This window comes from Sulfolobus islandicus Y.N.15.51, from assembly GCF_000022485.1.
GTDB lineage: Archaea > Thermoproteota > Thermoprotei_A > Sulfolobales > Sulfolobaceae > Saccharolobus > Saccharolobus islandicus.
In genome coordinates, this window is the sequence record NC_012623.1 from 1,452,501 (window position 1) to 1,510,008 (window position 57,508).

General features: G+C 36.0%; 57 protein-coding genes, 3 tRNA genes, 1 rRNA gene, 7 pseudogenes and 1 riboswitch (2 of these 69 only partly in view). Of the genes and pseudogenes, 40 read left to right on the forward strand and 28 right to left on the reverse strand.

Features of this window, described 5'->3' with window-relative positions; translation table 11 throughout:
• Positions 1–857, forward strand: a 23S ribosomal RNA gene (locus YN1551_RS08080) (it extends 2,194 nt beyond the left edge of the window).
• Between the two features lie 384 nt (positions 858–1,241).
• Positions 1,242–1,367, forward strand: a pseudogene (locus tag YN1551_RS17460) (HoxN/HupN/NixA family nickel/cobalt transporter); the annotation flags it as partial.
• Here YN1551_RS17460 and YN1551_RS08085 read toward each other — a convergent pair.
• Positions 1,361–2,335 (reverse strand): annotated as a pseudogene (locus YN1551_RS08085) (HoxN/HupN/NixA family nickel/cobalt transporter); the annotation flags it as partial. The pseudogenes YN1551_RS17460 and YN1551_RS08085 overlap by 7 nt on opposite strands.
• Before the next feature lie 158 nt (positions 2,336–2,493).
• On the opposite strand from YN1551_RS08085, the gene YN1551_RS08090 reads away from it, so the two are divergent.
• Complete coding sequence (locus YN1551_RS08090; protein ID WP_009989223.1) at positions 2,494–3,315, forward strand: sulfurtransferase; 822 nt, start codon at positions 2,494–2,496, stop codon at positions 3,313–3,315.
• 3 nt (positions 3,316–3,318) lie between these two features.
• Here the strand turns inward: YN1551_RS08090 and YN1551_RS08095 are convergent, their stop codons facing one another.
• Genes YN1551_RS08095 through YN1551_RS08125 form a run of 7 tightly spaced genes read right to left on the reverse strand, consistent with a single transcriptional unit; the run spans position 3,319 to position 10,131 of the window.
• On the reverse strand, positions 3,319–3,675 hold the full coding sequence (locus YN1551_RS08095; RefSeq protein WP_012717525.1) for a hypothetical protein: 357 nt from the start codon (positions 3,673–3,675) through the stop codon (positions 3,319–3,321).
• A gap of 9 nt (positions 3,676–3,684) precedes the next feature.
• The gene (locus YN1551_RS08100) at positions 3,685–5,430 is read right to left on the reverse strand and encodes a proton-conducting transporter transmembrane domain-containing protein (protein WP_012717526.1); all 1,746 of its coding nucleotides are present in this window, start codon (positions 5,428–5,430) and stop codon (positions 3,685–3,687) included.
• Entirely contained in the window at positions 5,427–6,032 is a 606-nt protein-coding gene (locus YN1551_RS08105) for an NADH-quinone oxidoreductase subunit B family protein (protein ID WP_009989219.1), read from the reverse strand. The genes YN1551_RS08100 and YN1551_RS08105 overlap by 4 nt, the downstream gene beginning before the upstream one ends.
• Positions 6,029–7,204 (reverse strand): hydrogenase large subunit, encoded by a 1,176-nt coding sequence (locus tag YN1551_RS08110; RefSeq protein ID WP_012711215.1) that lies wholly within the window; start codon positions 7,202–7,204, stop codon positions 6,029–6,031. The genes YN1551_RS08105 and YN1551_RS08110 overlap by 4 nt, the downstream gene beginning before the upstream one ends.
• The gene (locus YN1551_RS08115; protein WP_012717527.1) at positions 7,201–8,523 is read right to left on the reverse strand and encodes a hydrogenase 4 subunit F; all 1,323 of its coding nucleotides are present in this window, start codon (positions 8,521–8,523) and stop codon (positions 7,201–7,203) included. The genes YN1551_RS08110 and YN1551_RS08115 overlap by 4 nt, the downstream gene beginning before the upstream one ends.
• Positions 8,524–8,528: 5 nt before the next feature.
• The gene (locus YN1551_RS08120) at positions 8,529–9,170 is read right to left on the reverse strand and encodes a hydrogenase (RefSeq protein ID WP_012717528.1); all 642 of its coding nucleotides are present in this window, start codon (positions 9,168–9,170) and stop codon (positions 8,529–8,531) included.
• Positions 9,171–9,177: 7 nt separating this feature from the next.
• On the reverse strand, positions 9,178–10,131 hold the full coding sequence (locus YN1551_RS08125) for a respiratory chain complex I subunit 1 family protein (protein WP_012717529.1): 954 nt from the start codon (positions 10,129–10,131) through the stop codon (positions 9,178–9,180).
• Between the two features lie 17 nt (positions 10,132–10,148).
• Positions 10,149–10,233, reverse strand: a riboswitch (Fluoride riboswitch).
• 651 nt (positions 10,234–10,884) lie between these two features.
• On the opposite strand from YN1551_RS08125, the gene YN1551_RS08130 reads away from it, so the two are divergent.
• The 7 genes from YN1551_RS08130 to YN1551_RS08160 are packed head-to-tail and all read left to right on the forward strand — an operon-like array spanning position 10,885 to position 19,041.
• Positions 10,885–11,286, forward strand: coding sequence for a hypothetical protein (locus YN1551_RS08130; RefSeq protein WP_009989212.1), 402 nt, complete (start codon positions 10,885–10,887; stop codon positions 11,284–11,286).
• Between the two features lie 31 nt (positions 11,287–11,317).
• Positions 11,318–12,016: a TatD family hydrolase gene (locus tag YN1551_RS08135; protein ID WP_012717530.1), complete on the forward strand. Its 699-nt coding sequence runs from the start codon at positions 11,318–11,320 to the stop codon at positions 12,014–12,016.
• 54 nt (positions 12,017–12,070) lie between these two features.
• Positions 12,071–14,044 carry a formate dehydrogenase subunit alpha gene (fdhF, locus tag YN1551_RS08140; protein WP_012717531.1) on the forward strand — a complete coding sequence of 658 codons (1,974 nt, stop codon included), beginning with the start codon at positions 12,071–12,073 and terminating at the stop codon, positions 14,042–14,044.
• Between the two features lie 33 nt (positions 14,045–14,077).
• On the forward strand, positions 14,078–14,821 hold the full coding sequence (locus YN1551_RS08145) for an SDR family NAD(P)-dependent oxidoreductase (RefSeq protein ID WP_012717532.1): 744 nt from the start codon (positions 14,078–14,080) through the stop codon (positions 14,819–14,821).
• 38 nt (positions 14,822–14,859) lie between these two features.
• Positions 14,860–16,068: an extracellular solute-binding protein gene (locus tag YN1551_RS08150; RefSeq protein ID WP_012717533.1), complete on the forward strand. Its 1,209-nt coding sequence runs from the start codon at positions 14,860–14,862 to the stop codon at positions 16,066–16,068.
• Positions 16,043–16,840, forward strand: a complete 798-nt coding sequence (locus YN1551_RS08155; RefSeq protein ID WP_009989205.1) for an ABC transporter permease — start codon at positions 16,043–16,045, stop codon at positions 16,838–16,840. Before YN1551_RS08150 ends, YN1551_RS08155 begins: the two co-directional genes overlap by 26 nt.
• Before the next feature lie 23 nt (positions 16,841–16,863).
• The gene (locus YN1551_RS08160; protein ID WP_009989202.1) at positions 16,864–19,041 is read left to right on the forward strand and encodes a fibronectin type III domain-containing protein; all 2,178 of its coding nucleotides are present in this window, start codon (positions 16,864–16,866) and stop codon (positions 19,039–19,041) included.
• 808 nt (positions 19,042–19,849) lie between these two features.
• Here YN1551_RS08160 and YN1551_RS08165 read toward each other — a convergent pair.
• The 3 genes and pseudogenes from YN1551_RS08165 to YN1551_RS17970 form a co-directional block, all read right to left on the reverse strand.
• On the reverse strand, positions 19,850–20,464 hold the full coding sequence (locus YN1551_RS08165) for an ATP-binding cassette domain-containing protein (RefSeq protein WP_009989200.1): 615 nt from the start codon (positions 20,462–20,464) through the stop codon (positions 19,850–19,852).
• A pseudogene (locus YN1551_RS08170) lies at positions 20,457–21,607 on the reverse strand (hypothetical protein). The gene YN1551_RS08165 and the pseudogene YN1551_RS08170 overlap by 8 nt, the downstream one beginning before the upstream one ends.
• A 41-nt stretch (positions 21,608–21,648) precedes the next feature.
• A complete protein-coding gene (locus YN1551_RS17970) occupies positions 21,649–22,167 on the reverse strand; it encodes a hypothetical protein (RefSeq protein WP_048052311.1) in 519 nt (172 codons plus the stop codon).
• A 473-nt stretch (positions 22,168–22,640) separates the two neighbouring features.
• On the opposite strand from YN1551_RS17970, the gene YN1551_RS18095 reads away from it, so the two are divergent.
• The gene (locus tag YN1551_RS18095; protein WP_012716102.1) at positions 22,641–22,781 is read left to right on the forward strand and encodes a putative integrase; all 141 of its coding nucleotides are present in this window, start codon (positions 22,641–22,643) and stop codon (positions 22,779–22,781) included.
• Here YN1551_RS18095 and YN1551_RS08180 read toward each other — a convergent pair.
• Positions 22,763–22,859 (reverse strand) — tRNA-Pro (locus tag YN1551_RS08180). The two genes, YN1551_RS18095 and YN1551_RS08180, sit on opposite strands and share 19 nt — an antisense overlap.
• Before the next feature lie 208 nt (positions 22,860–23,067).
• On the opposite strand from YN1551_RS08180, the gene YN1551_RS08185 reads away from it, so the two are divergent.
• Positions 23,068–23,253, forward strand: a complete 186-nt coding sequence (locus tag YN1551_RS08185; RefSeq protein ID WP_012711205.1) for a hypothetical protein — start codon at positions 23,068–23,070, stop codon at positions 23,251–23,253.
• Here YN1551_RS08185 and YN1551_RS08190 read toward each other — a convergent pair.
• From YN1551_RS08190 to thpR, 3 genes are read right to left on the reverse strand one after another with little or no spacing between them, the layout of a single operon-like run.
• The gene (locus YN1551_RS08190) at positions 23,236–23,835 is read right to left on the reverse strand and encodes a serine/threonine protein kinase (protein WP_009989195.1); all 600 of its coding nucleotides are present in this window, start codon (positions 23,833–23,835) and stop codon (positions 23,236–23,238) included. The genes YN1551_RS08185 and YN1551_RS08190 overlap by 18 nt on opposite strands.
• Positions 23,823–25,061: a CCA tRNA nucleotidyltransferase gene (cca, locus tag YN1551_RS08195; RefSeq protein ID WP_012717536.1), complete on the reverse strand. Its 1,239-nt coding sequence runs from the start codon at positions 25,059–25,061 to the stop codon at positions 23,823–23,825. Before cca ends, YN1551_RS08190 begins: the two co-directional genes overlap by 13 nt.
• Positions 25,021–25,605, reverse strand: coding sequence for an RNA 2',3'-cyclic phosphodiesterase (thpR, locus tag YN1551_RS08200; RefSeq protein ID WP_012717537.1), 585 nt, complete (start codon positions 25,603–25,605; stop codon positions 25,021–25,023). Before thpR ends, cca begins: the two co-directional genes overlap by 41 nt.
• Before the next feature lie 18 nt (positions 25,606–25,623).
• Between thpR and YN1551_RS08205 the strand changes: the two genes are divergently transcribed.
• Together YN1551_RS08205 and YN1551_RS08210 are read left to right on the forward strand one after the other, a co-directional pair.
• Positions 25,624–26,190: a nucleoside monophosphate kinase gene (locus tag YN1551_RS08205; protein ID WP_009989191.1), complete on the forward strand. Its 567-nt coding sequence runs from the start codon at positions 25,624–25,626 to the stop codon at positions 26,188–26,190.
• Entirely contained in the window at positions 26,183–26,620 is a 438-nt protein-coding gene (locus tag YN1551_RS08210; RefSeq protein WP_012713614.1) for an RNA-binding domain-containing protein, read from the forward strand. Before YN1551_RS08205 ends, YN1551_RS08210 begins: the two co-directional genes overlap by 8 nt.
• On the opposite strand, the gene rnz is transcribed toward YN1551_RS08210, so the two are convergent.
• From rnz to prs, 3 genes are read right to left on the reverse strand one after another with little or no spacing between them, the layout of a single operon-like run.
• Entirely contained in the window at positions 26,621–27,496 is an 876-nt protein-coding gene (gene rnz / locus YN1551_RS08215; RefSeq protein WP_012716098.1) for a ribonuclease Z, read from the reverse strand.
• A complete protein-coding gene (locus YN1551_RS08220) occupies positions 27,493–28,431 on the reverse strand; it encodes a TRM11 family SAM-dependent methyltransferase (protein WP_012713612.1) in 939 nt (312 codons plus the stop codon). Before YN1551_RS08220 ends, rnz begins: the two co-directional genes overlap by 4 nt.
• Positions 28,428–29,303 carry a ribose-phosphate diphosphokinase gene (gene prs, locus YN1551_RS08225; RefSeq protein ID WP_012716097.1) on the reverse strand — a complete coding sequence of 292 codons (876 nt, stop codon included), beginning with the start codon at positions 29,301–29,303 and terminating at the stop codon, positions 28,428–28,430. The genes YN1551_RS08220 and prs overlap by 4 nt, the downstream gene beginning before the upstream one ends.
• 54 nt (positions 29,304–29,357) lie before the next feature.
• Between prs and YN1551_RS08230 the strand changes: the two genes are divergently transcribed.
• The 8 genes from YN1551_RS08230 to YN1551_RS08265 are packed head-to-tail and all read left to right on the forward strand — an operon-like array spanning position 29,358 to position 33,751.
• A complete protein-coding gene (locus YN1551_RS08230; RefSeq protein ID WP_012711197.1) occupies positions 29,358–30,125 on the forward strand; it encodes an ATP/GTP-binding protein in 768 nt (255 codons plus the stop codon).
• A 34-nt stretch (positions 30,126–30,159) separates the two neighbouring features.
• Positions 30,160–30,897 carry a DNA polymerase sliding clamp gene (locus YN1551_RS08235; RefSeq protein WP_012713610.1) on the forward strand — a complete coding sequence of 246 codons (738 nt, stop codon included), beginning with the start codon at positions 30,160–30,162 and terminating at the stop codon, positions 30,895–30,897.
• Positions 30,863–31,855 (forward strand): DNA primase small subunit PriS, encoded by a 993-nt coding sequence (priS, locus tag YN1551_RS08240; RefSeq protein ID WP_012713609.1) that lies wholly within the window; start codon positions 30,863–30,865, stop codon positions 31,853–31,855. The genes YN1551_RS08235 and priS overlap by 35 nt, the downstream gene beginning before the upstream one ends.
• Positions 31,845–32,300: a hypothetical protein gene (locus tag YN1551_RS08245; protein WP_012711194.1), complete on the forward strand. Its 456-nt coding sequence runs from the start codon at positions 31,845–31,847 to the stop codon at positions 32,298–32,300. The genes priS and YN1551_RS08245 overlap by 11 nt, the downstream gene beginning before the upstream one ends.
• Complete coding sequence (locus tag YN1551_RS08250) at positions 32,297–32,584, forward strand: 50S ribosomal protein L44e (RefSeq protein ID WP_009989178.1); 288 nt, start codon at positions 32,297–32,299, stop codon at positions 32,582–32,584. Before YN1551_RS08245 ends, YN1551_RS08250 begins: the two co-directional genes overlap by 4 nt.
• Positions 32,584–32,781, forward strand: a complete 198-nt coding sequence (locus YN1551_RS08255) for a 30S ribosomal protein S27e (RefSeq protein ID WP_012711193.1) — start codon at positions 32,584–32,586, stop codon at positions 32,779–32,781. Before YN1551_RS08250 ends, YN1551_RS08255 begins: the two co-directional genes overlap by 1 nt.
• A 2-nt stretch (positions 32,782–32,783) precedes the next feature.
• Entirely contained in the window at positions 32,784–33,584 is an 801-nt protein-coding gene (locus YN1551_RS08260; RefSeq protein WP_012716095.1) for a translation initiation factor IF-2 subunit alpha, read from the forward strand.
• The gene (locus YN1551_RS08265) at positions 33,581–33,751 is read left to right on the forward strand and encodes an RNA-protein complex protein Nop10 (protein WP_012711191.1); all 171 of its coding nucleotides are present in this window, start codon (positions 33,581–33,583) and stop codon (positions 33,749–33,751) included. The genes YN1551_RS08260 and YN1551_RS08265 overlap by 4 nt, the downstream gene beginning before the upstream one ends.
• On the opposite strand, the gene YN1551_RS08270 is transcribed toward YN1551_RS08265, so the two are convergent.
• Entirely contained in the window at positions 33,741–36,035 is a 2,295-nt protein-coding gene (locus tag YN1551_RS08270; protein ID WP_012717538.1) for an STT3 domain-containing protein, read from the reverse strand. The genes YN1551_RS08265 and YN1551_RS08270 overlap by 11 nt on opposite strands.
• Positions 36,036–36,134: 99 nt before the next feature.
• On the opposite strand from YN1551_RS08270, the gene YN1551_RS17975 reads away from it, so the two are divergent.
• Positions 36,135–38,048: a hypothetical protein gene (locus tag YN1551_RS17975; RefSeq protein WP_012716094.1), complete on the forward strand. Its 1,914-nt coding sequence runs from the start codon at positions 36,135–36,137 to the stop codon at positions 38,046–38,048.
• Here YN1551_RS17975 and YN1551_RS08275 read toward each other — a convergent pair.
• A tRNA-Ile gene (locus YN1551_RS08275) sits at positions 38,030–38,115 on the reverse strand. The genes YN1551_RS17975 and YN1551_RS08275 overlap by 19 nt on opposite strands.
• A gap of 308 nt (positions 38,116–38,423) precedes the next feature.
• Between YN1551_RS08275 and YN1551_RS08280 the strand changes: the two genes are divergently transcribed.
• The 6 genes from YN1551_RS08280 to YN1551_RS08305 all read left to right on the forward strand — a co-directional run bounded on the left by YN1551_RS08280 (position 38,424) and on the right by YN1551_RS08305 (position 43,498).
• Complete coding sequence (locus YN1551_RS08280; RefSeq protein WP_012713605.1) at positions 38,424–39,950, forward strand: ammonium transporter; 1,527 nt, start codon at positions 38,424–38,426, stop codon at positions 39,948–39,950.
• 101 nt (positions 39,951–40,051) lie between these two features.
• Positions 40,052–40,125 (forward strand) — tRNA-Ala (locus YN1551_RS08285).
• A gap of 532 nt (positions 40,126–40,657) precedes the next feature.
• On the forward strand, positions 40,658–41,731 hold the full coding sequence (locus YN1551_RS08290; protein ID WP_012717539.1) for an IS110 family RNA-guided transposase: 1,074 nt from the start codon (positions 40,658–40,660) through the stop codon (positions 41,729–41,731).
• A 533-nt stretch (positions 41,732–42,264) separates the two neighbouring features.
• The gene (locus tag YN1551_RS08295) at positions 42,265–42,711 is read left to right on the forward strand and encodes a hypothetical protein (RefSeq protein WP_012713604.1); all 447 of its coding nucleotides are present in this window, start codon (positions 42,265–42,267) and stop codon (positions 42,709–42,711) included.
• On the forward strand, positions 42,708–43,124 hold the full coding sequence (locus YN1551_RS08300; protein WP_012716092.1) for an OsmC family protein: 417 nt from the start codon (positions 42,708–42,710) through the stop codon (positions 43,122–43,124). The genes YN1551_RS08295 and YN1551_RS08300 overlap by 4 nt, the downstream gene beginning before the upstream one ends.
• 41 nt (positions 43,125–43,165) lie before the next feature.
• Positions 43,166–43,498, forward strand: a complete 333-nt coding sequence (locus YN1551_RS08305; protein ID WP_012713602.1) for a hypothetical protein — start codon at positions 43,166–43,168, stop codon at positions 43,496–43,498.
• On the opposite strand, the gene YN1551_RS08310 is transcribed toward YN1551_RS08305, so the two are convergent.
• From YN1551_RS08310 to gcvH, 3 genes are all read right to left on the reverse strand, one after another.
• On the reverse strand, positions 43,488–44,129 hold the full coding sequence (locus YN1551_RS08310; RefSeq protein ID WP_012716091.1) for a hypothetical protein: 642 nt from the start codon (positions 44,127–44,129) through the stop codon (positions 43,488–43,490). The two genes, YN1551_RS08305 and YN1551_RS08310, sit on opposite strands and share 11 nt — an antisense overlap.
• 123 nt (positions 44,130–44,252) lie before the next feature.
• Complete coding sequence (locus YN1551_RS08315; protein ID WP_012717540.1) at positions 44,253–45,353, reverse strand: lipoate--protein ligase; 1,101 nt, start codon at positions 45,351–45,353, stop codon at positions 44,253–44,255.
• 1 nt (position 45,354) lies between these two features.
• A complete protein-coding gene (gene gcvH / locus YN1551_RS08320; RefSeq protein ID WP_012711182.1) occupies positions 45,355–45,801 on the reverse strand; it encodes a glycine cleavage system protein H in 447 nt (148 codons plus the stop codon).
• A 69-nt stretch (positions 45,802–45,870) separates the two neighbouring features.
• Between gcvH and YN1551_RS08325 the strand changes: the two genes are divergently transcribed.
• Complete coding sequence (locus tag YN1551_RS08325; protein WP_012716089.1) at positions 45,871–46,941, forward strand: MFS transporter; 1,071 nt, start codon at positions 45,871–45,873, stop codon at positions 46,939–46,941.
• Entirely contained in the window at positions 46,941–47,225 is a 285-nt protein-coding gene (locus YN1551_RS08330) for a MarR family transcriptional regulator (RefSeq protein ID WP_015581133.1), read from the forward strand. Before YN1551_RS08325 ends, YN1551_RS08330 begins: the two co-directional genes overlap by 1 nt.
• Here YN1551_RS08330 and YN1551_RS08335 read toward each other — a convergent pair whose 3' ends face one another.
• Entirely contained in the window at positions 47,226–48,140 is a 915-nt protein-coding gene (locus YN1551_RS08335) for an FAD-binding protein (protein WP_012717541.1), read from the reverse strand. It lies immediately after the preceding gene.
• Between the two features lie 34 nt (positions 48,141–48,174).
• Here YN1551_RS08335 and purE point away from each other — a divergent pair, with 34 nt between their 5' ends.
• The 3 genes from purE to YN1551_RS08350 are packed head-to-tail and all read left to right on the forward strand — an operon-like array spanning position 48,175 to position 50,076.
• Positions 48,175–48,651 carry a 5-(carboxyamino)imidazole ribonucleotide mutase gene (gene purE, locus YN1551_RS08340; protein WP_012716087.1) on the forward strand — a complete coding sequence of 159 codons (477 nt, stop codon included), beginning with the start codon at positions 48,175–48,177 and terminating at the stop codon, positions 48,649–48,651.
• On the forward strand, positions 48,623–49,720 hold the full coding sequence (locus YN1551_RS08345) for a 5-(carboxyamino)imidazole ribonucleotide synthase (RefSeq protein WP_012716086.1): 1,098 nt from the start codon (positions 48,623–48,625) through the stop codon (positions 49,718–49,720). The genes purE and YN1551_RS08345 overlap by 29 nt, the downstream gene beginning before the upstream one ends.
• Positions 49,717–50,076, forward strand: a complete 360-nt coding sequence (locus tag YN1551_RS08350) for a winged helix-turn-helix domain-containing protein (RefSeq protein WP_012716085.1) — start codon at positions 49,717–49,719, stop codon at positions 50,074–50,076. The genes YN1551_RS08345 and YN1551_RS08350 overlap by 4 nt, the downstream gene beginning before the upstream one ends.
• A gap of 4 nt (positions 50,077–50,080) precedes the next feature.
• On the opposite strand, the gene YN1551_RS08355 is transcribed toward YN1551_RS08350, so the two are convergent.
• Together YN1551_RS08355 and YN1551_RS08360 are read right to left on the reverse strand one after the other, a co-directional pair.
• On the reverse strand, positions 50,081–50,602 hold the full coding sequence (locus YN1551_RS08355; protein WP_012717542.1) for a type 1 glutamine amidotransferase domain-containing protein: 522 nt from the start codon (positions 50,600–50,602) through the stop codon (positions 50,081–50,083).
• Positions 50,603–50,691: 89 nt separating this feature from the next.
• A pseudogene (locus YN1551_RS08360) lies at positions 50,692–52,611 on the reverse strand (APC family permease).
• Between the two features lie 262 nt (positions 52,612–52,873).
• Here YN1551_RS08360 and YN1551_RS08365 point away from each other — a divergent pair.
• From YN1551_RS08365 to YN1551_RS08375, 3 genes are read left to right on the forward strand one after another with little or no spacing between them, the layout of a single operon-like run.
• Positions 52,874–53,551, forward strand: a complete 678-nt coding sequence (locus YN1551_RS08365) for a DsbA family oxidoreductase (RefSeq protein WP_012713593.1) — start codon at positions 52,874–52,876, stop codon at positions 53,549–53,551.
• A gap of 11 nt (positions 53,552–53,562) precedes the next feature.
• Positions 53,563–53,937, forward strand: a complete 375-nt coding sequence (locus tag YN1551_RS08370; RefSeq protein WP_012711172.1) for a CBS domain-containing protein — start codon at positions 53,563–53,565, stop codon at positions 53,935–53,937.
• 52 nt (positions 53,938–53,989) lie between these two features.
• Positions 53,990–54,547, forward strand: coding sequence for a hypothetical protein (locus YN1551_RS08375; RefSeq protein WP_012713592.1), 558 nt, complete (start codon positions 53,990–53,992; stop codon positions 54,545–54,547).
• A 47-nt stretch (positions 54,548–54,594) separates the two neighbouring features.
• On the opposite strand, the gene YN1551_RS08380 is transcribed toward YN1551_RS08375, so the two are convergent.
• A complete protein-coding gene (locus tag YN1551_RS08380; RefSeq protein ID WP_012713591.1) occupies positions 54,595–55,932 on the reverse strand; it encodes a class II fumarate hydratase in 1,338 nt (445 codons plus the stop codon).
• A gap of 96 nt (positions 55,933–56,028) precedes the next feature.
• On the opposite strand from YN1551_RS08380, the pseudogene YN1551_RS16575 reads away from it, so the two are divergent.
• Positions 56,029–56,118 (forward strand): annotated as a pseudogene (locus YN1551_RS16575) (IS5/IS1182 family transposase); the annotation flags it as partial.
• A gap of 201 nt (positions 56,119–56,319) precedes the next feature.
• Here the strand turns inward: YN1551_RS16575 and YN1551_RS08390 are convergent.
• Positions 56,320–56,613, reverse strand: a pseudogene (locus YN1551_RS08390) (IS5/IS1182 family transposase); the annotation flags it as partial.
• Between the two features lie 41 nt (positions 56,614–56,654).
• Here YN1551_RS08390 and YN1551_RS15885 point away from each other — a divergent pair.
• Both YN1551_RS15885 and YN1551_RS08400 read left to right on the forward strand, forming a co-directional pair.
• Positions 56,655–57,038 (forward strand): annotated as a pseudogene (locus YN1551_RS15885) (transposase); the annotation flags it as partial.
• A 165-nt stretch (positions 57,039–57,203) separates the two neighbouring features.
• Positions 57,204–57,508, forward strand: partial view of a transposase gene (locus YN1551_RS08400; RefSeq protein WP_012715708.1) — the 5' portion only. Its footprint extends 625 nt past the window's final position; the window shows 305 of its 930 coding nt (coding positions 1–305); it begins with the start codon at positions 57,204–57,206; the stop codon falls past the right edge of the window.

A 57,508-nucleotide genomic window follows, 5' to 3' on the forward strand; every position in this document is an offset into this window, starting at 1 on the left:
CCGAGAGAAGACCCCGTGGAGCTTCACCGCAGCCTGGCGCTGCTCCTCGGGCGCCTATGCGTAGAGTAGGTGGGAGGGGTCGAACCCATCCTTTCGGGGATGGGGGACCCGAAGGTGAAACACCACCCATGGGTGCTCGAGGAGCTTACCTACCCGTAGGGGTGGGGACAGCGTCAGGTGGGCGGTTCGGCTGGGGCGGCACTCCCGCGAAAAGATAACACGGGAGCCCAAAGGTCGGCTCAGGCGGTACAGAACGCCGCCGTGGAGTGCAAGGGCAAAAGCCGGCTTGACGAGACCCTCCAAAGTACGGGGTCTCGACGCGAAAGCGCGGCCTAGCGAACGCTCGTGTCCCCCCACGTGGGGGCCGGGCATGACAGAAAAGTTACCCCGGGGATAACAGGGTCGTCGCGGGCGAGAGCTCCCATCGACCCCGCGGTTTGCTACATCGATGTCGGCTCTTCCCACCCTGGGGGTGCAGCTGCCCCCAAGGGTAGGGCTGCCCGCCCGTTAAAGGGGAACGTGAGCTGGGTTTAGACCGTCGCGAGACAGGTCGGACTCTAAGGGTGGGGAGTGTGGGCTGCCTGAGGGGAAGGTACCCCAAGTACGAGAGGAACAGGGTACCGGGGCCTCTAGTTTACCGGTTGTCCGGTAGGGCAGTGCCGGGCAGCCACGCCCTGTGGGGTAACCGCTGAAAGCATCTAAGCGGGAACCCCTCCCCGAAAAGAGGCAGCCATGCGGGGTAACCCGCGAGAGCCCACCCCTAGAAGAGGGGATTGATGGGGGCGGGGTGTAAGTCCCGAGGGCGAAAGTCCGAGGGATTTAGCCCGCGCCTCCCAATCGGGCAAGCCCTCTTGTCGTTAACGATTCTAGGCGGTCCGGTAAATCCTAAGTCAGCTGAGGGTCGTATTACGTTTGTTTTTATGTAAAGGAATATTTATAATTTTTGTTTTTTAAAAGGTTTTATGCCAGTTTTTCCAATATATGATCTGTACTACATCTGCTAAATTCGTACCGTCATATACTAAACCTATTAACCCAGCGTTTTTACACCCACTTGGAGAATATAATGAGGGAATATTGGTGTGCCAATTAAAGCCTCAGTATAAGAGTTAACTAGACTCAGTCATTTACAATATTTACTTGCCTTTCCCCATCCAATTGGGAACAATTCATAAAGTGCTTGCATCACTTAGTGTTCGAGATTGTTTTAAAGATTCCTCCTTCTATCTGTATTCTTGGAATTCTCATTATTCTGGGATCAAATAGCTGCGTTAAACAACGTTTACTGGGAAACAATAGGATATTATGTAATACTAACCTTTGCTATAACTTGGATTGGGTCTGGAATGATTTACAGGATAAAGAAAAATCCAGTTAGGTTGAACTCAGCTTGTAATAGTCCTAACAACTCTATTGTACCTATTCCAAACGCTATTAAAATTGATATTAGTGTTATCGTTAAGTTGTACCATATTTTTCTGAGTGGTGATAGGAATGCCCAGCCATAGGCGAACCTCATGAATAGACCATCAGTAGTGTCAACTAGTGACATTCCTAGTGAAAATAGGATTGGGTATAGTAAGATTATGTAGATTGGTATGTGTATGTACGTTGATGATAGTATTGCCGATATTGATAGTATTGCCACTTCTGTCGCGGTGTCAAATCCTAGTCCAAAGAGGAATCCTACAATGTACATTTGCCATTGGTTTGTTATTATTTTGAACAACTTGTTAAAGTATTTATTCATGAAACCTCTTTTCTGTAATATTTCCTCTAGTTTTTGTTTGTCATATTTTCCTTCTTTATAAAACGAGTATAATTCGTAGAGTACTATTGTGTTTAGTAGGCCTAAAAGATAAAGAAATCCTCCACTTATTAGTGTCTCGATCAAATTTCCGGTGTTCTCGAGGGACGGTAATGAGTTAGTTACCAGCCTTGAAGCCATCATTACTGCAAGGGATAGTAAAATTACTACTGTTGAATGACCAAATGAGAAGAAAGTGCCAACGAAGACTGGATTCTTTCCTTCTTGTAACATTTTCCTAGTTACGTTATCTATTGCTGCCAAGTGATCAGCGTCTACTGCGTGTCTTAAGCCAAAGGTGTATGATAAAACTCCTAGTGTTATGAAGGTTCCTGTTAGCTCACCGCTGTCTGTGTTTAATGTTAGTGGTTTTTGCGGTAATGTGTATAGGAAGAGAAAAAGTAATGCTGTTAGTAATACGTTGAGTACGTAGAAAAGTGATAAGGTGACTAAATTTTTGTAACTAATTGTTTGTGTTAACGTATTGAGAATGGATCTCATCGCATATATGGATTGTCTATCCATCATATAAATTTTTCTACTATTCTGAAGCAATCCACAAGGCAGTTATTTCATGGTCTTGTGTAAGTTATAGTACAAGTTTTACTGGTTTCAATAACCTAAAATGCTGTAAATTGTAGAATATTTGATTAAAAGCTTATTAACCTAAATTGTTCTTTCATATTATGCTTGTAAGTGTTGAATGGCTTAACAACAACTTAAAGGACGTTAAGGTTGTAGAGATTGGTTATAATCCGCAGATAAATTATTATGAGGGGCATATTCCGGGGGCAGTATTAATAAATTGGAGAGATTTTCTTGACGATAATTCTAGAGATTTCGCTAGTCCGGGGAAGTTGAGTAAGGTTTTAGGAAACGCGGGGATAAACAACGATGATCTCATTGTGTTATATAGCGAAATGAATAATAGGTACGCATTTTACGTTTATTGGATTTTAAAGGCTTATGGACATTCAAATTTGGCTATATTAAATGGGGGAATTTATAAGTGGTTAAAAGAGGGTTATCCTATAGAAAGCGATGGTATAGTAGTTAATAAGAAGAGTGAATACAAGGCTAGGAAGCCTGATTGGTCCTCAAGGATTTTAGTATGGGAGTTATTGTCTAAACTTAAAGAGTTTGTTTTAATCGACTCTAGGAGTAAGGAGGAGTATGATGGTCTGACTACTGCACCTCCAGAGCACAAGTGTGAACAAACCCAAATGAGTGGTCACATTCCGGGTGCTAAGAACATTCCATGGACAATTTTGCTTAATGAAGATGAGACTATGAAATCTAGGGATGAGTTGGAGAGAATATTTTCTTGGTTAAGTAAAGAGGATAAGATAGTGGTGTACTGTAGGACTGGTGCTAGGGCTTCTGTTGCTTGGTATGCTTTAAAAGAGGTTTTGGGATTTAAGTTGGTCAGACTTTATGATGGTTCATGGGTTGAATATGGCAATATGGTTGGTGTCCCAGTAGAGAAATCAGTTAGTGATCGTTTCTGATCTTCATTTTCTCTCAAGGTATTTACGAAATAAAATGTCTAACTCTTTATACAGTTCTTCTGCTAATGCCTTGTCGTAGTATTTGCAATTGGCTATTAGCCCTGCTAAGCGTAATGTTTCAACTTTTGCTTCTTCTGATAGCTGAAACAGCTCGAAAGTTAACGCTGATTCTTGTGACGATAGATTAAGCAATTGCCTTAGTAGTTCTGAGCATTCTTCCTCGTACACTCTATTGTGATCAATTGTAGTTGATATATCTTCTCTAGGTCTCTTCTCGTTTCCTCTATTCTCCTCTTCAGTTCCTCTATTCTCTTTATCTTCTCCTCTATTTTCTCCTTTAGTTCTTTTTCTTTTGAACATGTAATAGTTTCACCCCATTACAACTACTATTATTACTACAATGAGCGTCAAAATAATGTATATAATGTACCATGAGATTGAGCTGTTGATAAGTGTTTTAGCGAAAATCTTCCCAAATCTTCTTATTGAATTTGCTAGTTTGTAGAGGTATTCCCAGAATACATCTAAACCGTATGTAGGTAAGAATTTCTCTTCTTCTGGCCTTAAGATTTTCTTTAGCATTTGTCTTATGTTATTTGCCATTGCAAATGCTGTGTATTCTTCTTTCTCGTTTACCCCATTGTTCCACGTTTCTGCTTTTCTTATTTTAGGCTTTCCAAAGGCGAGATAGCTTACAATAGAGAAGGCTACTAATAGTAAAATTATGTAGAGTGGCGATATTCCTCCGAATGTGGTGTTATAGTATTGTGTTAGAATCACGCTATTGGTTAGCATTCCTAGAATTGTTGTAGAGTTTTTATAAGGGTATATCAAATAAGGTAACGTGAATCCCAGTATGAGTACTATAAGTGCAGATAATAAGATGGGATATTTCTTTATTTTACTTAATTGTTCTCTTGTATTCTGAAATATTGATGTATACGTTATGTATCTAATTAATAAGGCTGTTGCTAGACCTTCTCCCATTGCGATAATTGCTCCAGTCATTATGAAGAGGATAGATATCACGTTATGAAGTACGTATGAGAACATGAATAGGTTTTCAAGTAATAGCCAAGATGCTACTCCCCCTATATTCGGCAATAGTCCAGACATGGAGGAAGCCAATAGGGTTAGTCCTATTTCAATGTTTCTTATCTTTTTTGAATAAGTTATGCTCTGTTTTTCTTGTAAGCCAGAAGAGAGGAATAGTCCAGTTTTGGCTACTGAGTGTGCGAATGAGTATAAAATTACAGTGATTAAGGAAATGTGCTCTATTGAGGTAATGTTTAGTTGCTTTGAGATCATGTATAGACTTAAGGCTACTAGTATTGCCCCGTTATTTTCTATTGTACTAAAGGCTAAAATTCCCTTAGTGTTCTCATTTACGTATCCGTAAAGTGCTCCAAAGAATATGTTAAATGCACCTATGGCCATTATTGTAAGTGAAAATCCAATCGGAATAGTTTGTGTTAAAATTGTAATTTTTAGTATTCCGTAAACCCCCATTAGCGTCATTGTGGCACTTAGTATTGCAGAAAAGTTTGATGGTGCTGTTCCATGTGCTATAGGTAGCCATTCCGATACAAGGAAAGGCATCATTCCCATTTTTATTATGAATCCAAAAGTAGCGACAATCAAGGGAACTGGAGATGGCAAGTAATTGAAGTTTGTAGTGTTTGCTATTATAAATCCCGCTAAAATGAGAACTGTACTCAGCTCTCCAAATGCCATGAAAACGAATGGTGGTCTATTATTCTTTGCTGTTAGACCTATTGCTACATATGCTGGGATTGTCATTATTTCCCATCCTGCGAGGAATAACAGATAACCATCAGAGTTTAAGACAATGGCCATGCCTAAGATTGTTAGTATGTATAAGGGGGAGAGCCATTTCCCGTAATGATCGTACTCTATTGAGAAAATTGAGGCGAGAATCCACACTGAGGTAGAAATTATGGAGAAGAATGAGAGAACTCCATTATATTCGTAAATCGAGGTGATAAGTAGTATTATTGATGATATCATTGTCAAGATATATCCCGCTTTTTTATTAAAGATTGAGAATATAATAGAAATTAGAAATGGGGGTAATGTATAGAGTAGCGTGTTCATTTTCCCTTCACCTTCATCAAGGCTTCGAGTATTGTAAAGGGATTTGGTGGACAACCGGGGATTTCCACTACTGCTTCTAATGGTACTCCTTCGCCTATTATTCCTCCTGAGATAGCGCAAGCACCTAATAATATAACTACTTTGGGTTCTGGCATTGCTTCATAAGCTTTTTTTAACACTTCTTTCATTTTCTCTGTCATTACCCCCATTACTACTAATGCGTCTGCATGTCTTGGAGTATTGGTGAAGAATATGCTAAATCTTGTCATATCGTATTCTGGTGATGAGATCAGCTTCAGTTCCATGTTACATCCTCCGCATGTGCCGGAGTCTATTGGGTAAAGGTAAAATGACCTTTTGAAGAGGGGTTGTGTTTTGTTTATTGTATATATTCTTGGATTGAGATTTGGTCTATAGTTGGGATAGCATCTTCTGCAAAATACGCATCTTTCCTTTATCCACTTTCCATCCTTTATGGCGTTTGTTGGACAGTTTACAGTTCCCTCTCCTTGTATTTCAGTGCTCCATTCCGCTATTTCCTTCGGGTATTTCTCTGTCATTACTCCTTTTCTTAAACCTCTAATAAACCACCAATTCTTCACTTTAACATCACCCCTATTTCACTTACCCAAATTCCAAAACTTTCCCAATTGAATTGAAAATCGGTAAATATTGTGTTTATCACGCTTTTCAAAAATAGGTTGAGATTGACTTGTGAAGGAGTGAGAAGTGATACTGAGTCGATAATCCCGTTATTTAACTTGACGTAATAGGCTAGATCACCAGATGGACTCTCGACTCTGGCTAGTCCCTCTCCCCCTCCTTGTTTGTGATTTTTCCCTCTCTCGTTATTGCTGTTCTTTATTTCATCGTGTAACTCTACTAAAATTTTGGCCGACTCGATTATCTCCATTCCCCTAACTAGGAACCTTCCGAATGAGTCTGCCTCTTGTGTGATAACTGTTCTAAAACCTAAGTCTTCATAAGGTAAGGCTTTAAAGTCCTTTCTCGCATCGTAAGCTAGTCCAGCAGCTCTTGCAGCTGGTCCTATACTGTTTTCATCTATTATTTTTCCGTTTTCTTGGAGTCTATCTATGAAGATTCTACTTTCAAGTAGCCCATCGAAGATTTGTTTAAATTCCTTGGTAATATCTATTATTCTTAATAAATTTCCGAAATCGCAGTTAACCCCGTTAATTGCATTAACGCCAAAGAAATACCTGTGACCACACATTTTGCCTATTAATCTGTTGACTTTTTCAACGAGGTGCAAGAGATGGTATGTAGGTACGTTTAGTGATGCGGTTTCAGTTAATCTCGATATTACGAATAAGTGATTTCTTATTCTTTCCAATTCTATTTCGGCTATTCTCTTTAGTTGGGTTGGATAGTCTTGTTCTAATTCTAACGAATCTTCTACAGCGAGTAAAAAGGATATTGTGTGGGAAGCACTAAATGGAGCGTTTATTCTCTCTACTCTGAGTAAGGCATCGTCCACAGTTAAACCGCTTATTACTATTTCTCTGTTCTTGTATACCTCAGCGTCTATTCCTAGAATTTTTTCACCATTAGTTGTAATAATGAATTTTATTGTTTCGAGTAGTCCTCCAGCTGAGGGTCCGTAAATGAACTTGAATGATCCATACGTTTGTGTTATATTTGGTTTGTTTTCCTCACATTTCTCTTCTGTTATCGTTTTCTCGTAGAGACAATAATCCCCTATTTTGCCTATTTTCCTTCCCTCGCCTTTTTGAGTCCATTTATAGTATTTCATGAAAGGATCACCAGTAAAAGTATACCGAGAACGAGTGGAATTATAGATGATACAAGAGAAATGAACGTGATTAGCTTGGGTTCTTCTGAGACTGTGAGCTCTCTTTGAGTGAATATCATTTTGGTAACGTTATAGTTTATTGAGATGAAAGCTGTTGCCAGAGAAATTACTATTAATATAAACTCTATAATATAATCTTTTTGAATTAATGTTTGTAATATGAAGAATTCTCCTATGAAAGTTGCAAAGGGTGGCGTACCAGTTACAGTTAGAGAGGACAATAATAGCGATACTGAGGTGAGTTTTAGTTTTGTATGTAAACCGCCTATGTTTTCAATTCTCTTTTCTCCAAGGACTTTCAATACAATTCCGCTAGAGTAAAAGGCACCCGCTTTGCCAAATGCGTGTGCAAGAAGGAGGATTATTGCTCCGAGGGGTTGGCCTATTGTAAGTCCAAGCAAGGCTAGGTTCATGTTTTCTATGGTTGAGTATGCAAACATTCTCTTTATATGCCATTGATAGGTTAGGATAATCGATGCGGTTATTATCGATAAAGTTGTGAATATTACAAAGATATTGGTTAATGGATTTACTTGATATACCATGTACACCACGTAAGTTGCGGCTGGAAGTAGTACTCCAGAAAATAATGCGCTTATTGGAGATGGCGCTTCGCTATGAGCATCTGGTAACCACGTGTACATGGGGAAAACTCCTGCTTTTGTTCCAAATCCTATTAAAGCTAGAGCTACCGCAAGTTTAGTTATTATGTTGTTTTCAGGTTTTGTAAGTATTTCCGTTACAGTTAATGTATGGTAATTATAGTAGATGAAAATTATTGAGAATAGGGCTAAGGTTACTCCAGCGGATACTATGATTACATACCTCCACGTGGCTTCCAGTGAGGTTTCAGATGCTTCCGCTATTATTAGAAGAGCTGAGGTCACAGTTGTGAGTTCTACCCCAACCCACATTAGACCGTAATTGTTCATAATAACGGTAAAAAGCATTGATGATGCGAAGGAATTTAGTAGAATGTAGTATAATCTTTCACTTACTATTTTGCTTGGTTTTATATAATTCATGGAGTAAAGGGTAGATAGGAGATAAATTGATGTAATCATCAATAGGAAAAACGTTGTGAACTTAGTGATGAAGAAGAAAGAGTTTTTGATTGGTGCTAAGAAGTAAAGGAAGATGCTGATGATTGATGTTAGTACTGCTGATAGTACGGATAGGGTCTTAATTAGCTTGAGTTTGAAAAAGCCTACGTTACTTATTATAGGAATTAATAGTAAGAGTATGGGTTCAATATTCATTTAGATCACCCTTTTAGTTCATCTAACCTAGAATATTCTGCTTTTTCTAACGTCAAAATTGAGGAAATTATCACTAGCCCTAATACATCAAGGAATACACTCACTTCTATTAAGAAGGGAATGGGTAGTAATAAAATACCAAAAAGAATTGTGGAGTTTTCTTCTTCTATGAAACCGATGAATTGAAATATTGTACTTTTTCTAGAAATAATAAGGAATAGACCCTGGAAGAGTAAGATAAAGGCGAACAATAACATTAGCGTGTTGTTGATTTCCGTACTTATGGGTATTTTCTCCAATACGAAATAATATACTACTAGAGATGCTATAATGGAAAATGCGAGATTCAATACTAGTTCAGATGCTACTCCCTTAGAGCTTTCTCTAGTTCCTGGTTTCTCTTTAACTAGACCTCTAAATAAAAATATTGTGATTAGTACAGTCCTCAGTAGTATTACTGTTATTCCTAAAATTATATAGTCGATGGAAAAAAGTGAGATTCCTAGATGGAAGGCTAGAATTGCGATTAAGGTAGATTGAATGGCTTGTGCATATATTGCTGGTTTAAAGTAAGCTTGTCCTTGAATGTAAAAGGCTGAAATTAATATGAACGTTGAGAGTAGTTCTAGGATCTCTGAGTTAATCACTATACCTTCACCCCAACAAGACAGTAAGCGTTAATGAAAGTAGGGAAAGGAGGAACGCCACTGCGAGATAATCCTGAACTTTAAATAGCCTTAATTTAGCTAGGGTGGTGTTTATTATAACGCTAATAAGGATTAGGAGTAACCATTTGCCGAACATCACCGCAATGTCTATTAAAGAGCCTATAATTCCAACTTGCAAAAACCAAGGGAATATAAATACGTTTAGGAGTACTGAGCCTAATAGATATTGTTTGATGTAAGAACCCCACTTTAGTATTGCAAGTAATTTTCCGCTATATTCGTAGAGAACTCCATCGTCTATCATACCCATTTCGCTTAGTCCAGGACTCTCTACGGGTAATTTACCGGTTTCGAATAACCATAACATGAAGAATGAGATCGATACGAAGGTGTGGTCTAGTTGAAAGTAATGAGAGAGGCTTTGGGAAACGTAATCTAATGTTACATAAGGGTTGTTTGTACCAGTTATTAGTGCAACGCCGAAGAAAACCGTTATCAGTGTAGCTTCAGATAAGAAAGTGAAAGAGAGAATTCTACTTACTCCTAATGCAACGAAATTACTTCCACTTTCTAGGGAGGCAATTATTTTTATGAACGCAGCTAAGGAGAAGAGTAATGCTCCCCCTAAGAAATCCACCGTAGGGGTGAGTAAGATGGGCACTGGATAAACTACTGGGATGACGAAGGAAATAAGGAGATAAATCCCAAAAACTATGTAAGGAGCATAAACAAATAGAGATAATGAGTTATTTGAAATAACGGTTTCTTTTCTTAGTAGTTTAATTATATCATAGTAAGGTTGCAGAACACTGGGGCCTTTACGCCCTTCTATTATGGCTTTTCCCCTATCGTAAATTCCTTGATATAATGGGGATAGTAGAATAACTACAATAACTTGAGTTATGGTTAAAACTACTATCTGAGCTTCATTTGACGCCATACTTCCCACCCTTTTGTGGTGAAGTAGGCGTTATCAGCCCCTATCATTAATCAAGAGGCGGTTCGGGGTTATCCCCAGGGGGACGCCATCCCCTACTTCATTGAGTAAACTCCGCATGTTAATATCGAAGCAAACTATTTTAAAGCTATCGCTACACCATAAGGATGAAGTAAACTCGAACTATATTATCGTAAATGCTACTTAGGCTGGAAATAGAATCGAATACTAATTTATTGTATCAAGTATATTTAATAGCCTAAAATCAAACTATTAAAATTAATAAATATATAACAATAGATCGAATTTATAGAGCCTTTCTTTTATCAAGGAACGAAGTAGATAAACGAAGATAAACATAAAATATTTTTAACACAACTCGTATGTCATGTTCTGGGTTTTTATATCCTCTTCAAAAATAAGAGTTAAGTAAAGAAATCAGAGAGGAAATGTTGTTCCTCCTTCTTCAAACAAACTAGATCTTTCAAAATGTTAAACCTCGAAGTCACATGACCTACCTAAATCTGTCAAGTATCTAATAACTTTATTATCACTATTGTACGAGCTCACATTAGACAAAAATACTACAAAGCTAAAATGTGATCTCAGACTAGCCGTACTTCCTCTCAAACGAGAGATGTAATTCCGAATCAGTGAGAAGAACCAACCTAACTCATCTTTTAGATTAATGTAAATAATGGTCGAATTATCGTATTTTTCTCCTTTTAAGCTTTATCCATTTAAGTATGGATTATCATGATAGGCAAGGTAATTGTTGTACTAGCAATCATTCTAGTAGGAGTATTTCTCTTAACTCATACTAACCTATTCTATCATCCACAGACTCCAGTTTCTAAAGGACAAGAGTACTATACGACTACAAATGTTCAAAACATAACTTATCAATTTGGTATAATATCAAATGTGTCAACAAATTACACTGTTCCCTTGAAGTTAAGTTATGGCAATGTTACAATTAAAGTAATGGGACATAACGCGTTTAACTTAACCGTGGTAAATAACTCCACTGTAATTTACTCTGGTATAGTTGATAGATATTTTAGTAAGACATTTATCATTGGTGGCGATGTTAAGTTAGTGTTTTCATCAAGGCAAGGGTTAGAAGTTAATGTAACGATTTTTGATGTGTTAAGTTAGTTTTTTCTTTTTATCTTCCATTTCTTTTTGTATGTATAAGTACTTTGACGCTCATTGCCATTATTCCTATTTAAAGAAGAAGTATGAAGATTATCTTATAGCTGCGGTTTCAATGGATTACCAATCCGCTATGGATACTTTCTCCTTAAAGAGTGACAACGTATTAGTAGGAGTTGGTATTCATCCTTGGCGTGTTCATGAGGAGGATCTGACTAGAATTTTATCGTTGATTATTAAAGCTGATTTCGTTGGAGAAGTTGGTTTGGATTACAGATTCGCTAAGGCTCCTAAAGAATTGCAGATTAAATATTTTGAGGAGCAGATAAAAGCGGGAGAAGGTAAGTTGATAAACGTCCACGCTTTAGACGCTTGGAAAGACGCTTTCAACATTTTAGTTAAAAACGACGTGAAGAGTGCTATCTTTCACTGGTATACTGGTCCCATTAATCTGTTGAAGGATATTGAGAGTGCTGGGTATTTTATTTCTATAAATCCTTCCGTTTCTTTCCAGAAGAAGCATCAAGAAGTGTTGAAAAATGTCGACCTAAAAAACGTTCTTACAGAGAGTGATGGTGGGTATGAATATAGGGGTAAGCTATTAGAACCTAGTGATATACCTAACGCTATCTCATTTATGAGCAATTTTTTAGGTATAGAAGAGTATAAGCTAGTGAGAATAATAAGCAATAATTTTTTCAAAGCTTATGGAGTAAACCCAGTTAATAATTGATATTAATACGGATAGTAAGATCGTTTTAAATTTTCTAGATCAGTATACTATTGTATGGAAGTTAGGAAAACCATATGCCCTTTCTGTGGTGTAGGTTGTGGTCTAGATTTTTATGTAGAGAATAACTTTATATTTAGGGTATCTCCATCACAAGAGCACATTGTTAGCAGAGGACACGTTTGCGGTAAGGGCGCTGTTGCTTCAGAAGTAATTTACGCCTGGGACCGTTTAACTTATCCTTTAAAGAGAGTTAAGGACACTTTCGTTAGGACTACTTGGGATGAAGCAATTAGCGATATTGATAGCAAGTTAAAGGAAATTAGGAGTAAGTATGGCTCAGAGGCTATTGCCTTTTACGGGGGTTGTCAGAATACGTTGGAGGAAGGATATTCGTTCATGAAGTTGGCTAGAGCTTTGGGTACTAATAATGTTGACTCGTGTGCTAGGGTTTGTCATGAGCCCTCTGCAATGGCTTTAAAGGAGTTAGTCGGTATTGGAGCTTCTTCTGTTACCGTTTCTGAAATTTTGAATGCTAGAAATATTGTAATTTCTGGAGAATCTGTTACTGATAGCCATCCCGTTTTGTCTCAATATTTAGTTGAGGCTAAGAGAAAGGGTGTGAAAATTGTAGTTATTGATCCTAGGATGACTGGTACTGCTAGGATTGCTGATTTGTTTTTACAGATTAGTAGTGGTACTGATATTTATCTATATAACGCTGTTGCGAATTATTTGATAAGTAACGGATTATATGATAGTAAGTTCGTTAAGGAACGTGTTGAGAACTTTGATGAGTTTAGGGAGATTGTAAAGTCTTATACTATTGAGGAAGCCGAGAGGATTACTAGTGTTAGTAAGGATAAGATTATTGAGTTCGCTAGGATTATTGCAAATAAGCCTACAATACTCTCATGGGGTTTGGGTTTAACTCAGTCAAGTGGCGTTAATGCCGTAAAGGCTTACATTAACCTAGCATTGCTTACTGGGAATGTTGGTATTAATGGTGGGGGACTATTAGTTTATAGGGGTCAAACAAATGTTCAAGGTTCTGGTGATTTAATAAAGCCAGATGTTTTCCCAAATGGTCCAATGAATGAGGAAAACGCTAAGGAGTTGAGTAAGATTTGGGGTTTTGTTCCTCCAATCAAGAAGGGTTTGAGCATAACTGAGGCTTTTCTAAGGGATAGTAATGTTAAGGCACTTTTTCTAATGAATTACAATCCAGCTTTTAGTTTGCCAAATAGATACAAGGTTATTAAGTTCTTGAAGTCGTTGGAATTGTTAGTAGTAATGGATCCGTTTATGACTGAGACTGCTAAATATGCACATTACGTTTTGCCTACTCCTTTATGGGCTGAAAAGGAGGGTTCAGTTACTAATTTAGATCGTACTGTTAAGTGGAGGTTTAAGGTTGTTGATCCTCCTGGGGAGGTTAGGAGTGAGTTGTGGATAATTAAGAGGATTGCTGAGAAGTTAGGTTTTACTGGTTTTCATGACGATTCTAAATTGGTGTTTAAAGAGATAAAGGAGGTTGCAAAGTTGTACTCTAATTTGACCCTTGATGAATTGATGGATTACTCTGTAGACTCCAGGTATCCTGATCACGAGTCTAGTCTGTACAAGGATAGGTTTATGACTCCTAGCGGTAAGGCTAAGTTTGGATTAGTTAGGTATAACGAAATATCTGGTGATAGTTACATTTTAATTACTGGTAGAGTTGTGACTAGGTATAATTCTGATGAGTTGATCAAGAGAGTCCCAGGATATAGGAATTTCAGTTCTGATTTGTTGATAAACCCAGAGGATGCTACAAAGCTGAATATCAAAGACGGGGATATGGTTAAGGTTGTTTCTAAATGCGGCATGGCTGTGATGAAAGCCAAGCTAACTAACGAGGTTAAGGTTGGTCATACGTTTGCTTATATGCATGATTACTATGTAAACAACGTTGTCTGTGACGATTTAGATGATATTTCTAAGACTCCAAGATATAAGATAACCTTTGTCAAGATTGAAAAATTGGGATAAATTATTTTTAAAAAGGAAGGTGTTTCTCTATATATGTCTGAAGTTGCTATTGTAACCGGAGCATCAAAAGGTATAGGGAGAGCTGTTGTTAAGTTACTTAAGGAGAATAATTATACTGTTGTTTCGATTTCTAGGAGTAAATCGGATATTGGTGATGTAATTTATGATGCTGATGTCAGTGATAGGAGCACTGTATTTAGGATTGTAAATGAGGTACTGGAGAAGTTTGGCAAGATTGACGTCTTGGTTAATAATGCAGGTTTTGGAGTTTATGGATCTTTTTTAGAGACTGATTTAAACGAGGAGGAGTACATGATTAGGACTAATCTTCTAGCCCCACTATACTTCATGAAGGCCGTGCTTCCACATATGGTTTCTAGGAGGAAGGGAAGTGTTGTTAACATCGTTTCGGAAGCTGCTTACGTATCTACACCCAAGCTTTTAGTTTACTCGGCAACTAAGGCTGGTTTAGCCAGTTTAACTAATGGTTTGTGGGCTGAAATGAGGAAATATAATGTTAGGGTAAGTGGTGTTTACCCTGGCCCTGTCAGGACTAATTTTACCTCTCATCCTTCATTTAAAAAGAATAATGGCGATCCTTTTACTAATTATAGCGTTGAGCCAGAGGCTGTAGCTAAAGCCGTTCTAAAAGCAATAAGGACTGGTAAGAGGGAGATTTATGTACCTTCAAGGTTGAAATTGGACCCCTATTTCCTTAAGCTTGCTAACCTTTTCCAGAGTTTCACTTATACTATAGTAAGTAATTATTTTAGCTAACACATACGGGAGAAAAATTATAAAATGTTAAGGTTATTTTGTTAGAGAAAAATTTATTACCGGAAATATTACTGGCTATACATATGTCGTTAAATAAAGGGTTAACTAGGGTTAAAGCTATCGTGATAATAATTGTTGTTATAATCGCAGTGATAGCTGGGGTTGTAGGATATTATTTAATTAATCATCCTTCTAATTCTGTAACTACTTCATCTTCATCTACTACAACTAGTTCTTCCCTATCTAGTACTAGCATATCTTCATCTACTACTAATATTACTTCATCTCAAGGTATTACAGTCTTCGTAGCGGGTGCTTATCTTGCAATTCTCAACTACCTAGCTGACCAATTTCAGAACGCTACTGAAATTCCAGTTCATGTTGTAGGTAGTGGCTCCTTCGCATTAGCTTCACAAATAGCTTCCCAGACTCCAGTTCCAGCAAACGTTTTCATTCCAGTTGCCTATATTCAAGCTGTTGAGTTAACTGGCAGTAGGAATCCCGGTTGGGCTATAGCTTTTCTATCAGATCAGATGACAATAGTTTACTCTAACTACACTACCAAATCTCCTTATTGGTCCCAACTATACTCCAATTACACCATGGCTATGGAGACCAACAATACTAAGTATTGGTATAATTTCTTCTACTTATTGACCACCAAGTTCAGTCTGGGAATTGCTAATCCTAACACTGACCCAGAGGGATTATATGCGTATTTGATACTTCAAATGGCAAGTTATTTATATGCTAATCATAATATAAGCTACTTTGTGCATCTCGTTAAAGCGAATCCAAATGTCAAAGTAGCCCCTAGTACAGCTAACTATGTAGCGCCCTTAAAGGCGGGTACTTTAGACTTCACATTCTCTTATGTTTCCTATGCTGTATCTCAAGGATTGGAATATCTAAAACTACCTCCTTGGTTAAGTTTTGGTTATTATCCGAACGAGACGACATGGTACAGTCAATTTGCTTATAATATAAGTGTAAATGGCCAAACATTAACAATTCATGGAAATCCAGTTTACTTATACATTACCATTCCATTAAACGCTTCGAATATACAAACTGCATATCAGTTTATTGGCTTCGTACTGGGTCATGAATCTCAACTTACCAGATTTAATGTAATTCCAATACAACCAGCTTTATTGTATAATGAAACTAGTAATATTCCGCAGCCTATATTGAACTTGTTAAAATCTGGTGAGTTGAAGTATGCGGGTAATTTCTCTGAAGTTTAATACCCTACAAGCCATATCCTTTTTTCTATCTCTCCTTTTAGCTTTACCAACTCTCTATTTGCTATTTTACGGCTATGGTCCGTTTTTTGTTAAATCAGTCGCGTTCAGTAGCTCTTTACTTTCCTCAATAGGTTTATCGTTTTTTGCTTCAGCCCTTTCCATTGTAATAACTGTTCTTATCTTTACTCCCTTGGCATATTATTTATCAAGACATAGGAATCCAATTATTGAGACTTTAGTCGATGTGCCAGCATCTATACCGCATCCCCTAGTTGGCATTGCTTTAATTTTCATTGATAGTCCCACTAATCCTCTAGGTGCTTTACTTTACTCTCATGGTATTATTTTTTACTACACTTATACTGGCTTATTGTTGGCTTTGATTATTGTTTCTAGTCCTATCTATATTCGTTCGATGCAGAATTTCTTCGAGTCTCTTCCAAGGTCTTATGAAATATATGCCATGAGTTTAGGTGCTTCCGAGTTCAAAGTATTTACTTCCGTAGTTTTCCCTCTTTCAATTAGGGGGATAATATCTGCTGGGCTAACTTCTATTGCTAGAGCTATAAGTGAATTTGGATCTGTGGTAATAGTTGCACCTTATGTTACTGGCTGGTTGTTTAACAACGCGTATGTGGCTTCAGTATATATTTATAATGAATACGAAACGTATTTTAGCGCTTCAATAAGTGCCTCAGCTACGCTTCTCCTTTTCTCCCTCATACTAATAGTTACAAGTAGGATAGTTAACCATTTCTTGTATAAGACATGAAAATCCTTTTAAATTATTAAGTAATGAAGTATGGTAATATGAAAAAATGGGCGCCATTAATATTATTTCTATTTTCTCTATTATTATTACAAGGAATATCTCTTCATGCCTCTTCACCGTCATTTTCCGTGAATGCAAGTTATTTAGCATCATTGCCTTACGCAAATTCTCATGTCGCAGTAGTATACTATCAAGGTAGCTTATATATCATAGGTGGGGATTCACATTCAAACCAAGTTTGGATATACTCCAATGGCACATGGAATATCGGGCCTAGTTTGCCTTTTAGTTTAGTTTCACCTTCAGCAATCGTCTATAATAACACAATTTATGTTATGGGTGGTTATAATAGCACTGGGATAAATCCTTACGTTCTTAAACTTAATGGTAATTCTTGGGTTGTCGTAAGTGAAATGCCACTCCCAGCATACTCACCTTACATATTTGTTTATAATAATGCGATTTACGTTATTGGTGGAGAGAACACCACTAGCCCAGCTGGCCTTTATTTTCCACCTTCTAATGCAATTAGATTATTCTACCCCAATAACGATAGTTGGAGGATAATAGGTTACATGCCAGTTCCTACATATGGAGGTGGGTATGTATTTAATGGGACTTCCTTGATAATAGTTAGCGGTTACATTGGATATAGTGCCTATACCAATGACATATTGATTTATAGTCCACAAAACAATAATTGGACTATTCTTAATGGCGTTCTTCCCTACTGGATTCACGATAGTGCCTTAGCCTATTATAGGGGTGTTTTGTTTATTGTGGGTGGTTATATTTATACTGCAGGTTCTGGTGGGGTTAATAACGCAATCCTTGCCTACTATAATGGTAATTTGCAAAGAGTTGGATATCTTCCCGTCCCAGTATATTCTGCTGGTTATGTACAAGTAGGAAATATGTTGTATCTTGCTGGAGGCATTGGTAGTTCATTAAGTGATGTCTCTGCTTTACAGCTAATCACGTTTAACTTCCCACCTCTTCCCCCTAAGATAACCTCTTATTCTGCAGGAAATGAATCCGTTACCTTAGGCTGGAATCCAGTTAGACTATCTAGTGGTTATGAGATAATATATTGGAATAACATGGGATTCAACAGCTCAATTAATGTAGGTAACGTTACTAGTTACACTGTAACTGGTTTGAAAGATGGTATAACATACTACTTTGAGGTTTTAGCTTATAATTCAATTGGCTATTCTTCTCCCTCAAGTATAATCGCGTTAACTCCAGCTTCAGTTCCTAACCCTCCACAACTCGTTTCTGTGAAGTACGGTAATGATAATGTTACATTGAATTGGTTGCCTCCAACTTTTTCTGGAGGCTATCTTTTACTAGGTTATTACGTTATTGTTAAGAACGAGAATTCGATGGTTAGCTCACATTTCGTTAATAGTACTAGTTTGACAATAAGTAATCTGACACCAAACGTGACTTATAACGTTTTCATTTACGCTGTAAATAAGCTTGGTAATAGCTCTCCCCTAGTACTTACCGTTGTTCCAATTACCAAGGCTAGTGTTTTTGCATTTATAACTAAACTGGGAAATGGAATTTTAGTCAATTGGACTACTTCTTTCCCAGCTAATATAACTTTGGAACTGTATAATCCTAATGGTAACTTAATTTCTCAGATTGCAGCTATAAAGGGTAATAGTAGCTATTTGTTTAGAGTACCTCAAGGTAATTATACGCTAGTAATAATAGCTTCAAACTCAGCTGGGGTTTCTAAATACGTTTATCAAGTAGTTTACTATTTACCACCAGCCTCTCCGCAAGTCTCGCTTATCGGATTTGGAAATAATCTGTACATTAGTTGGAATAATGAAGCGAATGTAATCACATATCTCGTTTACGTTAATAATAGTCTGGTTTATGAGGGACCAAGTAATAGCATTGTGACTAATATTAGTAATGGTACTTATTTAGTAAAGGTTATCGGTGTGAATCCAGCTGGCTCTTCATCTCCTGGCATTGCTGTAATTCACTATACCGGTGATTACGTCACTGTGGTTAAGATGAAGGTTGTTAATGTTACTATTGTCAGTAAGATCGCTTCGGCAGTATCAGGTAATGGCAATAATTTAAGTTTAGGTCAAAGTATTGTTATCATATTACTGGCTGTAATGATTTTGTTGAGTATTGCTATTATTACGAGAAATAGGAGCAATGGATTTGATTGGTAAATAATAGGGTTAACAAGGTTTGAACCCGGGATCACCAGCGTTATAGAAGAATCTTTATAACATCGTAAATTAGTTGTCATCTTACGGCAATACCTTACAAGTGTAACGCAAAGGCTTTCTTTGAATTTTAGATAAATAAAAGGAAAATAAGCGAAGAGATGCTAAGAATATGTTATGGCGGTAAATAAGCCTCATCACAAGACGTCATCCAAGATGATCAGAACGGAATTCGTGGATAATATCAGTAAAAATTTTGATTGGATTAAAGCAATCTACAAAAGCATTTATCTAAATAAAGCACGCAAAAATCCTCCTCTTTAGATTCCACTCCCTATAGAGATTTTCCTTAATTAAAAGAATTATACCCAAAATTACGATACTATGAAAACCGCAACCAAACAAACCTTATTACCTCTATAATAGATTTTTTAATAACTACAATATGTTAAGTATCTGCTAACTAAAGTAACACGCTAACGTTTAATTCTGTTTGACAGAATATAATTTTATCAAAGCTAGCGTGACTTACTTTTAAATCAAAGTTTGATTTTGAATTTAAAAAACTTAACGAGCTTGGTATCTTAGAAAATTGAATGATTTAACAAATCATTAGATATAGAAAAATTTTAGCTACTTGAAGGTAATGGGAAACCTAACTGGGTAAGAATAAATTATTTCTCTCTAGATGTTTAATTTTGTAGTAAGTATTTAAATTAAGGCGATTATATATACTATAATGTAATAAATATACCAAATTCGCGTATTTTTATTAAAGGAAAAATAAATAATAAAAACTGCACTTTATAAATTATTTAATCTCAATTCGCTCTATTTTTCCTGTTCTTAAATATATTGTCTTATCACATGATTCTTTGAGCAGAAGATCATGAGAAGCAAAAATTATTGTACCGCTATACTCCCTTATCATATCCTTGACCGCTTTAGAATTTTCTATATCTAAATTAGATGTAGGCTCGTCAAGTAGTAGTAATTTGGCCTCGGCAGAGAAGGCTAAAGCTAATTTAAATAACCTTCTCTGACCAGAACTTAGTTGGTAAGATTTCTTATAAAGAGGTAGATCGAATTTATTAATTAGCTCCTCTGTTTTATTTATATTAAAATCCCTTAATGACGTTATGAACTCTAAGTTTTCCTTTAAACTAGCATTTTCTAGAAATATTAAATACTCCTCTAGCATGTACATTTCACTTTTTCTTAGCTCTACAGTTGGATTCTTATTAAATACCCTTACGTATCCAGAATCTGGATTTAACACGCCATAAATTAGATATAGTAAAGTAGTCTTACCAGAACCATTTGGACCTTGAATTAAAACTTTCTCTCCTTCATTTACACTGAAATTTACTTTTAGCTCAAAATTTTTAAATTTCTTAAAAACATCTACTTTAACTATCTCACTCAATACTCCTCACCTTTAGGAATTTGTGCTGATTACTGTAAGCAGAAAACACCGTATAGTACTCAATCAAAATAGAAGATACTAATAATCCAATTAGTCCAGCTATGAATGGATAGACGACCGATAATGGATACCAGTAGACATCGTATAAATAATAATAAGCTATATATACTATTAATGGAATTATACCTATTACCAGAAACGGTAATATTAGCAGCTTAAAACTTCTCTTCTCGTCAACTCCATTAATTATGAATAGTGCCAGAACGTTTGAAAATCTACTTCTAATTCTAAATATAAGGAGTAATGAGATCAGAATGTAAATGGTTTCGACTATTTCTGAGGTAGTCCTTAATGAGTTAAGCTGAAAATACGAAAATGTAAACGAGGAACCAAATCGAGTTATAGAATACCAGTCTGAAAGCGGTAAACCTTCGTATTTTGTATTAGATAAGAAAGCTTTGAATTCATTTAAAGCAGTATAATTATCTTTAAGAATTATAACATTATCTAATGAGTTTATAGTGTAGTTTATATTAGTTAAAGGTAAGATAGCAAATCCTTCTGCGGAAAAGAACGCGTTATATAATATTCCAATAACTCTTAAACTTATGATATTTTTTCCCATATATACACTAACGTTCTCACCTAGCTGAAGATTAAGCTGATTCATTTTACCAGCTACCAAATATACTCCATATTCTGGATATCTACCTATTGCGATCATAGAGGAAATAGGAAATATTTTCTTAGCCAAACTTAAATTATTTATTGCAATAGCCTCAACTATAGCTCCACCAAGTCTAGCCCCTATATAAATATATCCAAAAGGTGCTAAAGAATTATTACTCTATAGTTGGTGGACTTAAATATAAAGTTAATTTATTTATCAAAAGGTGCTAAAGAATTATTACCGAAGAGCCTTTCTAACTGATTTATTACTAAAGTATTGTTATTACCGGCTATACTTACCACATATAGATTGCTATAACTCGTTGCTCTAACTTGATATATGGTTAGGGAACTAAATAAGGCAAAAAAGAAAAGGTGCAAGATTGGAAGAAATAATAAAAGAATTAATAAAAATATTACTAAATCTCTTATACTATTTCTTGTTAAGAATTGTTTAAAAATAGATTTAAGCATATTTAGCACCTAATATATTTAATCAGATTGAGAAAAAAGATTTAAGTTATGGATAATGTCTGATAGGAATATGAATACCCTGAACCTACTGATACTGAACGAGCCCACCATGGTGTTATATTAAGATTTATTGCTCCTGCTGCTCCATAATCCACTTGTCCTATCAGGTTTGTATTAGATGGAATGGGTTGCGCTATGTAGTATCCGATAGTTTCAGGTGATGTAATAAACCATATTGAATAATAAGCTGCAGCCCATACTTTAACATTACCCCAGTTAGCAGCTACCACATTAACTGGCGGAATACCACCTATTTCTCCAGTTATTTGGAGTTTAGGCATAACTACTCCGTTAATACTGTAGTTAGTAACAACAGCGAAGTTTACAGCATTTGTAGGTACAGGTATCGGCCCTACATTATCTGGGCAAACTTCTATACTTTCCGCACCATATGCCGTAGAGCCTATAGCAACACTTCCACTAGACCATGCGAAATAAGGGTTATTCTCAAAAGCTAATGTGATTATAGAGATTATAGGTACTGTTATAGCTAATAATATTACAGCTTTTAGAACTAACTTTTCCCCATTTTATATCACTATATTAAACCATAATTTATAACTTTTTTTACTCTCATAATACTTAGTAAGATAGGTTTAAAGTTAGAAATCTATCCTTATAAATCTAGTTTTGGATATATAGATATTATAGGTAATTTTTATTCCTTGATGTTGTCGTTAACCTATTTATTTTTCCTATTACGAGTATTTAGGACATAATCAAGTACTCCATTCCCCTATTCTTGGGAAAAACGCTGTTCCTTGAATTTAAAGGTTAATAACGGCACTATGAATCTTTACTGTCTTCTTTCAACTTAACGCGTTTTGACTGCAAAAATTAACGGGTTCCCAATGCTTATAAGCCCGTTTTAGCAACCATAATACGGGGCATAAAACTGACGAAAGATAAGACGCGCTATAAATATGGCGACTATATTTTACGTGAGAGAAAAGGGCGGTATTATGTCTATAAGTTGGAAACGATAAACGGTGAGGTAAAGGAGCGTTACGTTGGTCCTTTAGCTGACGTTGTTGAATCGTATCTGAAGTTGAAAGAAAGTAATGGAATTGGGGGTGTGGGGGGTACCCCCCACAATGGGGCCGCCGGGATTTGAACCCGGGACCACCAGCGTTCTGGTGGTTAGGGTAGTATCCCCAGGCTGGCATCCTAGTCCAAGCTAGACTACGGCCCCTTTAATAAAGATAGAGGGAGGGTTTAAAAATTAACTCGTTTCTAATACTCACATAATACTTTTACTTTCGGTCTACTCTCTCTCCCTATTTAATACGTTTGTATAACGAGTATCACAGTAGTTTGTGCTATATTAAATGGTGTAAATAGTTGTTAATAGGTGGTCATCAATTCCGATAAAATACGTTTGCAGGAATTGTGGAACAATATTGCATAAGTTTGAAAAGGTTGGACAAGATTTCTATGGTGTGAGGACTCCCTCAGAGATTAAATCAATATTCGGAGGCAGATGCCCTAGATGTGGACATGAGTTAGGTATCCCGACTTTAAACGATATAAAGATAAATCTTAAAAAGAAGGCAACAAAAGTTATGGTTTTAGAACAACTGAGATAAGAGCTGGTCAAAAGTTATTTCAGATTTAGAATACTTGACCCCCAAGTCACGCCTATTTAGATAGTTTGAAAGTAGTTTTGTGACATTTCTGGGTTTCTCTTTTATTGTCGCAGAATCGTAATCTATAATATACGTTCTGTTATACGAGACTATTACGTTTTTCCATGGTCTACTCAATTCTTTATGCTCTATGAGTTTCTCTTCAAGAATTCTAGCTCTTTCTAGTAAATCAATTATTGTTTCTCTTCTCTCATTTTTCATTAAATTTCTCCCATGTATATACTCCATTAAAATAAAATTCTTACCGTAATCGTAAACCCTTGGTGCTACTTCCTCTCCGGCTTTGATTTGTAATTTTGCTTCAATTTCTAAGGTTTCCTTAGGAGCATCTGTTCTCCTTATTTTTAGGACTTTGTATGGTTCAACTAATACTACTATTCCAGTTTTTCCTTTCCCTAATACTTTTAAACTCCCTAAGTTCTTTTGACCAAATGAGTACGCGTAATCAAATCCCGCCTTTCTTAGCTCTTCTTCAACTTCTTTAGAATAAGTAGGGTAGATAAAACAGCTTATTTTAACCAAGTTGGAGTTTTCCTCAAGAATTTCATTATTTGTTGATCTTCCTTGTTTTGTAGCCAATAACTCTCGATATTGTACTTCACCTTTAGAACTATATTCTTTTTGGCTATTGTCTCTGCATCGTATTCCTTTCTCTCTTTTATAGAGTATAATCTTCCATCTTCTCCAACCCATATATTATCATTTTTCTGAATAAAATCTTCTATAGTTTCTGAGTAGTATTGTGGTCCAATATTTAGATAATACTGTCCAATGTTCTTACTTTCCAGTTGTACTGCAATAGTGATATTATTGGTATCTCCCCATGCTTGTACATCGATTACTCTAAAACCATATTGTTTTAGTGCTCTCTCTATTTTGTTTACACTTCTCTTTATTTGACCCCATACGATATCCTCTGAACTCTTCTCGTCCAAATTTAACCTTAAAATTAGCACGTCTCCCTTAACTTTTTCCTCTACTTTTTTTGATGGAAAGAAGAACTCTATAGAGGGGTTTTTTAGATAATATTTTGCGGCAATGGAAAATGTCGCTATATTTTTTAATGACACTGCGGCGGTTACATTTCTTTTAGGGTCTACTGGGTCTGGGATAATTAATGGCTCAGAAAAAATTTTCATTGGTTTCGTTAATTCTATTTTTATTGGATGCTTCCATTTTGAGGCCTCTTCTAGAACTTTTCTAAAATTTCCATAATATATAATTAAGAGTTCTGTTGCATATCCAGAGAATCCTTGTACTTTCAATTCAGCCCCGTAAACGCCTATTCCTTTCATGAACCTTTTAAGTAATCTAACCTCATCTTTTCCTCTTTCGTCCAAGTGGGAAGTAACGTATTTCGTATGGAATGGTGTTCTATCAACTGCAGTTATTGCCTTATCTCCGCTTTCCACTCTCAAGGCTGGGACTATATCTACTTCTACGTTATTTATATTGACTATCACATACGGATGTTCAGCGTATGCTAAAGTATAATCGAGATCTTTTATTCTGTTAATAATATCGTTTAGAGCGTTTCTTTCTAGATATTCTTTTCCAACATCTTTAGGATAAAATACGAAGACGTCTATATCTGTATCTTGTCTTAGCCAAGTTCCTTTCCTAAATGATCCCTCGACCTCGAAATCTAATTTATTTAACCTTTCCCTAATGATTTCCAATACTTTTTCTATTCCTTTTTTGTCTTCTTCAGTGGGTTTTATTATCTTCAGTACTTCCTCCTCTATCAATTGAACTCACTTCAAATAGTTTATCATATATTGGACCTTTTGGAGTTAACGTGCTTTTAAAGAGAACAGCATTATTAACTTCAAAGGTTCCAATATCCACGTTCATATTCTCGTTAATCGTATTTATGAGGTTGCTAATGGAGTTGTAGCTTTTTACCCTGCCTATTGTTAAATGTGGTGAGAAATCCTTATCGTCTTCTGGTCTAATTTTTCGCTTTAATAGCTCGTTAAGTATATAAGATCTAATCTGTCTAAGCTGTTGTTGGCCCTCAACGATTCCAACCCAAACTACTCTTGGTCTTGTTAAATTTGGAAATGCCCCTAAACCTTTTAGTGTAACTTTAAATTTATTGAATTTTAACCCACTCATTGAATCTTTCACTTCTTCTACTCTATCCTCTCTAACTTCGCCTAGGAATAATAGTGTAATGTGAATGTTATATGGTTCGACCAATTTTATGTCGGCTCCTGCATTTTTTACTATCTCGAATATTTCAAGCAGTTTTGGGGATTGCGGTACTTCTATGCCTATAAAGAGCCTCATAATTTTTAAACCTCTATAATGAGTTATTTGGTGGTCACAATTAAAGTCATTCTAATTACTGGAATGCCAGGATCTGGAAAAAGTGAATTTGCAAAGCTGTTGAAGGAAAGGGGAGCAAAGGTTATAGTGATGAGTGATGTAGTAAGGAAGAGATACTCCATTGAGGCTAAACCTGGAGAGAGGTTAATGGATTTTGCAAAGAGGTTAAGGGAAATTTATGGAGACGGTGTGGTTGCAAGACTTTGTGTTGAGGAATTGGGAACTAGTAACCATGATCTAGTAGTGTTTGATGGCGTGAGGAGTTTGGCAGAAGTTGAGGAGTTTAAAAGGCTTTTAGGTGACAGCGTTTACATTGTGGCAGTTCACTCTCCGCCTAAGATAAGATATAAGAGGATGATTGAGAGGTTAAGGAGTGATGACTCTAAGGAGATTTCTGAGTTGATAAGAAGGGATAGGGAGGAATTGAAATTGGGTATCGGAGAAGTAATAGCTATGGCAGATTATATTATAACTAATGATTCAAACTACGAGGAATTTAAGAGACGCTGTGAAGAAGTGACAGATAGAGTGTTAAAAAATGGTTAAAGTTATGGTAGTCGCAGAGGTTAGACCTTCAGAGGACGTAAATAAGGTTCTTTCAGCAATTTCAAACTTCTTTGATTTTGAGAAAACTAATACAAGGAAGGAAGGAATTATTGATATTTTAGTTTTAGAAGCTAGAACACTTAAAAGCTTACTAAAATTTCATAGAGTGTTAAGGAATGAACGAATTTTGGATTCTGCTAGGAAATACTTGATGAAGGGAATAGAGGGTAACACAATAGCTTTTATGATACATAAACAAGCTGCAGCAGTTGGGGTTCTAAGTTTTGTTGATAGTGATAAGGAATCTCCATTAGGCGCAATTAAATTTTATATAGAATATCAAAATCCAAAAGAAGTAGTCGACTGGTTAGCTCCAAGGACGGCTCATGGTGTACCTCTTTGGGATAATCCTATTCCACCAGATGTTTGACTACTTAAGAGTTATGTAAGATAAGTCATCTGGTAAAATTGATTTAGGGAAAATTCTCCTAGCCACTTTTAAGTGTTCAGTTACATCCTCATATCTGGGACTTATGTGAGTTAAGGCCAATAGCTTCACCGAGGCTTCTAAAGCGACTTTAGCGGCATCTGCAACATTTGAATGACCATACGTGAAAGCTGAAGGCTCATTTAAGAATGTTGAATCGTGAATTAAGAGATCAACACCTTTAACGGACTCTATTACTGATTGGCAAGGTATAGTATCACCAGTATAGGCTACTTTTAATCCCCTCTTTATCACTAAATAATCCTCTGGCTTTAAGAACTTTCCATTATATTCCACTGTTTTTCCTTCTTTTAGTTTTCTCATTACCCTCCAGTCCTTTATTTTTTCCTTTTCTAGTTTTTCTTCGTCTATTTTCACTCTATCCCTTTCTGAAATTAAATACCCTTGAGACTCTACGGTATGGCATGTTTTAAATGTAGCTATTGTAATATTCTGATCATTGTAATTATCTATAAATTCAATTTTGAATGAAGGATTAAATTTAGAGTATTCAAAGGACGTGTAGAGGAAATCCTTAAGGTCTCTCGGGCCGAGAATATATAGTGTCTCCTTTCTATCTAGGAGACCCATGCTTGCAATTACTCCTAGTAATCCAAATACATGATCTCCATGCATGTGGGTTATTCCTATAATTTTTATTGAATTTATTCCTAATTTATTATTCATCAATGTATATTGTGTTCCTTCTCCACAATCCAATAAAATGTTTAAGCCTTCTCTTCTTACCAAGAATGCTGGTAATTTCCTCTTTTTAGAAGGGGAACCTGCACCTGTCCCTAAAAAGAATATTTGAATCACTTTTTCTGCACCACGTAAATTGCCCTTGTTAAACTCTTATGTGAATATAAGTAATGTAATCCTTTTATAATAAAACTATTTTCCTTTAATTTGTCTATAAAATTGAATCTTGAGTCTGTTGCGAAGGCTAGAAATCCGCCTTTTGTTAATGTTTCGGACGCTGAGGAAAAGAATTCCTCATAGAGTTGCATTAACTCTGCACCTTTATTTTTAGTTGATCTACCATATGGGGGATCTGTTGCTATTGAAGTTATATGGTGAAATGGTAAATTGGTTGCGGAGGAAAATAATAAATTACAATCATAATGGAAATAATTTAGGTTTGTCTTAGTTTTTTGTAGCATTGTTTTATCTAAGTCACTTCCAATACAGTCGTAGTTTAGCCATCTAGCTTCAATCAATATTGACCCAGTACCGACGAAAGGGTCTAGTACTTCCTTTTTAGGTCTACAGAGGTTTACAAGTAATCTTGAAGTCTCGGGACTCATTGTACCCGATTGAGAAAACGGTTTCTTCTCATGTTCAAGGAGACTTTTAGAGTCAATTTGCCCCTTTATTTTTCCCAATATAATCACCCCGTCAGTTAATATTATGTCAATTTTCTCACATTCTTTCGACACTTTTACTCCTCGTTTTATCTCGTGATTTATTGCGTTTAAATTATTCTTTTGAGAGCCCATTATCACGTCTTCCTTTATCCAGAAACATCCTCCTCTTAATATCTCATTAATTTTTTTCGGATCGTCTGAGATGTATATAAGTTCGCCACTTCTTTTTATTCTGGCTGACCTTTTAGCTATATCTCCCTTATTTCCTTCAAATATTGCTACTCCAGTGAAGTAGTTAATCTCAGCATTATCGTCATTAAGCATAGCTTTCAATTCAGCTAATGACAAAAAATAATTGTTCCCTTTTAATACAGCGTAGGTTTTCATAAGCTTAGTGCTATTGATTGTGAAACGTCTATGGTTATTATATCTTTGTCCTTTATATTAATGGTGTTGGTTCCTATCAACGTCTTCACCCCCGCCTCTCTTAGCCTCTCTTTTGCATCTCCCACTAGTAATAGGTGGACTGCTACAGCTGTAACGCTTCTAGCACCTAAGGAATAGGCTAAACGTGTAGCTTGTACTATGGTACCACCAGTACTAATTATATCATCTATGAGAACCACATCTTTCCCTTTTAGGTTTATGTTTGGTGCCTCTTTTATTCTAACTTCGCCCGTTGTCCTATCCCTTTCCTTTTCGATATAAGAGTATGGAACACTAATTTCTTCGGCGATTTTTCTGGCTCTATCTAATGCTCCTCTATCTGGTGCCAATATGAATGGGTCTTCAACGATTTCCTTTATTTTTCTCGAAATTTGGTGATAAGGATGGACTATTTTAAGTTCTCCTTTAAAGTATGACAGTTCTTCTGGTTTATGTGGCTCTACTACCAATAAACCGTTAACTCCTATTTCACCGAGTATATGTAATATCGTCTTTATACTAACTGCTTCTCCATCTTTGAATCTTCTATCTTGTCTACTATACGCTAAGTATGGGACTACGGCAGTTAGCTTTTTAGCTCCTAGATCTCTGATGGTTTCTGCAATTAGGAATAATTCTATTAGATGTTTATCCTGGGGATAGTCTGTTGTTTGTACCAATAATACTTCTTCATTTCTAATTGAAGAGGGTACTCTTATGTAGGATTCCCCATCTGGGAATATCTTACTTTCCACTTTTACTAAAGGTATGGATAATATTTTTGATAAACTTTCATCTATTCCATTTGTGGCTGTTCCACCTATTATTATCATTATTATTATCTTTAAGGGGAAGTTTTTAAGATTAAAAGCTGAGTGAAAAGAGATATGTACTATGTTTTTATACTTGGAACTGCAGGATCGGGGAAGACGACTCTGACAAAAAATTTACAAGATTATTTACTTGATCAAGAGATGGATACTGCAATAATAAACTTGGATCCAGCAGTCGAACAGTTACCATATACTCCCGACTTCGATGTTAGGGATTACGTTGATGCGTATGAGGTAATGCAAAACTATCATTTAGGGCCTAATTCTAGTTTAATAGCATCTATTGATTTAATTTTAACTAGGGCAGCAGAGATTAAGTCAGAAATCGACCAAATTGAGGCTAATTACGTATTAGTTGATACTCCGGGACAAATAGAGTTATTCGCGTATAGGGAGACTGGTAAGTTAATTTCTCAGTTAATTAGGGGAAGTAATAAGGCATTAGGGCTATTTCTTCTAGATTCTTTTCTTGCTAAGGAAGCTAGAAGCTTTGTATCCTTACTCCTACTTTCAAGTTCCATAAAATTTAGGCTTGACTTACCCATTATAAACGTTCTTAATAAGGTAGATCTTCTTACAAAAAAGGAGTTAGAACAGATATTAGCATGGGGGGAAAATACTGAGAATTTGATTGATGAGTTAGGTAGGGTGGACGAATATTCCCTTGAGTTAGTTAATTTATTGATAGAAAGCTTGTCTTCTAACTTAATTCCCGTATCATCAGAAGAGGGTAAGGGTTTTGACGAACTATATGCCGAAATTCAAAGGGTAATAGCTGGTGGGGAGGATTATTTGACAGAAGAGCCCAATCCAAAGTTATAAGCTTTATTAGTCCTATAGAGTAATTAAATAACTGATGAAAGCTAAGGTAATTGATGCTGTTTCATTCTCTTATATTTTGAGGACTGTGGGAGATTTTCTGAGTGAAGCTAACTTTATTGTAACTAAAGAGGGTATGCGAGTCAGTGGGATTGACCCTTCAAGAGTAGTTTTTCTAGACGTATTTTTACCGTCAAGTTACTTTGAGGGATTTGAAGTTAATCAAGATAAGGAAATAATAGGTTTTAAGTTAGAAGACGTAAATGATGTGCTAAAACGCGTGTTAAAGGACGATACATTAATACTCTCTTCGAACGAATCCAGGTTAACACTTACTTTTGATGGAGAATTCATTAGATCTTTTGAACTTCCATTAATTCAAGTTGAAACTACACAGCCACCTTCAGTTAATTTAGAGTTTCCATTTAAGGCACAACTACTTACTGTAACTTTTGCGGACATAATTGATGAATTATCTGATTTAGGTGAAGTTTTGAATATATATTCCAGGGAGAATAAACTTTATTTTGAAGTTTTTGGGGACCTCGCCACCTCAAGAGTAGAGTTGTCAACGGATAGTGGGACGTTATTAGAAGCTTCGGGTGCAGATGTCAATAGTAGTTATGGAATGGAATACGTTGTGAAGACCACTAAAATGAGAAGAGCTTCCGATTCAATGGAATTATATTTCGGTTCTCAAATACCTTTGAAACTTAGATTTAAATTACCGCAAGAAGGATATGGGGACTTTTACATTGCACCAAGGGCAGAGTAATTTAATTAAGAGTTTTTTTAGGAACTATTATTTAAACGCGGAATTGGGATTGCCAAATGACATGGAATTAAGGGAGTTTGCCCTCCAACCTTTTGGCTCAGACACGTACATAAGGCATCTCTCCTTCTCTTCCAGTGAGGAATTAAGGGACTACCTAGTTAACAGAAATTTGCCACTTCATCTATTTTACTCCTCTGCAAGATATCAATTACCAAGTGCTAGAGACATGGAAGAGAAGGCTTGGATGGGGTCAGATTTGTTGTTTGATATAGATGCCGATCACATATGTAAACTAAGATCGATTAGGTTTTGCCCCGTTTGTGGTAATGCCATTACTTCTGAGAAATGTGAGAGAGATAACGTGGAGACTTTAGAGTATGTTGAGATGACAAGTGAGTGTATAAAAAGGGGTTTAGAAGAGGCTAGAAATTTGGTTGAGATTCTTGAGGATGATTTCGGATTAAAACCTAAGGTTTACTTTTCTGGAAATAGAGGTTTTCACGTGCAAGTTGACTGCTATGGCGATTGTGCACTTTTAGATTCTGATGAAAGAAAGGAAATTGCTGAATACGTTATGGGTGTAGGCGTTCCAAGCTATCCTGGTGGGAGTGAAAGCGCTCCAGGATGGGTGGGGAGAAAAAATCGCGGTATAAATGGGGTTACTATCGATGGGCAAGTTACCATTGACGTTAAGAGGCTAATTAGGATCCCAAATTCATTACATGGAAAATCCGGATTGATTGTAAAAGAGGTAACTAATTTAGATGATTTTGAGTTTAACGAGGCTTTGTCTCCCTTTACGGGCTATACAATATTTTTGCCCTATATTAGTATAGAAACTGAAGTTTTAAGCAGGAATATTAAGTTAAATAGGGGAGTACCAATTAAGATTGAATCTAGTATTGGGATTTACCTACATTTGAAGAATTTGGGGGAGGTAAAAGCTTATGTTAGATGAATTGGTCAGAAAGGAGTTATCAGAGGAAGAAATTACTGAAATTAAGCTAGAGGAGATAATCAAATACATGACTCTTATTAAAAAGTCTAAAACTTTCGCTAGTGCCGAAATCAGAAAGGGGGAATTGAAACTTCTTTCAGAACTGGCTGAATCGTTATTTGAGCTTAGATTGTCGAAGATCCTAGAGGGAAAGGTTAGCAAGGGATTTGATGAATTTATTTTTAATATTTTTAAGTCATTAAAGCAATTTTATGTTGAGTTGTTAATTGGCAGATATATAATTTATAATGACAAGATCTATTGCATAGTGCAGAAACCACTAATTTATAATAACCATAAGGTTGATGAAGGAGATGTTTTAGTTTTACCTATGAGAGAAGCCGTACCATTAATAATAGCAAGTTATTTAACTCCCTATAAAATAGATATTGAAGAACAGTTATGAAAGTCCCTAAGGTCATTAGTACATATTGTCCAAAGTGTAAGACTCATACAGATCATTCTGTGTCACTATATAAGAGCGGTAAGAGAAGGAATCTAGCAGAAGGACAGAGAAGATATGAGAGAAAGAATATTGGATATGGAAGTAAAAGAAAACCAGAACAGAAGAGATTTGCAAAAGTTACAAAGAAACAAACATTAGTATTGAAGTGTTCTAAGTGTGGTTATACTATAGTAAAAGAGGGAATTAGAGTAAAGAAGTTAGAATTAGTAGAGGTGGCTAAGTAATGAAGAAATTAAGAATCCTAATACCAGAACCAAAAAGCAGATTCCTTCGAATAAAGTGTCCAAATTGTGGTAACGAGCAAACAATATTTAGTCACTCTACATTTCCAGTTAGATGTTTAAGTTGTGGGACTGAGTTGGTCTACTCTGTTGGTGGTAAAGCAAAAATAGTTGGAGAAGTAGTTAGAATAATGGGTTAAAGATGATTTACAGTAGAAGCAGACTCCCCTCAGAAGGGGAAATTTTAATCGCAACTGTAAAACAAGTTTTTGATTATGGTAGTTACGTTACCTTAGATGAATATGGTGGTTTACAAGCCTTTTTACCTTGGAGTGAAGTAAGTAGTAAGTGGGTTAAGAACATAAGAGATGTTTTAAAGGAAAATAGGAAAGTTGTAGTAAAGGTAATTAGGGTTGATAGGAGAAAAGGTACTGTAGATGTATCATTAAAGAAGGTTACTGATGACGAGAGAAGAAAGAAGAATCTGCAATGGAAGAAAATTCAAAGATTAGATAAAATTTTGGAACTGGTATCTCAACAACTAAAATTAAGTGAGAAAGATGCGTGGGAGCAAGTAGCGTGGAAATTAGAGGCTAAGTATGGTGACCCTATTTCAGCAATTGAGAGGGCCGTTAAAGAGGGAGAAAAAATACTAATTGATGCAGGAGTTCCGGAAATCTGGATTAAACCATTACTGGAAGAAGCAGCAAAGCATACAGAAGAAAAGAAAGTGAAAATGTCTGGACTTATAACAGTCAAGACTAGTGAGCCCTTAGGAGTTCAAAAAATTAAAGAGGTAATGTCTAAAGCCTTAGAAAATATAGAACAAGACTACGAGAGTATATTAAATGTTAAGATATATACTATTGGTGCCCCTAGGTATAGAGTTGATGTAGTAGGAACTAATCCAAAAGACGCCTCAGAGGCACTAAACCAGATTATATCTAATTTAATTAAGATAGGAAAAGAGGAAAACGTAGATATAAGCGTGGTCAAGAAATGAAGTGGAAAATGAAGAAATGTCCCAAAGATAACACCTATACTTTTAAAGATATTTGTCCTGTATGCGGCTCTAAGACTATGATTCCTCATCCATCTAGATTTTCTCCAGAAGATAAATACGTAAAATATAGGATTGAATTAAAAAAAGGAGTAAAGCTTAACTGTTAATTACTACTGTAGGTTTTAGTATAACACCGGGCTGTGTAAACTGGTATACCATGACCATTATGTAAGTAGTGTATGGAACTCCTCCAGCACCTCCATTTCCTACCGGGAATAGTGCTATATATGCAGGTTGGAAATACATTAGTTGAACACGTGGTAATGGAGATCCCGTTATAATATATCCAGAACTGCTAGGAATTATTTGTGTTGTGAATGGAGCTATTGGTTGTCCGTATCCTATTTGATACAGACTCTCAATGAACATTTGGACTATAAGTGAGTTATATGCTTTAGGGGTCCATGCAAATGGTTCAGCTTGTGAAACTTGTGAAGCTAATGCTTGGGCAATAGTTGGATTAGTAGTTGCATAGGTATTAATTATTTGTGTTATTGTATTATTTAATTCGGTTAGGTTTATGTATTCTTCTAGAGGATATCCAGCTATTGTTGTCATTGCTCCCATAGCCTTTCCAATATCTCCTAAACTTGTTGTATATCCAAAGAACGCATTAGGTAAACTAGGTGGGTATCCTACGTACCATTGGGCTTGATTACCAGAATATACTAGCGTAACAGCATCATATGCCACTATATAAACTGGTATAGTATAGTTTGGACTACCATAAGGATACAGGTGGAAATATTTTTCTAGGACATTCGCTGCGAAAGTTTCATTGTTCAAGAACATTTCTGCCATTAGTTTAATTTGTGTACCATTAAGCGTATTATTTTCATCTATAACGCTCCTATTTGTCAGGACCTCCAGCCAATACCCATAATCCCACCAGGATAATACAAACGCGTGTTGTGGTGAATGGGTTCTTATCCAATTTGCTGCAGATACCCAAGAGTAGTTAGTTGTTAAGAAGCTTGTAGCAGCATTGGTTATTGCCGGAGGTTCATTGCTCGCTAGTGTTGCCAATCCAGCATCTGCTACTAAGGATATTCCTACAATAGCTAAGAAAAAGCCTACTAAAATTTTGCTGCTGTTTCCATTTTTCACTCCCTTTAGTAGGTTATCTGCAATGTAATAAACTCCTAAACCTCCTAAGGCAGCTACCATATAGGCTGTATAGTTAAATAGGTAGGGCTGTTGTGATGTGCCAAATATGCTAGCAACTCCCAATACCAATAACCATAAACCTACTAGGTTTCCTTTTCTTATCAAGTAATACATCCCTATGACTGACAAAAATAGTGCTATTCCGAAATCTTGTATCATTGCAGTTATCGGCTGGGGAATATACTCTGCTACTGTCTTATCTATCGGTATTGTAACTTGATAAAACGGGTTTATTATAGCGTAATACCTTGATGGTATTGGCGCTGATGTAGGTCTTAGTATTGATAACCCAGATAATCCTATGGTGAATATGAAAATTAGTACTGCAATTACTATTAGATTTCTTGAATCTACGATTTCTTTAGGTAGCGTTTTAGTTAGATATAAGTCTAAATAAAGAACTGCTGAAATTAAGAGTAATGATAGGCCGTGTGCTAACCCAGACATGAAACCTATATTATTTGGGGCTAATGAAGTTAGAAATGAAGTTACAACTACCATTATTGTGTACAAGTTTGCAGTAGTCTCATCATTTCTATTCAGTAAAATTAGTAAGAACGCTGCTACGAGCAAACTTAAGTCAATATATGTATAACCTCCCCAAGAGATCTCGGCTAAAAATAACACAAAACCTGCGGGTACACCATACCAGATGTTCTTCTTCTTTAAGCCTTGATTAAAGAGGAAAATTGCAAATAGGATAAACACTGCACCCCAGGATGTCTTAGGAAGACCACCTAACAAGTTCTTATATGTTAACGCAGGAGAAACTGCGATTATTGCAGCTGCCATATAACCAGCTAATCTGCTATTAGTTATGGACTCTATCGAAAGATATGATGCTACAACTCCTAGTCCAGCTAACAAAATATCAGAAAATATTGCCACCGTATATACTGCGTTTGCTCCGTAAGTTCCATAGAAGGGCAAAGAGGCTAATGCTACTAAGAAGGGCAAACCTATAGTATTCCCCAATTCAATGAAGTATCCCCATGGTAACCAACCTAATACGTCTGGAGGTACTGCGTACCAATTTCCATGAACTTGAGCTATCAATAATGCATTATAGAAAAGATACCAAGGATCGAATTCGTTAACTGCTAAAGGCCAATTAGCACTTAGGCTTCTAATTAATATCGAAACTAATGAAAGACCTACTATTAGGGGTAAATCTATGAATGATGTCTTCCGTAAATCTCTTCTTAGTCCCTTAACTGACTGCATGGCTGTAGTGTATTAAGTATTATACATTTATTAAACTTATTCCAAGCATACAGTTTTAGTTTACAGAGAATCATTTTAAAAATAAAGCTCTAACTTCATATGATAAGGAGCAGCGCATTTGCATTTTTAGGGATTATAGTAATTAACGTTCTTGTTATCTACTCCTTTCTCTATATGCCGTTTATGTTTTCCACGTTCTATCCTTCCTTCTTACCTGGGCCTATCTACGATTTTAATCCTATAAAATATGCCGAAAGTTTTCCAGTGAGCACTAATTACTCATCATTAACTTCTGGCAACTTGCAACCCCTTTTCATTTATAACATATCTGGAAAGCCAATTCTAGGACAGATTATCGATATTTTAAAGCTTAATGCCAGTCAGGTAACTCCAGAAGCTTATTGGAGGGTAGCAAATTTAGCAGGTTTCTTTTCTAATTATACTATAACAAAAAATTATTCCGTATACTTTCTAAATCCCTACTATTATGATAATATATCAGAACAACCTAATGTCACAGAAATCTACCTAAACATTTCAGATGTATATGCTTCTCCCTTTTATACCTCTTACCCTCCAAGTGATAAAGTTAACACTAGCTTCTCATTTATTACTACGGATTCATTTTCTATTCAGAGCTATGCTAGTTGGAACTTTACTAATATTGAATGGCATTTTGGAGGAAATATATCTCAGAACGAATCTTACTATTACTATACTGCTACATTTAATTTGAATAAGTATATAGTTGTTAATAACTCTCACTACTACTATGATGGATCTCTTAGTACTCGAATAACCGTAAAACCTTGGGGAGTTTCTCCAAACGTTATTTCAGGTTATGTGGTGTATAATCAAAGCTTAAGTATTCCCCTAATTCTTCATTTATCTGCAAATTCAGTAAAGCATCAGATAGGCAATTACTCTTATGTCCTTACTCCATCTTATCCACCTAAAGTTAATCCAGAGTTTTATGGCTATATTTTTTATAATTATTTAGTTTATCTTTCTTTAAAAGTAAATGTTTATAATGGTTCATCCCCAATAACCTTCATTTTACTTAACGGCAGTAAGGTATATGCAACAGAAGAGAGATATTTTAATTTCACTCTAGATTTGAAGGAAACTAGTATTTCTCCAAAAACTTTCAATATTAGCTTATATACTTATGATAGTATTAAAGTGGGAAGCTATTATGTTGATAGATATTGGTCACCTGGATATATAATAATTTGTCCGCAGATATATATTATCTATAATGGAAATTTGAAACTCTTTAAACTGAATTTTTTTATTCAAAATCACATGATAGAAACCCCACCAGATTGGGTTTTTAATCACGAGGCATTTACTGAAATATATGGGAACAATTATGCTAATATGTATTTGCAACAAGTAGGCTACGATTACGGTCTTAATAAGTTATTGAGTGAAATAGTGAAGAACTTTACTACAGACGAGAAATACGAGAAGTACTTAAGTTGGGAGTTACTACTGCTTTCTTCTGAAATTTCTATGCAGATTAATTATTCTAATCCTGCTCAAAATTACACTATGGCGTTGCTAAGCAAAGAGGGTAGTGAGTATCAAGCTTTCATGCAAATGGTATATATAGTGTCTTGGAGCTTATGGTATACTACGTTTAATGGTTCATACTATTTTCTAGGTAAATGGATTCCTTGGACTTACGGTCTTTTCACTGGTTTTTCCATTCCAAGTTTCTATAATAAAACAGCAATTTTACCTTATATAATATTGAATAGCTCTAATGCCTCATATTTATTTTTTAATATTGAATCGTTCAGGGTAACCTCATGGTGGTATGAAAATTCAAGTCCAGGTAATGGCTCAATCCATATGGATCATTTTAATGTTTATTCGTATGTTCCTAAGGAGGGAGACGTTTTAGTTTTACATAAATATTATAATTTTAGCAATATTGTATATATACCTACATCATCTACTGAATTTATTGTGATGGAAAACATAAGTAATGGGCCCGACGGGATTTGAACCCGTGACCTCCCGGTTTCTGAGCACCCTATCAGCCGGGCGCTCCACCAAGCTAAGCTACGGGCCCTCTTAATTTATATCTCAAATTTCATAATATAAAGCTTACTTAGCATTTGTTATCTTCCTTTTAGTATCACGAGAAGATACCGAGTATTCTTGAATATAAACAAGATTATATGATTTTCTAATATTGAAAAATCTAAATAATTTCTAACATTCCTATTCAAGTAATATGAAAATAATTTAGAAAGAAGCATCGAGTCCTGGCCATATATATAAATATATTTTAAAAATATAGGCATATTAATGAAAAGCTATTATGCAGATCCATAGAAATCCTTAATAATTATTTTTTACCTCATTACCTAGATATAGATGAAAGAGTGGAAATACAAGGTATTATTGATCAGCCAGATAATATTAATAATGTTTTTGTTTTCAACCATTTTAACGCATTCTCAAACTGCTACAAATTCATCTGCAATTCAACAATTGAATCAGTCAATACAATCGATCCTTAATAGAACATCTAGTTATCCAGCCACAGCAGTACCATCTTGGCTTGATACTGGTAGTAACGCGTGGATGCTAACTGCAGCTACTTTTGTGGGATTGCAAAGTGTACCTGGCGTTGCATTATATTATGCTGGATTGTCTAAAAAGAAGTATGCAGTTAACTCAGCATTAATGGTATTTTATGCATTTGCAGTAGTGTTGGTCATATGGATAATAGCTGGTTATAGTTTTGGTTTCGGTTATCCAGCATTACTTTCCATTCACGGCTACGGAATATTTGGATATCCTGTTCCAGCGTGGGGAGGACTTTTTGAAGCTTCAGAAACTACATACGGCCCTAGCGGTCTTCACGCAAATATACCAACTGCCACCTTTATATTCTTCCAGTTTGTGTTCGCCGCAATAACGCCGATATTATTAGCTGGAGGAGTACTGGAGAGAATGAACTTCAAAGCTTGGATGGTTTTTGTGCCCTTCTGGTCTCTCCTAGTATATAGCCCAGTTGCATATTGGTTGTTTGCGGGAGGGTGGTTAAATCAATTGGGTGCTGTGGACTTCTCTGGAGGTTATGTTATACATGTTGATGCTGGAGTGGGAGCTCTGGCTGCGGCACTAGCAATAGGTCCTAGGTTAGCCTCCGAAAGAAGACTAGAGGCACACAGCTTGCCTTTAATTTTAGCTGGAGCGGGGCTAATTTGGCTAGGCTGGGATGGGTTCAATGGCGGTGATCCACTAGGAGCTACAGTAGATGCTGCAATAGCAGTGCTGAACACAAATATTGCAACTGCAGTAAGTGCTGTAGTATGGATGTTAATGGACATGAAATTCTTTGGAAAGCCAACGTTAGTCGGGGCTACCAGTGGTGCTATAACTGGCTTGGTCGCAATTACACCAGCTGCAGGATACGTAAATGGTTGGGAAGCTGCGTTAATTGGAATAGCCTCTGGAAGTATACCATGGATGGCACTATATTGGTTAGAACCAAAACTAAGAGTTGACGATACACTTGGAATATTTTCTACTCACGGGATAGCTGGAATAGTAGGTGGTTTATTAACCGGAGTTTTTGCGAATCCCGCAGTTACACAATTTATATATCCAGGTTTAACAGGAGCCCTCTATGGTAATTGGTATCAGCTAGGAATTCAAGCGCTTGCAGCAGCAATTGTGTTCGTATACGACTTTGCAATAACTTTCGGCCTTCTAAAATTCATAGGATTATTTATACCATTACAAGCGCAACCTCAAGAACTAGCGATAGGAGATTACGCTATGCATGGAGAGGTAGCATATTCGGAATTATTAGCTACAATTCCAGAAAACGCTAAATCTAAGGAACAACAAGTCGTCTTGCCTAAGAAAGAAAAGGAGAATGAGGAAGAATGACAAATAATAACTTTTTTCCGTAAATTAAAGTGATTTATTTTCTGTCTCTGGATATATTGTATGAACGCTTAATAACTTGTTATATCTTATTTTTAATTGGTGGGCCGGTAGCTCAGCCTGGAAGAGTGCTCGGTTCGCACCCGAGAGGTCCCGGGTTCAAATCCCGGCCGGTCCATTATTATGATGACCGATGGGCGGCTTGAATAATGATGATCCATTGTAGCACTGATAAAAAGTTGAGATAAATATAGCTAGTTTAAGATTTTTCTTAACTCCGGATTTTTCTGAATAATTTAATTATGTGTTAATAATTAAGGTCCCTTAAATTAGTATCATAATATACAGCAAATTGATGAAGTATAGAATAATTCTATACACTACTAATGATGAAGACATGCTACAACATATAATATAAATATATTTCATATTGTTTACAAAATATTAAGAATAGGTATTCTAAGTTTGTCTTTTATGAAAAATGAAGCAAAGTACATGATGAGCATTTTAAAAATAATAGGATTGGTATGTAAGGTTCGTGTTTACCTATGGCGTAGCTTATGATTACTTCTAATTACTTCTAATTCCGCCACGGGCACCCTTTTAAGAGATTATACAGACTCACCCTTAAGTCATTGGGGCTAGTTGAGGGAAACGCCTATATAGGTTTATTAGTCGGGGAGAGTAATACTCTCCTCGACTGGGGAAACATGGTCGACGTGAGTTCTGAAGCAAAGTCTTCGGCTACGGGCGTGACTCACCCCTACCGTCGGACTGAACATTGTGATAAAATTCACGAATATAGGTGTGACAAAGAGGTAGGGGTAATAGGAATAGACGTATCAAAAGATTATTTAATAACTAGTAGGGGGAGGGTGAGAAAATACGAGAACAGTAAGAAGGGTTATGAGGAAATCCTCAAGATAAAACCTTGCGTAATAGTCCTAGAGCCTACCGGAGTATACGCAATAAGGCCTTCACAATACTTCAAGGAGAAAGGGATAAAAGTACTACAAGTAAGCCCAAACATGTTATCAAGAGAAAAGGAGTTTAGGGGAAAGAAAACAGATTTTTACGATGCAGAAAAATTAGAAAACATGGTTAACAAGGCTAAGGAGTACGATTACAACCCCTTAAAGGAATTAGTAACACTCTACCTCTTCCTAAAGGACATAGAGACGAAATACAAGAACAGGCTAAAGAGAGCACTATTCCTAGTAAGCGATAACGATAAGGTAAGCAAGGACAGGTTGGAAAAACTTGCGAAAGGAGATTTCACACAGGAAGAACTATACCAACTTGAATACACCCCCTTAGTACTTGAGGAAATCAAAATCCTGGCTAAAAACCTCCTAGAAACGCAAGAGAGGTTGAAGGAGGTTAGGAGGATGATTGAGGGGCAAGTCCCTCAAGACCACGTCCTATTAACGATACCAGGTGTTGGGAGGCTTGCAGCTGGTATTATTATTGGTATTGTTGGTGATGTTAAGCGTTTTCCTAAGCCTGAGTCCTTTGTTGCTTATTGCGGTTTAGATCCCGTAGTGGAGAGGAGCGGGAAGGCTGTGGTAAGTAGGGGGATTTCCAAGAGGGGTAATAAGTACTTGCGTAGCTTGTTCTACTTTTTAGCAATGAGGAGTTATTCTAGGAACCCAACCTCATTGAAGTTTTATGAAACACACAAGGATAGGTTGAAGGGTAAGAAGTTGTATGTCGCTTTGGCTAGGAAGTTGGCAAGGGTTGTTTGGAGTGTTTGGTATAATAATAAGCCTTATGAGCCTAAATAGGTGAATCCCTCCCCCGAATCGCCACGTGGGTTGAAAGGACCCACGTGGCAATGTTAGCTAATACTATGCTTGAAGTTTGAGCGAAAGATTTATTACTGAACGCCACTACCCTCCTATTCGCACTCTCAGAACCTCGTGAGCAGAGCCCGTTATCGGTAGGGAGCTCATCAATATATGATAATAAAGTAATACTATATAAACATAATCATAATAAAGATATTAATTAAAAGTAATTAAAAGTTACGCAAAAAATGTTACAATCTCGAACTTCTTGAGATGAGTTCGGAGGAACTCTAGACGATAAAAATATTTATATAATTATTCATGACATGAAGAAAGTCAATTAAGGTTTAATTACATTAAGTTCTTTACACCTTGCAATGCATTCTGAAATGTCTACAAATTTCCATTGACTATTTGGTGAGAAGCACTCGCGTACGCAAGGATCTTCTACTTTTGACATATAATCACCGATGTTAATTTGATAGATGAGATAGAAAAAATTTTTCTATTAGAATGAAAGGAAAACTAATATGAAAGAAAAGGTAGGAAATTTAGAGCTTGAAGTTGAGGCAGTGATAGATATCAACGGTGAGGAATATAAGGTTGTAAATGTACCTAATGCTGATGAATATAAGGGATTTCCTCCCTCATGGGAGTTTGTGAAATCACACATGCTAACATGGAGGCCTTATTTTAAGGCCAGGATGATTGAAATTAATAATCAGCTTATTCCGGCAGTAGGAAATTTTTTACTTAATTTAGACGAAGATATGTATGAGTTATTATTGGACGTTTATTATACGTTTAAGGTAAATAAGCCCTCCATAGAGACTAACATTAGCACAGTAATTACGAGGCAAATAGAGAAGGTTGAGGAGAAGTTTGGCAGGAGATTTAATGAAGAAGAAAAAACAAGATTATATATTAAGTATGGAATAGAAGCTGCAATATTAAGAGATATAGGTGTTATAAATTGACAACGATAACGTTTACTGCAGAAGGTAAGCTAGAGAGGGATAAGGTTATTGTAGACTTAAATGGAACTGAGATAAGAGTAGGTTTATTAGGATCTGATAATCCTACTCCAGAGGAATTCTGTCTTGCTTCTGCAATATCTTGTCTTATCTTGACTGTGTACTATATAGCAAGAGAAAAAGGTGTCGCTATAAATTCAATTGAAGGATATATTGAAGGGAAAATGGATACTAAAGGATTTCAAGGATTTAAAGAAGTCCCTCCAGGTTTATTAGAGGTCAATTACGAGTTAATAGTTGATTCGAAAGATACTAGGATAAGTGAAATATTAAAAGAGGCTGAAGAACGATGTCCAATGAGGGATACGTTAACAAGGAGTGTTAAAGTAAATATTAATTGGAAAATCAAAAGTTGACTTTTTTAATTTTTAATTATACATTTTATACCGGGGTACTTATGGCAGTGGAGGAAAGTATATTAGGTGCCGGAGAGAGGGAGAGAAGAGAAATTGTAGGTTATATCCAAATGCTTTTAGATTCAATTAATGATCTAATGGTAAAGTATAAGCTAGAATTAAAGAACATGGGTGTAATTAATAGATTAGCTATAATAACTGAGATAATTACTATGCATAAGTACAATCCAGAAACATATATGGGAACTTACTGGGAGGAACTGGTAAGTATAATTAATACGATTAAACAAGACCAGAAACTTGCCAATGAGTTAAAGGATATAGAGGAGTTAATCGAGAAGATAAATAGTCTGAGGCAGTTAGCTAAATTTTAATTAGAAATTCCGGAAGTAGTTCCTTCGCTTTCTTTAAGTGTTTTTCTATTTCCCCTTTAGCCAGCTGTTTAAAAGGCCCCTTATACCACTCTTTCATCTTTATCCTACTTCCAGTACCTTCTGATGTTATGTAAAAATCGAATCCGAATGATACGTTAAATAATGGTATTTTCTGTGACGCATAATACCTAGTTATGTACCTATCATCGTCTAACTTTACATTATACACAGTTAAAGGAGTATCCCAACTTATGACCCATTTAATTCTTAATAAATGAACTCCCTCTCTTATGCTAGAAACTGCTTTAATTTGTGGTATAAACAAGGTCAAAATTGCTGGATTTATAATTTTTTCATTAACGCTCTTGGGCGATAAAGGGACTAGAAAATCAATAGTGTCGCTTATAGATCCTTTAACTTCAGTACTTTTCTTTACTTTTACAGAATAAACTCCATCTTTTTCATACTCTTCACACTCATATCCCAATTCATTGCATATATCTTCCAATGTATTTTTTCCCTCTTTATCTACTTTAAATATAATCTCATTTTCGTCGGATTGTATATTCTGCATCACTATAAACTTCCTAACATTAGTATCTCTTTCTACTGTCAAATCTATCTCTTTCATACATGTATTATGTTTATATTATGAGTAAAAAAGCCTTTCTTTACTTTTACACTACTATATATCCATTAAATATTACTAACCGACTTTAAGTAATTTAATATAATAAGAAAATAAGGTAAAAATTTAAATAACCTCTTGTATTTCAGGTTTTCTCATAATTTCAGTTAATGCATCTATTAAATCGTTTTCATTAAAGCCAAATATCACTGGTTTCTTCTCGTTAAATTCGTCAAGAATTACTTCTCTTATCTCCTCCAAATTAGCTGATACTCCCTTTAGCCTATCTTCCAAATATTCTATGAATCCATTCGGTGACATGACGAAAAAGTCACCAGAAATTGATATTTCATCAATTTTCTTATTTACTATTTTAAGGGTAATTCTTAACAACTTTCTAGCCTTATAGTCAAGGTGACAAAGAGCTACTGCTGACGAGATTTTAACGCATCTTTCTGTGTGAATATTAGGGTGTCTATTATCCTTGTAAAATATCCATTCCTCTTTAGCCTTTTCACTTGCCAGTTTCTCCCATAATTCTATTTCCTCTGGTGTTAATGTTGAATCCTCGAATTTGATGCCTAATTCCTTTTCAAAGGCTTCCTTAAGTTTTCTGTTAATTTCATCCCTAGGTGGAACATATCCTAATTCCTTTTCTAATGATGTTAACCATTCTGACATATCCTTAGCCATTTTGTCCCTAAACTTTTCTGTAGGAACCTTTATGCACTTACTAATTAAATTAACATCTAGGCTTAACAAAATATTGCCAGCTAATACAACTGAATTACCACGTGTCATTGCACCGTTTCCACTTATTTTCTTTCCATTGACTACTATATCTTGATCCCTTAAATCGGCGTTCAACCCATATGAACGTAAAACGTTTACTACGGGCGTGAGGAATTTCCTATATAGTTCAGTGGGATTTCTTGGTGCATCTTCCTGCCTAACCACAATAAAATAATCATGTTCTCCTGCTGTTATTACTACTGTCCCTCCTCCTAAATCACGCCTAACTACTGGAATTTTCATCTTTTTGGTAAATTCTAAATCAACTTCGAGCCATACTTCTTGATGGACTCCTACATTTACAAAGGGCTCCTTAACTGAAAAAATCAATAATGTATTTTTCCCTCCTCTATTTACATAATCTGCTACTGCTACGAACGAAGTTACCATGTGATAGCCGTCTTGAGGAGGGAGAGATATAAATCTCCAACTCATTTTATAGCCTCTTGCATGTTAACTTTTCTGAGGCTATTAACTCCTTCAATTTCTGTATTGCTGCCTGTCCACTAACTAGTTGTTTCAACTCCTCTGGATTACTCATCTTCATCTTTACTAACCATCCTTTTCCATAAGGATCTTGATTTATGATTACTGGACTTTTCTCTGCCTCTGCATTAACCTCAACCACTTCTCCAGTTACTGGTGCGGGAACTGGTCCAGCCCACTTGCCACTTTCCATGGTGGCTACTGGTCTTCCTTTCTCCACTTTAGTGCCTTTTTTCTTTATTCTTACCTTGACTATCTTCCCTGCCATTGTTTGTGCGAGATCAGTTATTCCTACAACAATTGTATCTGAGCCCTCTAATCTAGCCCAAACTGTGTTTTTACCTTCTATAAAGTAGTAAAGATTTTCTGGTATTTCACAGTTTGATTCAACTACCATACTAGGTCAGTAATATAATAAGTCTAATTAACTAAAAAAAGTTTGCTTTAGAAAGCAGTTATCAGAAAAATGAGAATAACGAAATCTTATTTTTTAGATAGTTCAATTTATGATATGAACACTAAGGAAAGATCATTGCTTGTAAGCTGGATAATATGGAGCGCAGCGTACTATATGTATTACCCGTTTATATCCATTTATCTTTCTCGTTTCGTGGAGGAATCTAAATTAAGCCTATTTTTCGCAGTATTTCAAGCTGTGTCTTTACCTCTTCCGTTAATAGGGGCTAAAATAGGTAAGGGTAATAGAATTCTTCCAATAATTGTTGGAATGCTAGTGGGAGGGGTAGGTATGGCAATGCTTCCTTTTTCCAGAAACATTTTGGAAGCTACCATATTTATGTCTCTTAATTATTTCATATTCTTATCGCTTCCCTCTTATTATTCTCTAATGTCAGAAATCGGTGAAGGCACTATAACTAGAATATGGTCCCTATCGATCTTACCCTCTATAATAATGCCTTGGTTAGGTGGAGTTATAGCCCAATATTTAGGTTTAAGATGGCTTTTCGTGATAGGTGGAATAATTCTTGCTATATCTTTCTTACCTATGGCGAATTTTTCATACATTTCGTTGGGTCGAATTTCATTGAGCTTTAAAATTAGCATGAGGTCATTTCTTCCATCAATTTTAATCTTGCCTATAGCGATGGAATTTCCTTATATTTATCTAGTAGTCTATGGCTATTTTCATTTAACTAAGGAGATTGTTGGAATCATAGCTACTTTGGCGGAGATTCTTGGTATAGTATTAAGCTATCTAGCGTCAAAGGTCATATCTAGAAAGAAATATTTCCTCTCACTATCTCTATTTCTCTTCTCTTTAACATCCTTGTACTTTCTATCCCCAACTATTGCAATCTTTTTTGGTTGTTGGGAGGCAATTGTACCGTTGACCTTGGAATATTTCTCATATAGGAAAACTGTCTATGATTTTGCACTGATCAATATTATGCAAGGTCTAGGCTGGATTTTCGGATACCTAATAGATTATCTCATTCCAAATATAAGTCTTTTATTATTAAGTAGTAGCCTTATAGCTTTTTTATTAGGCTTGATAATATTATTTACCAAGGATTGATGGCAATGAATGTTAAAGAGTTAGCAATTCTCACTTTGTTATCGGAAGGTGAATTAAGCGTTAAAGAAATACAAGAATACGTAAGTATATCAAGAAGGAATCTGGTAAAAACTATAAGAAAATTAGAGAGAAAAGGTTATATTCAGGAGAAGGCATATGTAGGAGACGATGTTATAGTCGAAATTACTGAATATGGAATGGAAATGTTATATAAAAACTTCGTATATTTAAGAGATTTAATAAATGAAATGGAGAATGTTTTGTGTACTAAGTTCGACTGTTAATCACGTAAATATATTATAGAAGTCTAATATTCGTTTAAGCTTATAGAAGACCGGATGAGGCTTATTTCTAGGATAATATTTGAAATCTTTTAGTAACGAATCATCGGTAACATAAACTTTGAGTAAATTAACACCGTATATTCCATACATATAATATGATGAGACTCTTTCTGCAACGGATATGAAATCCTCCACAAAATCACCTACCTCAACTATATAACTATTTTTATCAGATACCTCAGAAATCATGGGAATTCCCTCATCTTTAGAGTAACCCTCCAATTCAGGTTGAGTTATATATGATGCATGCACTTCAAAGGTCTTACTATCTCCTTCATATTCTACTAGGAGCGCAATTGGCTTCAGACCTATTAACTTTCTTAACTCATGTTTAAATTCCCTCTTATCAGTTATCCCTCTTTCATATATGAACACCTTATTTGGTCTCTCATACAGTCTTAGACTAGCCTTTGTTATTACTCCAAATAAACCTTGTGAACCAATTACAATTCTCCATCTGATTTTTCCAAATGTAGTTATGAAATCTACCCACTCTGTGAAATTCCAAGGTGTGCCATATGCTGTAGATAAACTGGATATTTCATTAAGCGCCAATAGACCGCCTATACTTCCATCATAAATTGATGGGAGTAGTAAGTCCTTTTGTGATGCCTCTTCTCTTATTTTCTTAACATCAGCACCGCTGTCAGCTATTACCTTGTTGTCACTTATTTCGAAATTGTTGAGTCTTTCAGTTGTAACTATCACTATATCGGGTTTGATTTCCCTTTTAGTATGAGCTCCAAATCCCCTTATGCCAACTTTCTTATTTTCCCTTTTAGATTCACTGATTATCTGAAAGACCTCATTCTCATCAGCTGGGTTTACTTCTATCACAAATATTATCTTTATCAAAAAGATATTTAACCATAAAACCCACTTACCTAGTGTGCCAAAAGTAGCTGTAATTATGGGAAGTAGAAATGATTGGGAATATATGAAAGAAGCTGTAGAGATTTTGAAACAATTTGGTGTAAACTATGAAGCTAGGGTGGTTTCAGCTCATAGAACACCAGAATTTATGATGCAGTACGCTAAAGAAGCAGAAAAAAGGGGAATAGAAGTAATTATTGCTGGGGCTGGTGGGGCTGCTCATTTGCCCGGTATGGTTGCTTCACTTACAAGTCTTCCAGTTATAGGTGTCCCTATTCCCTCAAAGAATCTGAATGGTCTTGACTCACTTCTTTCAATAGTTCAAATGCCCTATGGTGTCCCAGTAGCTACTGTGGCAATAGGTGGTGCTAAAAACGCTGCGCTACTGGCAATAAGGATTTTAGGAATAAAATATAAGGATTTAGCAGAAAAAATTAAAAAATTCTCGGAAGATATGAGGAATGATGTTCTCAATACTGGACTGGAAGCCTAAGATTGGAATATTGGGAGGAGGACAATTAGGTTGGATGATGATATTAGAGGGAAGGAAATTCCCATTCGCCTTTTACGTGTTGGAAAACGATAAGAACGCTCCAGCTTGCAGAATTGCAGATAGATGCTTCTCTCCTCAAGAATATAAAGAGTTCGTTGATTCTTCAGACGTTATTACATTTGAATTTGAACATGTATATGAAGAAGCACTAAAATACGCTCAAGAGAGTGAAAAGTTATTACCTAGACTTAATTCTGTAGAGTTGAAGAGGGAACGTTATAAGGAGAAGCTCTTCTATAAACAACACAGTTTACCTACTCCTAGATTTTCCGTAGCAGAGAATGGTGAGGAGGCATTAAGAATACTGAGGGAGGAGTTTAACAATATAGGAGTTATCAAGGAGTCTAAAGGAGGATATGATGGGAAAGGTCAATATTTTATATTTAATGACGTTGAAAAATACCAATTCTTAAGGGAAAAGAAAGAAAAGATGGTCGTTGAGGAATATATTAATTTTGACTTTGAGGCCTCAGTTATTATAGCTAGAGACAAAAAAGGGAATTTTGTCAGTTATCCCCCCACATATAATTACAACGAAAAGGGCATTCTAGTTTATAATTATGGGCCTTATTTTAATCAAGAAATTATTAACGTAGCTAAAAGGTTGAGTGAGGAATTGGATTATGTAGGGACTATGGGGGTTGAGGTTTTTGTAACCAGTGGTAAGGTTTTGATTAACGAATTTGCTCCTAGAGTTCATAATACGGGTCATTATACTCTAGATGGAGCTCTTATCTCTCAATTTGAACAGCACTTAAGGGCTATAATTAATATGGAGTTAGGTCCAACTACTATTTTATCTCCTAGTGGAATGGTTAATATTTTGGGTACAGATAAAATACCAGTCGAGGTATTAAAATATGGCAAAGTTTACTGGTACTCTAAGACTGAAGTTAGAAAGAGGAGAAAATTGGGTCATATAAACGTGGTAGGGAATAATCTTGAAGAAGTTAAGCAAAAAATTGATAAAATTAGACAACTAATTTATCCTAATGGGTTAGATTTATGAGGTTCAAATTTAAAATCTGGATCGAGACAGAAGAGGGAAAACCACTAATAGGGAAAGGTGGAGTAAAATTATTAAGGGCAATTGAGCATACTGGTTCTATTTCGAGTGCTTCCAAATCAGTTGGTGTTTCATATAAGTTTGCCTGGGAATACATCAAAAGAATTAATGAAATATTGGGCGATTCCGTAGAAATGAGAAAAGGAGGAAAGAATGCAGGAGGTTCTAAGGTTAATGAAAAGATAGATAAGCTGTTAAGTATTTATGAGGAGGCCCAGAAGGAGATTTCAGAAATCCTTGAAAAATATAATAAAAAGATAAATGAACTATTCAATGAAGAGGAGAAAAAAGGTCAATAATAATTTATTTTAGGCTCTTTAGCGCCTTGACTAACGTAAACGCAAAGGCTGGTAGATCACTAGGGACTCTAGAAGATATCAGATTTTCATCTACTACCACATCGTTATCAATGTAGATTCCACCTGCAGCTATTACATCATCTTTTATTGACGTGACTGACGTTAGTCTTCTTCCTTTAACAAGATTAGCTGAAATTAAGATTTGAGGACCGTGACATATTGCCGCAACTAGCTTTTTCAACTCAAAGAATTTTCTAGTAAGATTTTTAACTTCCTCTAGGGTCCTTATATGTTCTGGTCCTCTACCTCCTGGTATGACCAGTGCTACGTAATCCTCTGGCCTAACATCCTTGAACGCGATGTCAGAAATTACAGTATATCCGTGCTTCCCTGTAACTCTGGCATTAGCCTCTTTCCACGCTATTACAGGTCTAAAACCTTCTTCAATTACCCTGTAGTAGGGATATAATAGCTCAATATCCTCAAACTCTTCTCCAACTATGAATAAGACCTTTTCCGAGTCCATAACTTAGATACCTTGCTCACAGCTAAAAAGTTTTTCTATATATAGACGATTTAACTAAAAAATATAAAGTTTCTTTTTAAATGATATAATTATTTCTCTCCTAACTGTTCTCTAACTATCTCTTCTATCTCATCAGTTCTAAATCCACTATATACGGCAGCATAGTGGAATATTAGTCCAACAATTGTAGCAGCTATAGTATCCCACGGAAAAGGTATTGGGGCTGAAGTACCTAACGGGCCAAATCCTCCGAAGAAGCTGATTATATAGATTACTAATATTAGCCCTATTAACCAGAATCCGCTCCTTATATATTGTTTACCCTTTCCATTCACTAAAGCATACCCAATTAAGCTAGGTACTAATAATATTCCTAAAAATCCTAAGAAATATAGAACAAAGCTTGAAATTATATCACTTATTGGCGTCCCTGGTGGTACAGTTAGTATGTTAATATAGGCAAAATATGCCAAGAGTATATTAAATATGAGTTGTGCCACACCTAGTACTATTCCAACAACTGAGTTTAGTTTTAATTCTCTTATTGCATAATACATCCAAAATAGCGGAACCCCAACGAATAATGCAGTTAGCACATAGTATAGTGTTGTAAAACCAGCCCAATATACGATTAATATTGCAGCGATAGTAGCTATTGGTGCTATGATACTAGCACCACTCAGTCTTACTCTTCTCTTTAGATCTGGCGCGGTTTTTCTTAAGGTTTGTAATCCTATACCTCCCATAATATATGTAAAGACTGTTGCTAAAGAAATGAATCCCACTAACAGATACCAGCTTGGGAATGGTAGTAAGAATATGAATCCTAGGATTAGTGAAGCTACGATTGACCATATGGGTATTCTATGTTTATTTAATTTGAGGAAGAATTTTGGAAAGTAACCGTCAGCAGCTATACCATAAAAAGTTCTGGTAGTAGTTCCAATGTAGATTAAGCCAGTACCACTAGGAGATATTATAGCGTCCACAAGTAATAAATATCCCCAATAAATTAAACCAGCTATACCTAGGGTAGACCCAAGCGTAGTTATCTCTCCATAGAAAGGACCACTAGACCAGGGTCCAGATGATAATGCACTCCAATTCCCTGGAACATATCCTTTACTTATATTTATTGCATATTGCCAGTTTATAGCGCCTATAAATGAAACTTGAAGTAGTGTATAGATTACTATAGCCAAGAGTAATGCTATGACTATTGCCCTTGGTACATCTTTTTGTGGATCTTTAGCTTCTCCAGCAAATTCTACTGGTTGCCTAAATCCCAAGTATGCGAAGACTATTCCAGTACTGGGTATTGCATAAAGCATCGCTGATGGTCCTATAATCCCAGAGGAAGCCCCAGATACAAGTGAAGGAAATAGACCTCCATAAGACGTGAAATTCTTTATATTGAAACCTATAGCTAATAGTAATATAAATGTAATTGTTGGGACTATAAGTTTCCAGAAAGTTATTCCAGTATTAGTCTTCCCTAATACTTTTATTCCGAAGTAATTTATAAAGAAAAATACTATTAACAGCAAGGTAGCAAGCCCAATTCCAGGTAACGTTAGAATTGTTACTCCATCAGCTGTAGTGGTCAGTAAACTACCCATATACTAGTTAATGGAACTGATATATGTTATCGCTGCTTCAGCTTCTATTGCAGGCACTGTCATGGCTGATAATAAGTAAAGAAATCCCAAAATGTAACCAGCGTAACTCCCATGCGTGTAATGCGGATATCTAACGATCCCACCAGTTCTAGGTATTGCACTTCCTAGCTCAGCATAAGCCAATCCTACGAACATTATAAGGATTCCTCCAATTATCCAAGCTAGTACTGCAGATGGTCCAGCTACTGAAGCAGCAGCTAATGATGCGAATAACCAACCAGATCCTATTATTGCCCCTAAACCTAAAAATGAAATATCTAAGAGGGTTAGTTCTTTTCTTAACAGTTTATCACTTTGTTGTGCGGAAACTTTTGTGCCTTTTTCGGCCATAATTAAACTTTAAAAAATAAAACTATATAAATCTTCATTATCGGCAACTTATAATTAATTATAATTTGCCGAAGAATTAGTACTAACTTTTTATGTATAAGTCTGCTTATATTGAATAATTTAATGTTATTTTGTCTTATTTTATTCTTTTTAGAAAATACTGAATACAAATAGTATTATAGTTAAATATCAGCAAGTCAATCATTCAAAAATTTTAATAACTTTCTTTGAATAAGCTACTTCTGGAAAAGGGTGTGACATAATGGTTGTAAAAATAACATTTTTCCATGATGTACTGTGTCCCTTCTGTTTTGTAACGTCTCGGAGGTTAAGGAGTGTCGCAAGGAAATTTAATGATGAGATAGTGGTTAAGCATAAGGCTTTCATGATAATATCGTCCTTGGACGATCTAAAAGCAGCTGCCCCAACGGAAGAGGAAGCTAGAGAATTATTTAAACAAGAATTTTCTATCATAAAAAGGTATTTTCCGGACTATGATCCAGAAAAAGTAATAGGTAAGGGTAAAATAACGTGGGTTTGGTCTCTTCCTCCTTTAATGGCATGTAAGGCTGCTGAGTATCAAAGGGGCGATAATGGGTATTGGGATTACTTTGATAAGGCGCAAGAGAGGTTCTTCTTGGAAGGTGAAAACGTTAATGATGATAATGTTTTGATTCAGATAGCAGAAGAGTTAGGCTTAGATATAGAGAAATTTAAGGAAGATTTTAAGTCTAAAAAGGCTAGGATGTCAGTTTATGAAGATGAAGCTGAAGCTCATGCCATGGGAATTAGGGGAGTCCCAGCGTTGTTAGTTAATGATTATTGGCTAATTAGGGGAGTTCAAGATGAGACTTATCTTGAATCGGTTATAGAGGATTTATTATCTAATGGTGGAGAACCTAAAAAAGTGAAACTAAAAGCTTATTGGGAAGCTACTTAAAATCTTTATACATGCTTAAACGAATTAAAGATTTCATGTCAACACCAGTTTTCCAGGTTGAGGCAAATACTTCACTTCAAGAGGTCTGTAAGTTGATGCTAGAGAGAGGAGTAGGATCAGTAGTGGTAACTGAGCAAGGTGTCCCCAGGGGGATATTTACTGATAGAGATGCAATTAAGGCAATTGCAGCAGGTTTAAGTTCCAGTGATGAGGTTAGATTAGCAGCTACTATGGGGAATCTAATAATTATCGACGAGGATACCGATGTATTCGAGGCTTTAAAAATAATGGCAGCTAATAAGATTAGGCATTTACCAGTTAAGAATAAGAATGGAAATATTATAGGAATGTTCTCGATAACCGATGTTCATAAGGTTTATAGCTAGCTAAAAATATTAATTAGGATTCATATATGCTTATAATGTGAAAGTAGGCTATATGATAGACAGTAATGGTGAAATTACTAACCTCAGCAATGCAATTAAGCTAGAAATCATAGACGGGTCCAAAGAGATTATAAGTTTAGCTTACGGAAAGCTTTCAGATATACCCAAACTTAATGTTCTAATAGGGAGAGATTTTTTACAAGGTGAAGTTTTATTTCTGAAGAATTATACAGATTTTCTTGTAGATAAAAATAAGCTGGCCAGTGTAATTCCCATTCGGTTACCTTTAAATAGACAAGACGCAATTTGTGTTGGAACTTTCAATTGCTATGGTGTATCTTTTAAGGATGTGATTTTTTCATATCCATTTCCTTTTAGAGACTCATCGTTTAATTCCGCAATTATTTTTGAGGTTCTTGATCTAGATATAATTAGAGAAGTAAATAGGGTAGTTAAAAGTGGCTCTAAAGTATACATGATCTTGCGTGATAGATTATTTGGTGGAGCTGATCCGTTAGAAGGTTTAAGAAAGCTTTCCAGTAAATTTAAAGTAGTTATGGTAAAGGAGAAGGAAGGATTTTGGATAATTGAAGGAGTTAAAAAAGGATAATCCAGTACTTCATGCTTTGAAAGGGCGAAGTTTCCCTCTATCCTTTATTATTTGGCAGTGAATCCAGGCTTAACTAGTTTACTTAAGTCTAATATTTTATTTATTTCATTATCACTATATCCTAATTCCCTTAAAGCTTCACGTATAGACATTCCCTTATTTAACTTCTTTCCTATTTCAGAAGCTTTATCATAGCCTATTACTGGAGATACTATGGTTATAAGTGAAGGAGATGATTCAGCATATCTCTTCATTTTCTCCACATTTGCTACCATTCCATCAATTACTAATTTTGACATCTTCTCTAAAGCCTCAGAGACGAAATTAACTTGAGTTACAATATTATAACCAACTAATGGAATACCCATTGATAACTCAAATTCCCCTAACATTGAAGCGAATTGATTTGCATGATCCAATCCCACAACTTGGGCTGAAATTAGTAAAGTAGCCTCAACTGTAACTGGATTAGTTTTACCAGGCATTATCGAGCTACCAGCAATCTCTTCTTGTGTGGGTAAATCTATTTCGTTAAGACCAGTTAAAGGACCGGAAAACATTAACCTTATATCTTGTCCTAATCTGTACAAGTTTACTGCAATATTTCTCAGTGCTCCACTTAATAGTAAGAGATCCGTGAGTAATCTCATTGCCCTAAACCTATTAGCTGGCTTAAATCCTAAACCAGTGATTCTGTTTATTTCATTAATAACTCTCTCTTGAAATTCAGGGTGAGTATTTAGTCCAGTACCCGTTGCAGTACCTCCAATTGGCAACTCCTTTACATATTCCAAAATATTCATAACTTGCTCGCGTTCATGTTGGAAGGCATCAGCATATGCTGAAAGTTCTTGACCTAAAGTTACAGGCAAAGCATCTCTTAAATGGGTTCTACCTGCTTTTACAACATCCTTATATTCCTCCGCCTTCTTATTTAAAGAAGATATTATTTGTTGTAATGCAGGAAGTAATCTATTCGTGACCTCAGCTACTGCAGCGATTCTAATTGCTGTAGGTACAGTATCATTCGATGACTGGCCGAAATTCACATGATCATTTGGATGCACTTTAAGGTTAGAGTAACTAGAAGCTACTTCTGCTATAACCTCATTTACGTTCATATTAAGTCCAGTCCCAGATCCCGTTTGAAAGACATCAAGTACTATTTTATCATCTAATTTTCCATCAATTAAATCTTCAGATGCCTTAATAATTGAATTCGCAATCTTTTTGTCTAATAATCCAAGATCTGCGTTCACTTTGGCGCAAGATTTCTTTAAAACTCCCATAGCCCAAATAATTCTTCTAGGAAACCTGGTTCCGGTATTCATAAAAAGCTTGGGCGCAGTATCGGTATATTTCATAAGTAAAAGAACGTAATCCATTGTATTAAATCTTTATAAGCAATTACCTTTGATGTACGTTGTGGATCGCTTCAGAATTATACAAAAATTTTTAAGTAATTATGCAGAGTATTACCCATGGAAAAGAAGAACACTAGGGATTGGAGCAAGTACGATGAGAACGTGGTAACAAGATATAAGCTAATGTTCCCCTTCTACGTCTTCGAGAGAGTGTCCCAAGCGCAAATAATTGAATAAATATAGTATGATAGAAAAACAATTTTATAATTAATTAAGAATAAAATATAATTATATCTTTCAGTATAACGAGAGATTAAGCTTATATTGTAATGGAAAATAATCAAGTATAGAGAAAAACAGAATTTCCAACATAGTCCACACTACCTTGATCAACTCTCGCGGTATAAGTTAGTGGGCGAGTTGACTCTCCGGAACACGCGATAACACAGAAGTGTAGATGTAGGAGTTGTAAATCAACGCGATAACGTAGACAAAGAGCTCGACCATACCCTTTTCAGTAGCGTAAGGCCTCCAATACCTCCTCAAGAAGATCCCAAAGAACTCCACATACCTCCTGAAACTAGAGAAACCTATCAACCAGGTCGAGGACTTCCCCACGAAGCCCCTATCCACTACCTTATAACCGCTGCGAGAGAAGCCAACCTTATTGTCCGGAAAATTGGCCAGCTCCACTTGAATCTGGGGCTACCAGTTATAGTTGTGGTAGCAAAAGGTGAAAAATAATGACAAAAAGTAAAAATAACCCCGGAAGGGGTAATACCATAAGGGAGAGTAATACCATGAAAGTAATGGAAGAAATAAGAGAAAAGATAAGAAAGGCAATCAAAGAAGGAGTTAGCCTAAGGGAAATAGAGGAGATAATCTTGCAAGAGGCCATGATGGAAGAGAGGGAAGCCTACCTAGAAGTTGAGGACGACCACAAGAACGGGACCTACTTCAGATATCTGGGAACCGGAGACGGAGTATTAAGACTCAGAGTACCGAGAACCAGAAAGGGTGGCTTCAGACCTAAGATCCTTCCGGAGAAGTACGAGAGGACCAGCCCAGATTACGAGGACTTCCTCCAGCAGCTCGTTCTATCAGGCATGACTCCAAGTCAAGTCAAGAGAGCATCCCAAGTGTAAATAATTCAATAAATCTATGTATAAGTTTATAGATAATAACTCAAAAGAAAGCATAAACTCTTGAGAAATTTTGAATTTTCACTTGGAGTAAAATCTTGAGTAATACTTAAAGGGGACCGGGAAGACGTAGTACAAGGATTGGGAGATATGAAACCTTGGATAGAATACTACAATCTCCCGGTCCCCTATGATAAACTATCATCAAGGCATAAAACTCTTTTGAAAATGCACTACATACTAATCACCTCAAAAGCACTATCATCACTAGACCTATACATACTTAGAGTACTCATCGTCATGATGATATGGCAATGCTCCTACAGAGATGTAGAAGCATACTATTACACGGACATTGTAGTAAGATGGTTTCTAGGAGAACGCAAGTCAAAATCCGAAAACCACAGAAGGGCAAAGAAACTTAGGGGAGAAATAAAGAAAGCATTCAAGGAATA

Excerpts from the sequence above, each read along its gene's own strand:
- YN1551_RS08090 (WP_009989223.1), top strand. The coding sequence starts at position 2,494 with ATGCTTGTAAGTGTTGAATGGCTTAACAACAACTTAAAGGACGTTAAG.
- YN1551_RS08095 (WP_012717525.1), bottom strand. The coding sequence starts at position 3,675 with ATGTTCAAAAGAAAAAGAACTAAAGGAGAAAATAGAGGAGAAGATAAA.
- YN1551_RS08100 (WP_012717526.1), bottom strand. The coding sequence starts at position 5,430 with ATGAACACGCTACTCTATACATTACCCCCATTTCTAATTTCTATTATA.
- YN1551_RS08110 (WP_012711215.1), bottom strand. The coding sequence starts at position 7,204 with ATGAAATACTATAAATGGACTCAAAAAGGCGAGGGAAGGAAAATAGGC.
- YN1551_RS08115 (WP_012717527.1), bottom strand. The coding sequence starts at position 8,523 with ATGAATATTGAACCCATACTCTTACTATTAATTCCTATAATAAGTAAC.
- YN1551_RS08125 (WP_012717529.1), bottom strand. The coding sequence starts at position 10,131 with ATGGCGTCAAATGAAGCTCAGATAGTAGTTTTAACCATAACTCAAGTT.
- YN1551_RS08130 (WP_009989212.1), top strand. The coding sequence starts at position 10,885 with ATGATAGGCAAGGTAATTGTTGTACTAGCAATCATTCTAGTAGGAGTA.
- YN1551_RS08135 (WP_012717530.1), top strand. The coding sequence starts at position 11,318 with ATGTATAAGTACTTTGACGCTCATTGCCATTATTCCTATTTAAAGAAG.
- fdhF (WP_012717531.1), top strand. The coding sequence starts at position 12,071 with ATGGAAGTTAGGAAAACCATATGCCCTTTCTGTGGTGTAGGTTGTGGT.
- YN1551_RS08145 (WP_012717532.1), top strand. The coding sequence starts at position 14,078 with ATGTCTGAAGTTGCTATTGTAACCGGAGCATCAAAAGGTATAGGGAGA.
- YN1551_RS08155 (WP_009989205.1), top strand. The coding sequence starts at position 16,043 with ATGCGGGTAATTTCTCTGAAGTTTAATACCCTACAAGCCATATCCTTT.
- YN1551_RS08160 (WP_009989202.1), top strand. The coding sequence starts at position 16,864 with ATGAAGTATGGTAATATGAAAAAATGGGCGCCATTAATATTATTTCTA.
- thpR (WP_012717537.1), bottom strand. The coding sequence starts at position 25,605 with ATGAGGCTCTTTATAGGCATAGAAGTACCGCAATCCCCAAAACTGCTT.
- YN1551_RS08205 (WP_009989191.1), top strand. The coding sequence starts at position 25,624 with ATGAGTTATTTGGTGGTCACAATTAAAGTCATTCTAATTACTGGAATG.
- YN1551_RS08210 (WP_012713614.1), top strand. The coding sequence starts at position 26,183 with ATGGTTAAAGTTATGGTAGTCGCAGAGGTTAGACCTTCAGAGGACGTA.
- YN1551_RS08220 (WP_012713612.1), bottom strand. The coding sequence starts at position 28,431 with ATGAAAACCTACGCTGTATTAAAAGGGAACAATTATTTTTTGTCATTA.
- prs (WP_012716097.1), bottom strand. The coding sequence starts at position 29,303 with ATGATAATAATAGGTGGAACAGCCACAAATGGAATAGATGAAAGTTTA.
- YN1551_RS08230 (WP_012711197.1), top strand. The coding sequence starts at position 29,358 with ATGTACTATGTTTTTATACTTGGAACTGCAGGATCGGGGAAGACGACT.
- YN1551_RS08235 (WP_012713610.1), top strand. The coding sequence starts at position 30,160 with ATGAAAGCTAAGGTAATTGATGCTGTTTCATTCTCTTATATTTTGAGG.
- priS (WP_012713609.1), top strand. The coding sequence starts at position 30,863 with ATGGGGACTTTTACATTGCACCAAGGGCAGAGTAATTTAATTAAGAGT.
- YN1551_RS08245 (WP_012711194.1), top strand. The coding sequence starts at position 31,845 with ATGTTAGATGAATTGGTCAGAAAGGAGTTATCAGAGGAAGAAATTACT.
- YN1551_RS08250 (WP_009989178.1), top strand. The coding sequence starts at position 32,297 with ATGAAAGTCCCTAAGGTCATTAGTACATATTGTCCAAAGTGTAAGACT.
- YN1551_RS08255 (WP_012711193.1), top strand. The coding sequence starts at position 32,584 with ATGAAGAAATTAAGAATCCTAATACCAGAACCAAAAAGCAGATTCCTT.
- YN1551_RS08260 (WP_012716095.1), top strand. The coding sequence starts at position 32,784 with ATGATTTACAGTAGAAGCAGACTCCCCTCAGAAGGGGAAATTTTAATC.
- YN1551_RS08265 (WP_012711191.1), top strand. The coding sequence starts at position 33,581 with ATGAAGTGGAAAATGAAGAAATGTCCCAAAGATAACACCTATACTTTT.
- YN1551_RS08270 (WP_012717538.1), bottom strand. The coding sequence starts at position 36,035 with ATGCAGTCAGTTAAGGGACTAAGAAGAGATTTACGGAAGACATCATTC.
- YN1551_RS17975 (WP_012716094.1), top strand. The coding sequence starts at position 36,135 with ATGATAAGGAGCAGCGCATTTGCATTTTTAGGGATTATAGTAATTAAC.
- YN1551_RS08280 (WP_012713605.1), top strand. The coding sequence starts at position 38,424 with ATGAAAGAGTGGAAATACAAGGTATTATTGATCAGCCAGATAATATTA.
- YN1551_RS08290 (WP_012717539.1), top strand. The coding sequence starts at position 40,658 with ATGGTCGACGTGAGTTCTGAAGCAAAGTCTTCGGCTACGGGCGTGACT.
- YN1551_RS08295 (WP_012713604.1), top strand. The coding sequence starts at position 42,265 with ATGAAAGAAAAGGTAGGAAATTTAGAGCTTGAAGTTGAGGCAGTGATA.
- YN1551_RS08305 (WP_012713602.1), top strand. The coding sequence starts at position 43,166 with ATGGCAGTGGAGGAAAGTATATTAGGTGCCGGAGAGAGGGAGAGAAGA.
- YN1551_RS08310 (WP_012716091.1), bottom strand. The coding sequence starts at position 44,129 with ATGAAAGAGATAGATTTGACAGTAGAAAGAGATACTAATGTTAGGAAG.
- YN1551_RS08315 (WP_012717540.1), bottom strand. The coding sequence starts at position 45,353 with ATGAGTTGGAGATTTATATCTCTCCCTCCTCAAGACGGCTATCACATG.
- gcvH (WP_012711182.1), bottom strand. The coding sequence starts at position 45,801 with ATGGTAGTTGAATCAAACTGTGAAATACCAGAAAATCTTTACTACTTT.
- YN1551_RS08325 (WP_012716089.1), top strand. The coding sequence starts at position 45,871 with ATGAGAATAACGAAATCTTATTTTTTAGATAGTTCAATTTATGATATG.
- YN1551_RS08330 (WP_015581133.1), top strand. The coding sequence starts at position 46,941 with ATGGCAATGAATGTTAAAGAGTTAGCAATTCTCACTTTGTTATCGGAA.
- YN1551_RS08345 (WP_012716086.1), top strand. The coding sequence starts at position 48,623 with ATGTTCTCAATACTGGACTGGAAGCCTAAGATTGGAATATTGGGAGGA.
- YN1551_RS08350 (WP_012716085.1), top strand. The coding sequence starts at position 49,717 with ATGAGGTTCAAATTTAAAATCTGGATCGAGACAGAAGAGGGAAAACCA.
- YN1551_RS08355 (WP_012717542.1), bottom strand. The coding sequence starts at position 50,602 with ATGGACTCGGAAAAGGTCTTATTCATAGTTGGAGAAGAGTTTGAGGAT.
- YN1551_RS08365 (WP_012713593.1), top strand. The coding sequence starts at position 52,874 with ATGGTTGTAAAAATAACATTTTTCCATGATGTACTGTGTCCCTTCTGT.
- YN1551_RS08370 (WP_012711172.1), top strand. The coding sequence starts at position 53,563 with ATGCTTAAACGAATTAAAGATTTCATGTCAACACCAGTTTTCCAGGTT.
- YN1551_RS08375 (WP_012713592.1), top strand. The coding sequence starts at position 53,990 with ATGATAGACAGTAATGGTGAAATTACTAACCTCAGCAATGCAATTAAG.
- YN1551_RS08380 (WP_012713591.1), bottom strand. The coding sequence starts at position 55,932 with ATGGATTACGTTCTTTTACTTATGAAATATACCGATACTGCGCCCAAG.